At 62.6% G+C, this 56,549-nt stretch carries 50 protein-coding genes and 1 pseudogene (1 of these 51 only partly in view); 24 read left to right on the top strand and 27 right to left on the bottom strand.

The window, feature by feature from the left end:
• Window positions 1-232: 232 nt before the first annotated feature.
• Window positions 233-1,303, top strand: a complete 1,071-nt coding sequence (locus tag ACXAEH_RS05780) for a DUF6456 domain-containing protein (RefSeq protein ID WP_475031509.1) — start codon at window positions 233-235, stop codon at window positions 1,301-1,303.
• Window positions 1,304-1,376: 73 nt separating this feature from the next.
• On the opposite strand, the gene ACXAEH_RS05775 is transcribed toward ACXAEH_RS05780, so the two are convergent.
• Window positions 1,377-1,925: a redoxin family protein gene (locus ACXAEH_RS05775; protein WP_475035529.1), complete on the bottom strand. Its 549-nt coding sequence runs from the start codon at window positions 1,923-1,925 to the stop codon at window positions 1,377-1,379.
• A 173-nt stretch (window positions 1,926-2,098) separates the two neighbouring features.
• Window positions 2,099-3,013, bottom strand: a complete 915-nt coding sequence (locus ACXAEH_RS05770) for a hypothetical protein (RefSeq protein ID WP_475031508.1) — start codon at window positions 3,011-3,013, stop codon at window positions 2,099-2,101.
• Window positions 3,014-3,221: 208 nt separating this feature from the next.
• On the opposite strand from ACXAEH_RS05770, the gene lipA reads away from it, so the two are divergent.
• Window positions 3,222-4,175 (top strand): lipoyl synthase, encoded by a 954-nt coding sequence (gene lipA / locus ACXAEH_RS05765; RefSeq protein ID WP_475031507.1) that lies wholly within the window; start codon window positions 3,222-3,224, stop codon window positions 4,173-4,175.
• Window positions 4,172-5,335: an amidohydrolase gene (locus ACXAEH_RS05760; protein ID WP_475031506.1), complete on the top strand. Its 1,164-nt coding sequence runs from the start codon at window positions 4,172-4,174 to the stop codon at window positions 5,333-5,335. Before lipA ends, ACXAEH_RS05760 begins: the two co-directional genes overlap by 4 nt.
• 100 nt (window positions 5,336-5,435) lie before the next feature.
• Here ACXAEH_RS05760 and hpt read toward each other — a convergent pair whose 3' ends face one another.
• Window positions 5,436-5,981, bottom strand: coding sequence for a hypoxanthine phosphoribosyltransferase (gene hpt / locus ACXAEH_RS05755; protein ID WP_475031505.1), 546 nt, complete (start codon window positions 5,979-5,981; stop codon window positions 5,436-5,438).
• Window positions 5,982-6,055: 74 nt separating this feature from the next.
• Between hpt and ACXAEH_RS05750 the strand changes: the two genes are divergently transcribed.
• Both ACXAEH_RS05750 and tmpT read left to right on the top strand, forming a co-directional pair.
• Window positions 6,056-6,502: a type II toxin-antitoxin system RatA family toxin gene (locus ACXAEH_RS05750; protein WP_475031504.1), complete on the top strand. Its 447-nt coding sequence runs from the start codon at window positions 6,056-6,058 to the stop codon at window positions 6,500-6,502.
• Window positions 6,503-6,595: 93 nt separating this feature from the next.
• On the top strand, window positions 6,596-7,237 hold the full coding sequence (gene tmpT, locus ACXAEH_RS05745; protein ID WP_475031503.1) for a thiopurine S-methyltransferase: 642 nt from the start codon (window positions 6,596-6,598) through the stop codon (window positions 7,235-7,237).
• Between the two features lie 99 nt (window positions 7,238-7,336).
• Here the strand turns inward: tmpT and ACXAEH_RS05740 are convergent, their stop codons facing one another.
• The 4 genes and pseudogenes from ACXAEH_RS05740 to ACXAEH_RS05725 form a co-directional block, all read right to left on the bottom strand.
• A complete protein-coding gene (locus ACXAEH_RS05740; protein WP_475031502.1) occupies window positions 7,337-8,518 on the bottom strand; it encodes an ammonium transporter in 1,182 nt (393 codons plus the stop codon).
• 162 nt (window positions 8,519-8,680) lie between these two features.
• Window positions 8,681-9,154, bottom strand: a complete 474-nt coding sequence (locus tag ACXAEH_RS05735; RefSeq protein WP_475031501.1) for a CinA family protein — start codon at window positions 9,152-9,154, stop codon at window positions 8,681-8,683.
• Entirely contained in the window at window positions 9,151-9,648 is a 498-nt protein-coding gene (locus ACXAEH_RS05730) for a phosphatidylglycerophosphatase A family protein (RefSeq protein WP_475031500.1), read from the bottom strand. The genes ACXAEH_RS05735 and ACXAEH_RS05730 overlap by 4 nt, the downstream gene beginning before the upstream one ends.
• Window positions 9,645-10,782 (bottom strand): annotated as a pseudogene (locus ACXAEH_RS05725) (bifunctional 2-C-methyl-D-erythritol 4-phosphate cytidylyltransferase/2-C-methyl-D-erythritol 2,4-cyclodiphosphate synthase). Before ACXAEH_RS05725 ends, ACXAEH_RS05730 begins: the two are co-directional and overlap by 4 nt.
• Window positions 10,783-10,963: 181 nt before the next feature.
• On the opposite strand from ACXAEH_RS05725, the gene dusB reads away from it, so the two are divergent.
• The 5 genes from dusB (at window position 10,964) to ntrX (ending at window position 18,183) form a co-directional block, all read left to right on the top strand.
• Window positions 10,964-11,950: a tRNA dihydrouridine synthase DusB gene (dusB, locus tag ACXAEH_RS05720; RefSeq protein WP_475031499.1), complete on the top strand. Its 987-nt coding sequence runs from the start codon at window positions 10,964-10,966 to the stop codon at window positions 11,948-11,950.
• Window positions 11,947-13,026, top strand: a complete 1,080-nt coding sequence (locus ACXAEH_RS05715; RefSeq protein ID WP_475031498.1) for a two-component system sensor histidine kinase NtrB — start codon at window positions 11,947-11,949, stop codon at window positions 13,024-13,026. Before dusB ends, ACXAEH_RS05715 begins: the two co-directional genes overlap by 4 nt.
• Window positions 13,027-13,029: 3 nt before the next feature.
• On the top strand, window positions 13,030-14,397 hold the full coding sequence (locus tag ACXAEH_RS05710) for a response regulator (protein WP_475031497.1): 1,368 nt from the start codon (window positions 13,030-13,032) through the stop codon (window positions 14,395-14,397).
• A 100-nt stretch (window positions 14,398-14,497) separates the two neighbouring features.
• The gene (locus tag ACXAEH_RS05705) at window positions 14,498-16,777 is read left to right on the top strand and encodes a sensor histidine kinase NtrY-like (protein ID WP_475031496.1); all 2,280 of its coding nucleotides are present in this window, start codon (window positions 14,498-14,500) and stop codon (window positions 16,775-16,777) included.
• Window positions 16,774-18,183: a nitrogen assimilation response regulator NtrX gene (gene ntrX, locus ACXAEH_RS05700; protein WP_475031495.1), complete on the top strand. Its 1,410-nt coding sequence runs from the start codon at window positions 16,774-16,776 to the stop codon at window positions 18,181-18,183. Before ACXAEH_RS05705 ends, ntrX begins: the two co-directional genes overlap by 4 nt.
• 42 nt (window positions 18,184-18,225) lie before the next feature.
• On the opposite strand, the gene ACXAEH_RS05695 is transcribed toward ntrX, so the two are convergent.
• Window positions 18,226-20,577, bottom strand: coding sequence for a caspase family protein (locus tag ACXAEH_RS05695; protein WP_475031494.1), 2,352 nt, complete (start codon window positions 20,575-20,577; stop codon window positions 18,226-18,228).
• A 415-nt stretch (window positions 20,578-20,992) separates the two neighbouring features.
• Window positions 20,993-21,460: a hypothetical protein gene (locus ACXAEH_RS05690; RefSeq protein WP_475031493.1), complete on the bottom strand. Its 468-nt coding sequence runs from the start codon at window positions 21,458-21,460 to the stop codon at window positions 20,993-20,995.
• A gap of 113 nt (window positions 21,461-21,573) precedes the next feature.
• Between ACXAEH_RS05690 and trkA the strand changes: the two genes are divergently transcribed.
• The 4 genes from trkA to hflX all read left to right on the top strand — a co-directional run bounded on the left by trkA (window position 21,574) and on the right by hflX (window position 26,118).
• Window positions 21,574-22,950 (top strand): Trk system potassium transporter TrkA, encoded by a 1,377-nt coding sequence (trkA, locus tag ACXAEH_RS05685; protein WP_475031492.1) that lies wholly within the window; start codon window positions 21,574-21,576, stop codon window positions 22,948-22,950.
• The gene (locus ACXAEH_RS05680) at window positions 22,951-24,486 is read left to right on the top strand and encodes a TrkH family potassium uptake protein (protein WP_475031491.1); all 1,536 of its coding nucleotides are present in this window, start codon (window positions 22,951-22,953) and stop codon (window positions 24,484-24,486) included.
• Between the two features lie 121 nt (window positions 24,487-24,607).
• Window positions 24,608-24,847, top strand: coding sequence for an RNA chaperone Hfq (gene hfq, locus ACXAEH_RS05675; RefSeq protein WP_008204623.1), 240 nt, complete (start codon window positions 24,608-24,610; stop codon window positions 24,845-24,847).
• Window positions 24,847-26,118, top strand: a complete 1,272-nt coding sequence (gene hflX / locus ACXAEH_RS05670) for a GTPase HflX (protein ID WP_475031490.1) — start codon at window positions 24,847-24,849, stop codon at window positions 26,116-26,118. The genes hfq and hflX overlap by 1 nt, the downstream gene beginning before the upstream one ends.
• Window positions 26,119-26,127: 9 nt before the next feature.
• On the opposite strand, the gene ACXAEH_RS05665 is transcribed toward hflX, so the two are convergent.
• Window positions 26,128-26,844 carry an alpha/beta hydrolase gene (locus ACXAEH_RS05665; protein WP_475031489.1) on the bottom strand — a complete coding sequence of 239 codons (717 nt, stop codon included), beginning with the start codon at window positions 26,842-26,844 and terminating at the stop codon, window positions 26,128-26,130.
• A 179-nt stretch (window positions 26,845-27,023) separates the two neighbouring features.
• Entirely contained in the window at window positions 27,024-29,507 is a 2,484-nt protein-coding gene (locus tag ACXAEH_RS05660; RefSeq protein WP_475031488.1) for a penicillin acylase family protein, read from the bottom strand.
• Window positions 29,508-29,623: 116 nt separating this feature from the next.
• Here ACXAEH_RS05660 and ACXAEH_RS05655 point away from each other — a divergent pair, with 116 nt between their 5' ends.
• Window positions 29,624-30,514, top strand: coding sequence for an NAD(P)-dependent oxidoreductase (locus ACXAEH_RS05655; RefSeq protein WP_475031487.1), 891 nt, complete (start codon window positions 29,624-29,626; stop codon window positions 30,512-30,514).
• 94 nt (window positions 30,515-30,608) lie between these two features.
• On the opposite strand, the gene ACXAEH_RS05650 is transcribed toward ACXAEH_RS05655, so the two are convergent.
• Window positions 30,609-31,184: a lipid-binding SYLF domain-containing protein gene (locus tag ACXAEH_RS05650; protein WP_475031486.1), complete on the bottom strand. Its 576-nt coding sequence runs from the start codon at window positions 31,182-31,184 to the stop codon at window positions 30,609-30,611.
• 139 nt (window positions 31,185-31,323) lie between these two features.
• On the bottom strand, window positions 31,324-32,322 hold the full coding sequence (gene hemB / locus ACXAEH_RS05645; protein WP_475031485.1) for a porphobilinogen synthase: 999 nt from the start codon (window positions 32,320-32,322) through the stop codon (window positions 31,324-31,326).
• Between the two features lie 186 nt (window positions 32,323-32,508).
• Here hemB and ACXAEH_RS05640 point away from each other — a divergent pair, with 186 nt between their 5' ends.
• Window positions 32,509-33,030, top strand: coding sequence for a component of SufBCD complex (locus tag ACXAEH_RS05640; RefSeq protein ID WP_475031484.1), 522 nt, complete (start codon window positions 32,509-32,511; stop codon window positions 33,028-33,030).
• 43 nt (window positions 33,031-33,073) lie between these two features.
• Window positions 33,074-36,526 (top strand): transcription-repair coupling factor, encoded by a 3,453-nt coding sequence (gene mfd / locus ACXAEH_RS05635; protein ID WP_475031483.1) that lies wholly within the window; start codon window positions 33,074-33,076, stop codon window positions 36,524-36,526.
• Between the two features lie 58 nt (window positions 36,527-36,584).
• Here mfd and ACXAEH_RS05630 read toward each other — a convergent pair whose 3' ends face one another.
• The 4 genes from ACXAEH_RS05630 to ACXAEH_RS05615 form a co-directional block, all read right to left on the bottom strand.
• Window positions 36,585-38,258, bottom strand: coding sequence for a tetratricopeptide repeat protein (locus ACXAEH_RS05630; protein WP_475031482.1), 1,674 nt, complete (start codon window positions 38,256-38,258; stop codon window positions 36,585-36,587).
• A gap of 60 nt (window positions 38,259-38,318) precedes the next feature.
• Complete coding sequence (locus tag ACXAEH_RS05625) at window positions 38,319-39,518, bottom strand: multidrug effflux MFS transporter (protein WP_475031481.1); 1,200 nt, start codon at window positions 39,516-39,518, stop codon at window positions 38,319-38,321.
• Between the two features lie 187 nt (window positions 39,519-39,705).
• Window positions 39,706-40,362, bottom strand: a complete 657-nt coding sequence (locus tag ACXAEH_RS05620) for a DsbA family oxidoreductase (RefSeq protein WP_475031480.1) — start codon at window positions 40,360-40,362, stop codon at window positions 39,706-39,708.
• A 5-nt stretch (window positions 40,363-40,367) separates the two neighbouring features.
• The gene (locus ACXAEH_RS05615) at window positions 40,368-41,873 is read right to left on the bottom strand and encodes a class I adenylate-forming enzyme family protein (protein WP_475031479.1); all 1,506 of its coding nucleotides are present in this window, start codon (window positions 41,871-41,873) and stop codon (window positions 40,368-40,370) included.
• Between the two features lie 64 nt (window positions 41,874-41,937).
• On the opposite strand from ACXAEH_RS05615, the gene ACXAEH_RS05610 reads away from it, so the two are divergent.
• Entirely contained in the window at window positions 41,938-42,561 is a 624-nt protein-coding gene (locus tag ACXAEH_RS05610) for a helix-turn-helix domain-containing protein (protein WP_475031478.1), read from the top strand.
• A 9-nt stretch (window positions 42,562-42,570) separates the two neighbouring features.
• Here the strand turns inward: ACXAEH_RS05610 and ACXAEH_RS05605 are convergent, their stop codons facing one another.
• The 5 genes from ACXAEH_RS05605 to ACXAEH_RS05585 form a co-directional block, all read right to left on the bottom strand.
• Window positions 42,571-42,801: a hypothetical protein gene (locus tag ACXAEH_RS05605; RefSeq protein WP_039161423.1), complete on the bottom strand. Its 231-nt coding sequence runs from the start codon at window positions 42,799-42,801 to the stop codon at window positions 42,571-42,573.
• A gap of 93 nt (window positions 42,802-42,894) precedes the next feature.
• On the bottom strand, window positions 42,895-43,587 hold the full coding sequence (locus tag ACXAEH_RS05600) for an aquaporin (RefSeq protein ID WP_475031477.1): 693 nt from the start codon (window positions 43,585-43,587) through the stop codon (window positions 42,895-42,897).
• Window positions 43,584-44,060 (bottom strand): arsenate reductase ArsC, encoded by a 477-nt coding sequence (locus ACXAEH_RS05595; protein ID WP_475031476.1) that lies wholly within the window; start codon window positions 44,058-44,060, stop codon window positions 43,584-43,586. Before ACXAEH_RS05595 ends, ACXAEH_RS05600 begins: the two co-directional genes overlap by 4 nt.
• Window positions 44,061-44,082: 22 nt before the next feature.
• The gene (locus ACXAEH_RS05590) at window positions 44,083-44,916 is read right to left on the bottom strand and encodes an arsenate reductase/protein-tyrosine-phosphatase family protein (RefSeq protein ID WP_475031475.1); all 834 of its coding nucleotides are present in this window, start codon (window positions 44,914-44,916) and stop codon (window positions 44,083-44,085) included.
• 71 nt (window positions 44,917-44,987) lie between these two features.
• Window positions 44,988-46,808, bottom strand: coding sequence for an extracellular solute-binding protein (locus tag ACXAEH_RS05585; protein ID WP_475031474.1), 1,821 nt, complete (start codon window positions 46,806-46,808; stop codon window positions 44,988-44,990).
• Between the two features lie 323 nt (window positions 46,809-47,131).
• Here ACXAEH_RS05585 and ACXAEH_RS05580 point away from each other — a divergent pair, with 323 nt between their 5' ends.
• Window positions 47,132-47,905 (top strand): 3-hydroxybutyrate dehydrogenase, encoded by a 774-nt coding sequence (locus ACXAEH_RS05580; RefSeq protein ID WP_475031473.1) that lies wholly within the window; start codon window positions 47,132-47,134, stop codon window positions 47,903-47,905.
• Between the two features lie 101 nt (window positions 47,906-48,006).
• The gene (locus tag ACXAEH_RS05575) at window positions 48,007-49,035 is read left to right on the top strand and encodes a patatin-like phospholipase family protein (protein ID WP_475031472.1); all 1,029 of its coding nucleotides are present in this window, start codon (window positions 48,007-48,009) and stop codon (window positions 49,033-49,035) included.
• 4 nt (window positions 49,036-49,039) lie between these two features.
• Here ACXAEH_RS05575 and ACXAEH_RS05570 read toward each other — a convergent pair whose 3' ends face one another.
• The 4 genes from ACXAEH_RS05570 to ACXAEH_RS05555 form a co-directional block, all read right to left on the bottom strand.
• Complete coding sequence (locus ACXAEH_RS05570) at window positions 49,040-49,726, bottom strand: DUF502 domain-containing protein (RefSeq protein WP_039161434.1); 687 nt, start codon at window positions 49,724-49,726, stop codon at window positions 49,040-49,042.
• A gap of 82 nt (window positions 49,727-49,808) precedes the next feature.
• Complete coding sequence (locus ACXAEH_RS05565) at window positions 49,809-50,723, bottom strand: pseudouridine-5'-phosphate glycosidase (RefSeq protein ID WP_475031471.1); 915 nt, start codon at window positions 50,721-50,723, stop codon at window positions 49,809-49,811.
• Window positions 50,720-51,628, bottom strand: coding sequence for a PfkB family carbohydrate kinase (locus tag ACXAEH_RS05560; RefSeq protein WP_475031470.1), 909 nt, complete (start codon window positions 51,626-51,628; stop codon window positions 50,720-50,722). The genes ACXAEH_RS05565 and ACXAEH_RS05560 overlap by 4 nt, the downstream gene beginning before the upstream one ends.
• 41 nt (window positions 51,629-51,669) lie before the next feature.
• Window positions 51,670-52,479 (bottom strand): DUF4198 domain-containing protein, encoded by an 810-nt coding sequence (locus ACXAEH_RS05555; protein ID WP_475031469.1) that lies wholly within the window; start codon window positions 52,477-52,479, stop codon window positions 51,670-51,672.
• Here ACXAEH_RS05555 and ACXAEH_RS05550 point away from each other — a divergent pair.
• Window positions 52,478-53,629 carry a HupE/UreJ family protein gene (locus ACXAEH_RS05550; protein ID WP_475031468.1) on the top strand — a complete coding sequence of 384 codons (1,152 nt, stop codon included), beginning with the start codon at window positions 52,478-52,480 and terminating at the stop codon, window positions 53,627-53,629. The genes ACXAEH_RS05555 and ACXAEH_RS05550 overlap by 2 nt on opposite strands.
• Window positions 53,630-53,644: 15 nt before the next feature.
• Here ACXAEH_RS05550 and ACXAEH_RS05545 read toward each other — a convergent pair whose 3' ends face one another.
• Window positions 53,645-54,277, bottom strand: a complete 633-nt coding sequence (locus ACXAEH_RS05545) for a thiamine phosphate synthase (RefSeq protein ID WP_475031467.1) — start codon at window positions 54,275-54,277, stop codon at window positions 53,645-53,647.
• 181 nt (window positions 54,278-54,458) lie between these two features.
• Between ACXAEH_RS05545 and ACXAEH_RS05540 the strand changes: the two genes are divergently transcribed.
• The 3 genes in view from ACXAEH_RS05540 to ACXAEH_RS05530 are tightly spaced (at most 60 nt apart) and all read left to right on the top strand, a layout consistent with a single transcriptional unit that may run on beyond the window.
• Window positions 54,459-55,211, top strand: a complete 753-nt coding sequence (locus ACXAEH_RS05540; RefSeq protein WP_475035528.1) for an RNA methyltransferase — start codon at window positions 54,459-54,461, stop codon at window positions 55,209-55,211.
• Between the two features lie 60 nt (window positions 55,212-55,271).
• Window positions 55,272-56,417, top strand: a complete 1,146-nt coding sequence (gene ctaA / locus ACXAEH_RS05535) for a heme A synthase (RefSeq protein ID WP_475031466.1) — start codon at window positions 55,272-55,274, stop codon at window positions 56,415-56,417.
• Window positions 56,418-56,421: 4 nt separating this feature from the next.
• On the top strand, window positions 56,422-56,549 hold the 5' end (the start) of the coding sequence (locus tag ACXAEH_RS05530; RefSeq protein WP_475031465.1) for a carboxypeptidase M32. It continues 1,342 nt past the right edge of the window; 128 of the gene's 1,470 nt are visible here — the first part of the coding sequence; it begins with the start codon at window positions 56,422-56,424; the stop codon falls past the right edge of the window.

The following is a 56,549-nucleotide window of genomic DNA, read 5'->3' as shown; positions in this document are numbered from 1 at the left end:
CTCTCCTTTCCTATCTCTGTGGGTGCTCTGCTATAACACAACCTGACGTGGTGTTGCGGGAAGGGCGCTACCGGCGAACGGTGCGTTTTGTGATGATTATTTATTTTCGGGAAACAATGATGCCAGATCTGAGTTTCTGTTCACAGAGGGTCGGGAGATCGCGGACTCCGCCAAAAAGGGGGAAGGACGAAGGCTGCGGGCGGTCCCGACTGACGACCGGGGGTTAAAAACTATGCATAACATGCCGATAGCACCCTTGCCGGAGTGGGTGCCGCTTGAGACGTGCCGCTATCTTCAGCATACCGAGGGCGGACGGCCGATCCGGCAGCTGGCTCGTAAGGCAGGTTGCCATCCGTCCACAATTCTGCGGCAGATCCGGCGGGTGGAAACCCTGCGGGACGATCCGCTGATTGATGAGGTGCTTGTCTACCTGGCGGAAAGCTATCACGCCTGCGCCGGAACCGTGGAAGACGGCCCGGGCGCCAGTGTCGGGCGCTGCCTGGCGGGCGGGTTCGAACGCGAGGCGGCCGGAATCCTGACCCTGCTCTGCCGTGGCGGTGCAGTTCTGGCGGCGGCAGAGGGTATGGAAAAGGCGGTGGTCGTTCGCGAGGGCGCAGATGCCGATGGCCAGAAAGTGGCGGTGTCACGCCCTTTGGCCGGTGCGATGGCACTGATCGGCTGGATCTCCTGCGCCCGGCGCAACCGGATCAGCCGCTACAGCATCACGCCGGCCGGGCGCACCGCGCTGAACCGTTTCATCGCCGATCAGGAGAACCGCGCCAGGGCACGGCTTGAGGGCGGTTTTGCCGAAGCCCAGGTGCCGTTTGCTGCGGCTGACAGCGACGCCGGCGCCCCCTATGGCCGCAAGCCGCGCTACGGCGGGTCGGAAACCCCGCTGGAAAGCCTGGCGCGGCTTTCGGACAAGGATGGCAACCCGTTCCTGACCCCGGGAATGATCGGTGCAGGCAAGCGTCTGCGCGAGGATTTCGAACTGGCCCAGATCAGCAGCCACCTGATGCAGGAGAAATTCTATTTCTCCCAGGACAGCAATGGCATGCACAGCAACAGCCACGAAGCCGGCGCCGCTGCGCACAAACGTATGACAGAAGCTTTGAAAACGCTTGGCGCCGGCCTCAGCGACATCGCCCTGCGCTGCTGCTGCCATCTGGAAGGGATGGAAACGGCAGAGCGCAACCTGGGCTGGCAGGCCCGTTCGGGCAAGGTGGTGCTGCGCATCGCCCTGCAGCATCTCTCTGAGTACTACGGCGAAGCCAGAGCAAAAGAGGCAGAGCTGATCGGCTGACCCCGTTTGGCCGCCGTAAACGTAAACGGGCCCGCACTTGGCAGGCCCGTAAAAAACTTTATCCGGCAGTGCCTTAGGCGGGAACTTCTGCCTTGGCTTCTTTCAGATGCGCCAGAACGGTCTCCGGGGAGGACACGCCATAGGGGTCTTCGCCGTGGTTGTCGGACAGGCCCGGCTCTTCGAACCATGCCTCAACAACGCCGTTGTTGATGATGGCCGCATAGCGCCAGGAGCGGTTGCCGAAGCCCAGGTTGTCCTTGGCGACCAGCATGCCCATCTTGCGGGTGAACTCGCCGGAGCCGTCCGGGATCACGTCCACGTTTTCCAGCTCCTGCGCGCGCGCCCAGGCGTTCATCACAAAGCTGTCGTTCACCGACATGCAGTAGATCGCGTCGATGCCTTCGGCCTTGAAGTCGCCAAAGCCCTTTTCAAAGCCCGGCAGCTGGTAGGTGGAGCAGGTCGGGGTGAAGGCGCCCGGCAGCGAGAACAGCACAACGCGCTTGCCTGCAAAGTAGTCGGCGGTGGTCTTGTCTTCCCAGCGGAACGGGTTCGGGCCTTCGATCGACTCGTCGCGCACGCGGGTGTGGAAGGTCACGTCGGGCAGCTTAACGCCAGCTTTCATTTCGGGATGCTCCTGAAGGTGGAATGTCATTCGGCGCGCAGGCTTAAAATGATTCTAAGCTGGTATCAACATTTGCGTGAGCTTGTTTTGAAGGTTCTGCACAAACGCCGCAGCAGGCGGCGCAAATGCGCCGCCGGACCGGCGGAACGCGGCAGGCCGGTGCGGTCCTGACCCTAGGCCGCGGCCTTCTTGATCGTCACCGTGGTGCCGCGCAGCTTGCGCTCGGCCGCCGCGGTCAGGTCATTGAACCGTTTCAGCGTCGCCAGCAGCTTCTTCTTGTCCTTGGAGTCGTTGATGGCGCCCGGGAATTTCTTCTTAACGCTTTGATACTGGTCGTTGATCTTCTTCAGATCCTTGAACTTCGCCGCTGCCGCCTTCAGGTCCGGCGCGGCAGCCTTCAGATCCTCGCCGGCCTTCTCGATCGCCGCCATGCAATGGCCATTGATCGCTTTCACCAGCGCGCCCACCCGGTTGGTGTATTTCTTCAGGTTCCGGTCCACCAGCAGCTGCGGCAGCTCGGTCGCATCCAGCTTCTTGTCGTGGCTGCCGTCGCTTTCTTTCAGGATCTTGTCGGCCGTCTTCTGGAAATTCGCGGCATAGAATTTCTGGGCGGCGTTCAGCTTGCCCTCATACTGGACCGCCTTCTTCACCTCGGCCGCTTCCTTGGCCAGAGTGTCGCGCAGGCTTTCAATGTCTTTCTTGGAGGCGGATGACTTGGAGCGCTTCTTCAGGTCCTTCTCGATGTCAGCAGCCAGTTTCTGGATCTTAACCAGATGCGCCTGCGCCTCCTTGCAGAAGCCCAGCATCGCATCCAGTTCCTGCTGATGAATGTCCACCGCCTTGTTCCAAGTGGTCAGCCCGTCCTTGAAATGCTTGTTCTTCTGCAGGTCGGCCATCTTCTTGGACTCGACCCCGTCCTTGCGCGCCTTGGCCAGGCTTTCGCGGAAATAATCCTCGCCCTCCCAGGCGTTGCCCAGCGAAATGCCGACACGTTTCTTCAGCTTTTCGCCCTCGGCGGTGGTGTATTTCTTGGTCCCGGCCGCCAGTTTCTTATGTTCCGCTTTGAACTTCTCCAGCTCCTTGGCCATGGGTCCCTCCCTGAACTCGTTAACGGCGCTTTTGCCTTGCACAGCTAGACTATGTGTTCCGCAGCGGCATTTTGGCAAAGGAAAACGGCATAAAATTGCGGTATGAGCCATGACAAGGCAGCAAGGCAGGGTTGCTGATAGCCGGGTGTCAACCGCGGGAAGCTATGTTACACCTTGGCCAAGTGAGATGCCGGAAGGGAAAAACCACGTGCGAGACCTGAAAATCCCGGAGCAGCGCCACCCCGAAAAGGCGCACCGTCCCGACAATGCTCAGCCGAAAAAGCCAAGCTGGATCCGGGTCAAGGCGCCGGGCGGGCAGGGCTACGCGGACACCCACAAGATCATGCGCGAGCATAAGCTGACCACGGTTTGCGAGGAGGCCGGCTGCCCCAACGTCGGCGAATGCTGGAGCCAGGGCCACGCCACCATGATGATCATGGGCGAGGTTTGCACCCGCGCCTGTTCCTTCTGCAACATCGCCACCGGCAAGCCGCCCGAGGCGCTGGATGTGTTCGAACCCGGCCGGGTGGCCGATGCGGTGCAGAAGCTGGGCCTGAACCACGTTGTGATCACCTCCGTTGACCGCGACGATATTGAGGACGGCGGGGCAGAGCATTTTGCCCAGACCATCCGCGCGGTGCGCCACCGCTCGCCGGATACCACCATCGAAATCCTCACCCCGGACTTCCTGAAATGCGACCCCTCGGTGCTGGAAACCGTGGTCGAAGCGCGCCCCGACGTGTTCAACCACAATCTGGAAACCGTGCCCGGCCTTTACCCTGAGGTCCGCGCCGGTGCGCGTTACTTCCACTCCCTGCGGCTCTTGCAGCGCGTGAAGGAGCTGGATCCCTCCATGTTCACCAAATCCGGCATCATGGTTGGCCTGGGCGAGGATGCGCAGGCGGTGAAGCAGGTGATGGACGACATGCGCGCCGCTGATGTCGACTTTCTGACCATCGGCCAGTACCTGCAGCCGACGCCCAAGCACCACGCGGTGGACCGGTTTGTGACGCCTGAGGAATTCAAAACCTATGAGAAAGCCGCCTATGGCAAGGGCTTCCTGATGGTCTCGGCCACACCGCTGACCCGCTCCTCCTACCACGCGGGCGATGACTTTGCCCGCCTGCGCGACGCGCGCAACAAGAAGCTGGGCCTGGCATGACGCCCGAGCGTCTGGCGCGGCTCACTGCGCTGCGTCACGCCCTGCACCAGATCCCCGAGGTCTCCGGCGCCGAGGAAAAGACCGCCGCGATGGTGGCAGACTATCTGCGGCTCTATGAACCTGACCAGCTGCTGACCGGTCTCGGCGGCCACGGCATTGCCGCGGTCTATGAGGGCAGGGAAGATGGCCCCGCAGTGCTGATCCGCTGCGAGCTGGACGGCCTGCCGATCGAGGAGCTTTCGGATCAGCCTTACCGCTCTACCCATGCAGGCCGGGGCCATCTTTGCGGTCACGACGGCCATATGACAATGGTCGCAGCACTGGCAGAGGACCTGGCTGCGCAACGACCCGCCCGGGGCCGCGTTGTGCTGCTGTTCCAGCCCGCCGAGGAAACCGGCAAAGGTGCCGTAGCGGTAATTGCCGACCCCGCGTTCAGCCGGATCGCGCCGGACTATGCCTTCTCTTTGCACAATCTGCCGGGGCTGCCGGTGGGGCAGGTTGCCTTGTGCTCCGGCCCGGCCAACTGCGCCTCGCGGGGGATGCGGATCAAGCTGACCGGCAAGACCTCTCACGCTGCCGCGCCGCAGGACGGGGTGTCTCCGGCTGGCGCCATCGCGCAATTGCTGCCGGGCCTGGCGGCTTTGGCCAGCGGCGGAGACTTGGGCCCGGAGTTTGCCCTGGTCACCCTCACTCATGCGCATCTGGGCGAGGCCACCTTTGGCATCGCCCCCGGTTACGGCGAGGTCTGGGCCACCCTGCGCACCGTCACCGACGCCCGCATGGAGCAGCTGATTGCCGATGCCGCAGCGCTGGTGGAACAGGCCTGCGCGGCGGAGGGGCTGACGTTCTCCATCGAATTCGACGACGTCTTTGATGCCTGCACCAACCACCCCGAGGCTGTGGCCCTCCTGAACGCCGCCAGTGAGGCGGCAGGACATACGGTGCAGATGCAGGACAAGCCCCAGCGCTGGTCCGAGGACTTCGGCCAATTCGGCAAGGGCGCCAAGGCGGCGATGTTCTGGCTGGGCTCCGGCACGGATCAGCCGCAGCTGCACAATCCGGACTATGACTTCCCCGACGCCGCCATCCCGGTTGGCGCGGAAATCTTTGCCACGGTAATTGATGAGCTTCTGAATTCAGAAAGTTCCGGCAACCGGTAGGGTGGGCGATTCCGCCCGCCGCGCCCGGGTGAAGTGCTCCACCCGGTGCACAGACGGTGTACAGCCGGTGCACGCATGGCACCCCCGGGTTCAGCCTGGATCAGCCCTCGTCGGTGAACCGCACCTTGCCAATATGCGGCAGATTGCGGTTGCGCTGTGCAAAGTCGATGCCGTAGCCGACGACAAACTCGTCCGGGATCTCAAAGCCGATCCAGTCGGCCCGGAAATCCACCTCGCGCCGCGACGGCTTGTCCAGCAGGGCAATGGATTTCAGCCGCGCCGGCTCACGGCTTTTCAACAGGTTCACCACGTGGTTCAGGGTGTGGCCGGTGTCGACAATGTCTTCCACCACCAGCACGTCCCGCCCTTCAATGGCGCCGCGCAAGTCTTTGAGAATACGCACTTCCCGGCTGCTCTCCATCGCATCGCCATAAGAGGACGCCTCCAGGAAATCGACCTCGATCGGCAGGTCCAGCTCGCGCACCAGATCGGCGATAAACACAAAGCTGCCGCGCAGCAGGCCGACCACAACCAGCTTGTCGGTGCCCGCAAACTCCCGGTGAATTTCCGCGCAAAGCTCCTCGATCCGCGCCGCGATGGCCTTGGCTGAAATCATCACATCAATGACATATGGACGCTGTGACATGGCTGCCCCCTTGAATTTCCCGCGCGTACATAGGACATGACGCAACACAATAGTAGCAGAAAATCAGCAGGCCGATGCCCACACACTCGGAAACCCGCCAGCTGCCGTATTCGGCACAGCAAATGTACGACTTGGTCGCGGATGTCGCGCAATACCCCAAGTTCCTGCCGTGGTGCGCCGCCGCCCGCATCCGCAGCCGTGCCGCCCTGGGCGGGGCCGAGGTGATGGAGGCGGATCTGGTGATCTCCTTCAAGGTGTTCCGTGAACGGTTCGGCAGCCGGGTAACCCTTTATCCGGACGAGCAAAAAATCGACACCGAGTATCTGGACGGCCCGTTCCGCTACATGAAGTCGAACTGGTCCTTTGCACCGCGCGAGGATGGCACTTGCGACATTTCCTTCTTTGTGGATTTCGAGTTCAAGAACGCAGTGCTGCAGGGGATCATCGGGGTGGTCTTCAACGAGGCGATGCAGCGGATCGTGCGCGCCTTTGAACGGCGGGCGGCCGAGCTCTACGGCTAAGGTGCCGCAGGCCGAAGAACGCTTGACCTAAAGCGGGCTTCAAGTCGTATCACCTACCGGAACTGAGATTTCCAAAGGAAGGAACGACCCGCGATGGAGCAGGAATTCTGGCAGGCGCGCTGGCGCGAGAACCGCATCGGCTTTCACGAGGCGGCGCCCAACTCTTTGCTGACCAAGCACTTTTCCCGGCTGAACCTGAAAGCTAGCCAATCCGTCTTTGTCCCGCTGTGCGGCAAGGCACTGGATCTGGACTGGTTGCTGGCGCAGGGGCTGCGGGTTACGGGGGCTGAGTTCAACCAGGGCGCTGTCGAAGAGGTCTTTGCCCGCCAGGGGCTTGAGCCGGAGGTTGTCCGGCAAGGAGACCTCCTGCGGTATCAGGCGGGGGCGCTGACCTTGTTTGCCGGCGACTTCTTTGCGCTCACTTCTGCACGGATCGGGCCAGTGGATGCAGTTTATGACCGGGCCGCGCTGGTGGCGGTTAAACCAGAGGACAGAATGGCTTATGCAGCGCATCTGATCCGGATCACAGGCACTGCGCGGCAGTTGCTGATCGGGTTCGACTATGACCAGTCGCTGATGCAGGGACCGCCGTTTTCCGTGCCTGGGGGGCTTGTTAAAACGCTCTATCAGGACACACATGCGATCACGCTGGCAGAGGAGCGCCCGGCAGATGGCCGCATTGGCGAGCGCTGCAACGCGCTGGAACAGGCTTGGCTTCTCACTCCCCGGTTTTGAAACCGCTGGCCTAAAACGAAAAGCGGGTCCCCGAAGGGACCCGCCCGGTGCGCAATATGCACCTTCTGCCGTGAGTGGCGGCATTCGTCAAAGCCGGGGTCAGCTGTTCATGTCGTATGCCCGCTCACCGTGTACTGACAAATCGAGCCCGTTGGTCTCGCTTTCAAGATCCACGCGCAGGGATGTGATCAAAGCGGAGATCTTGACCAGCGCGATGGTCACCACCACGGTGAAGACACCGACGATCACCAACGCGCCCAGCTGTGCGGCCCAGGCACCGGCGCCGAAGACGGCGATCATGATGGTGCCGAAGATGCCGCCGACGCCGTGCACGGCAAAGACATCCAGGGTGTCGTCAATCTGCATCTTGTTGCGCACCAGGTTAACCATTTCCTGGCACAGTACACCTGCTACGGCGCCAATGATCAGTGCCTCCATCGGGCCGACAAAGCCGGAGGCGGGGGTGATCGAGGCGAGGCCTGCAATAGTGCCGGTGACCAGGCCCACGAGGGAGGCCTTGCCGTATTTGATCTTTTCCCACAGTGCCCAGGTGAGAGAAGCGGTGGCGGCGGAGATATGGGTCACGGTCAGCGCCATCGCCGCGCCGCCGTCAGCTGCCAGCTGCGAGCCGCCGTTGAAGCCGAACCAGCCGACCCACAGCATCGCGGCGCCGATCATCACGTAACCGGGGTTGTGCGGCGGGATGGTGCGGTTTTTGCGCGGGCCCAGGTAGAAGGCGATGATCAGCGCCGCCAGGCCTGCTGTTTCATGCACCACGATGCCGCCGGCAAAGTCCTTGACGCCCACCTCGCCGAAGATACCGCCATCGGCCAGGAAGCCGCCGCCCCAGATCCAATGCACCACGGGCGCATAACACAGCAGCATCCAGAGGCCGGAGAATACGAGGACGAAGCCAAAGCCCACGCGTTCCACATAGGCGCCGACGATCAGTGCGGGCGTGATGATGGCAAATGTCATCTGAAAGGCAAAGAACAGAACCTCTGGCAGGGTGCCCGACAGGCTGTCGGCGGTGACCCCGCTGAGGAACATCTTGTCCAGCCCGCCCCACAGGCCGGAGGTGCCGCTGCCAAAGGCGATGGTGTATCCGAAGGCCAGCCACAGAACGCTCATCAAACAGGCAATGGCGTAGCAATGCATGAAGACGCTGAGCACATTGCGGGCACGCACCAGCCCGCCGTAGAACAGGGCCAGCCCTGGCAATGTCATGAAGAGGACCAGGGCCGTGGCCACAATGATCCATGCGGTATCCGCTCCGTTCATCCGTTTGTTCCTTCCCCTCAAAAAAACGGTGGCTATGGGAAAGCGGAAAGGCGGCGCAGAAAAAAGAGGCAGCCGTGCGGGAGGCGCACAAAATGGGGGCTTTTTCAGGAGTGCTGAATTTTTGGGCGGGCTTTGGCGGGCCTTGCCCGGAATGCGGCCGGTTTAGGAAAGGGCCTGCATCAGCAGCGAAAGCGCATGGTCGCGGGCGGCTTGGCGCACCTTGGCGCGGCCCAGGGCGCCGAAGTCGACGGTCTCGGTGATGGCTTTATGGCCTGCGCGGGCAAGGCCAAAGCAGACGCGGCCTTCGGGTTTGAAGTCCGACCCGCCAGGGCCTGCGATGCCGGTGACCGAGACCGCAAGCGAGACGCCTGCGTATTTTACCGCACCTTCGGCCATTTCCGCTGCAACCTCTTCGCTGACGGCGCCTTTGGCCTCCAGCGTCTCAGCCCGCACGCCCAGCATCTGCATCTTGGCGGCGTTGGAATAGGTGACAAAGCCGCGGTCGACCACGGCCGAGGAGCCGGGGATATCGGTCAGCGCTGCCGCGATCATACCGCCAGTGCAGCTCTCGGCGGTGGCGATTGTGAGGCCTGCCGCCTTGGCCTCAGCGATCAGTTTGGAGACGTCGATGCTCATAACCCCAGAACCCCGTGCGAGAAACCGGCCAGCAGGACCACACCGAAGGCGGCCAGGATGCCGGCGATGACATCATCCATCATAACCCCGAGCGGGCCCGTTTTGCGATCCGCCCAGCCGACGGGGCCGGGTTTCCAGATGTCGAACAGGCGGAACAGCAGAAAAGCCGCAACCCAGCCGGGCCAGAGCGCGGTGATCTCGATGCCTTTGCTCCAGGCCGGGAAGGAAATGGCCCATAGCGCGATCCACTGGCCTGCGACCTCGTCAATGACGATTTCCGAGGGGTCGTGATTGGTGCTGCCTGCAGTCATCACCTTGGTCGCCCAAAGGCCTGCAGGGATGCTGGCCAGCGTAGCGAGGGCCAAGAGGGGGAAGCCTCCCAGCTGATGCAGCGCATAGGCCAGCGGCAGCGCCGCAAGCGAGCCCCAGGTGCCAGGCGCGGGGCGCAGGTATCCGACGCCGCCAACCGTGCCGATCAGTTGCGCCGCGGTCATGCTTTCACCAATGCGGCCGTTGCAAGCGCCGCAATGCCTTCGCCGCGGCCGGTGAAGCCGAGGCGCTCGGAAGTGGTCGCTTTGATCGAGACGCGGTCTGCCTCGATGTTCAGGATCCCGGCCATGACTTCGCGCATCTTGGCGGCATGGGGACCGACCTTGGGGTATTCACACACCAAAGTGCAATCGACATTGGAAATAGAGAAGCCCATCCCGCGCGCCAGATTGGCGGCGTGACGCAGGAAAATCTCGCTGGCCGCACCTTTCCACTGGGGATCGGAGGGCGGGAAGTGCTGGCCGATGTCGCCCTGCGCCAGCGCGCCATAGATTGCGTCGGTCACCGCGTGCATGCCGACGTCGGCGTCGGAGTGGCCCTGCAAGGTCTTCTCATGCGGGATTTCCACGCCGCAAAGGATCACGCTGCCGCCGGGACCGAAGCGGTGCACGTCGTAGCCGTTGCCAAGCCTGATATCCATGTCTGCTCCCAGAATGCGTTCTGCCCGGGTGAAATCCTCGGGACGGGTTATTTTGATGTTGTCCGGCTCGCCCGGAATGATGCGGACGTCAAGCCCGTCGGCCCGCGCTACCTCCACGTCATCCGCGGCGCCGCCGGGGTGAGCAAGATGTGCAGCCAGAATGCCCTGATAGCGAAATCCTTGCGGCGTCTGCGCAGCAAACAACCCGGTGCGGTCCTGGGTGCCGGTGACAGAAGTCATCCGCGCCGGTCCACAGCGCGTCGGTCACCGTCAGCGCCGGGGCTGCGGCAGGTGTTTCTTCCAAGGTATTGAGAATGCTGTGGATCAGGACGGGGCTGACACAGGGGCGGGCGGCGTCGTGGATCAGCACCTTTTCCACGCTGTGCGGCTCCAATGCCTTCAGCCCGTTCAGGACAGATGCTGCCCGTTCGGTGCCGCCTTCGGCGAGGATCAGGCCGGGATTGCCGGAGAATTCCTCCCAAGCGGCGGTGTCGTCCGGGGAAAGGACCAATGCGATCTTGTCCACGCCCGCACTCGCAAAGGCATCCAGTGTCCAGTCGATCACCCGGCGGCCCTTCAGCGGGCGCCATTGCTTGGGCATGCCGCCGCCTGCGCGGGTGCCGCGGCCGGCGGCGACGATCAGAGCGGCTGTTGTCATGCGGGCCTCTTGTCTGGTTCGGCCTTTGTTTATGAGGTGGCGCGTAGATAGGCAATCGCTCGAGGTGTGGTGCCTAAAAATTAGGCAAGTGGTGTTTTGCTGTGCCTTGCAATGGGCAGTTTCGTTGCTGCATAGCAAAGGCTTCGGGTACAAACGCCCCAGTTGCACAAGGATTAGGCAGTTGTCCTTCACGCTTGGAACCACCTCCATGTCTCCGCCAATCGCATTGGCACCGATGGCTGGAATCACTGACCGCCCGTTCCGGGATCTGGTCCGCTCCTTCGGTGTGGGGCTGATGGTGAGCGAGATGGTGGCCAGCCAGGAGATGGTGCAGGCCAAGCCCGGGGTGCGGGAGCGGGCCGAGCTGAGCGCCGATGTGGAGAACACCGCGGTGCAGCTGGCCGGGCGGGATGAATACTGGATTTCCGAGGCTGCCAAACATGTTGCCGGGCAGGGTGCCCGGATAATCGATATCAACATGGGTTGCCCGGCCAAGAAGGTGACCAATGGATACTCCGGCTCGGCCCTGCTGAAAACGCCGGACCATGCGCTGAAGCTGATCGAGGCCGTGGTTGGCGCGGTGGATGTGCCGGTGACTCTGAAGACCCGGCTGGGCTGGGACGACAATTGCCGGAATGCGCCGGACGTAGCGCGCCGTGCCTGCGAGGCCGGGGTGCAGATGGTGACGATCCACGGCCGCACCCGTTGCCAGTTCTACAAGGGCTCCGCCGACTGGGCGGCGATCCGGGCTGTCAAGGACGCGGTGAACGTGCCGCTGCTGGCCAATGGCGATATTGTGGATACCGCCTCTGCCCGGCAGGCGCTGGAGCAGTCCGGCGCGGATGGCGTGATGATCGGGCGCGGGGCCGAGGGCAAGCCCTGGCTGCTGGCCGAGGTGGCCCATCACCTGTGGGGCACCCCGGCACCAGAGATCCCGGAAGGCGCGGCGTTTATCGAAATGGTTTCAGAGCATTACCGGGCAATGCTGGATTTCTACGGGCAGGATCTGGGGGGGCGTGTCGCGCGCAAGCATTTGGGCTGGTACATGGACGGGGCTGGAACCAGCCCCGCCATGCGCCGCGCCGTGCTGACGGAGAAAAACCCGGTTGAAGTGCTGGCGCTGCTGCCGGAGGCGCTGAGCGCGCAAATACCGGAGGCCGCCGCATGATGGACAGTGCAGCTCTCTGGGCCTCTTTGCCGGTGCCGGCCTTTCTGATCGATGCCTGGGACAAGATTGCCGACGTGAATGCGGCTGGTGAGGGGTTCCTCAATACCTCGCGCAAGGCGCTGCTGGGACAGCCGGTCTGGGACACGCTGGCCATCGACGCGCCGATCGAGGAGGCCTTTGCCCGCGCCCGGGTGCAGAGCACGCCGCTGTTTGTGAACGACATTGACGTCGGTTCCGGCAGCCGGGCGCCGCTGCAGTGCGGGGTGCAGATCGCACCGCTGCAGGGGAAGGAGGGGGTGATGCTGCTGATGGTCACCCCACGGGAGCTGGCCGGGCGGATGACACAGACCCATTCCGCCAAATCCGCCGCCGCCTCGGCCATCGGGATGGCAGAGATGCTGGCGCATGAGATCAAGAACCCGCTGGCGGGGATCACCGGGGCGGCGCAGCTTCTGAGCATGAGCCTTGGGCCAGAGGACTTGGAACTGACCGATCTGATCGTCAGCGAGAGCCGCCGCATTGTGAAACTGCTGGAGCAGGTGGAACAGTTCGGAAACCTGACCGAGCCGGGCTTCAAGCCAGTCAACCTGCATGATGTTCTGGACCGGGCGCGGCGCTCAGCGCTGCTGGGGTTTGGCGCCCATATGACCATCAGCGAGGAATACGATCCCTCGCTGCCGATGGCCTGGGGCGATGCGGATCAGCTTCTGCAGGTGGCGCTGAACCTGTTGAAGAACGCCGCGGAAGCGGCTGATTCTAAAGGCGGGCATATCCATATCCGCACCTTCTACGAACATTCCTTCCGGCTGCGCCGCAGCGATGGAACCGGAAAGCTGCTGCCGCTGCAGATGGAGATTTGCGACGACGGGCCAGGGCTGCCGGACAAGATCAAGGACGACATTTTCGACCCGTTTGTCTCGGGCCGGGAAAACGGCACCGGGCTGGGCCTTGCTTTGGTGAGCAAGATCGTCTCGGAGCACAATGGCTGGATTTCGGTAAGCTCGGTTCCCGGGCGCACGGTGTTCCGGCTGTCGCTGTCGCGCGTGCCGCGTGACGCAAAAACGCAGGAGAGCTGATCCATGGACGGCACCGTTCTGGTCGCTGACGACGACCGCACCATCCGCACCGTTCTGACCCAGGCGCTGACGCGCGCGGGGTGCAAGGTGCATGCGACCTCCTCGCTGACGACGCTGATGCGCTGGGTGGGCGAGGGGAAGGGCGATGTGGTGATCTCGGACGTGATGATGCCGGACGGTAACGGGCTGGAGATGCTCCCCAAGATCCAGGCGGACCGGCCAGGACTGCCGGTGATTGTGATCTCGGCGCAAAACACCATCATGACGGCGATCAAGGCAGAGGAGGCGGAGGCCTATGACTATCTGCCGAAACCATTTGACTTGCCGGAGCTGATGAAACGCACCGCCAAGGCGCTGGCGGCGAAACGCATTGCGCCCTCCGCGCCGAAACCCGGGACGCAGGAACGTCCGGAGGAATTGCCCCTGATCGGCCGCAGCGAGGTGATGCAGGCGCTCTACCGGCTGATCGCCCGGGTGATGAACACCGATCTGCCGCTGCTGATCACTGGAGAAAGCGGCACCGGCAAGTCGCTGATTGCACAGGCTATTCACGACTTCTCCGATCGGCGCACCTTGCCTTTGGTGCATGCCGATGCGGCCAGCCTGATTGAACTGGAAGGCCCGGCCAGGCTGCTGGCACAGGCCAAGGGCGGCACGCTGGTGGTGGATGAACTGGCCGATCTGCCTGAGGAGGCGCAGGCGCGGCTGGTGCGGATGATGGATGCCCCGGGCGAACACGCGCCGCGGTTCATTGCCTCCAGCCAGAAAGACCTGACAGCGGTGATGGAGGCCGGGGAGTTGCGTCAGGATCTTTACTACCGGATCTGCGGTACAGCGCTGAATGTGCCTGCACTGCGGGAGCGGGTGGAGGACATTCCGCTTCTGGCCGAGCATTTTCTGATCAAGGCGGAGAACGAGGGCGCACCGCATCGGGAGTTGAGCGAAGGTGCGCGCGAGGCGCTGCGTCATTTCGGCTGGCCAGGCAACGTGCGGCAGCTGGAAAACACTGTCCGGCGGCTGGCGCTGACGGCCCGCAGCGAAGAGATCAACCAGGCGGATGCCGGCGCAGTGCTTGGACCCCAAACGGGGCCGGAGCCTGCCGTGCCTGGGCTGGCCAGTGAAAAGCTGTCGGAGTCTGTGGCCCGCCACTTGCAGCGCTACTTCGACCTGCATGGCGACTTGCTGCCGCCGCCGGGGCTTTATATGCGTCTGCTGCGCGAAGTGGAGACGCCGCTGATCGAAATCGCGCTGGCGGCAACCGGCGGCAACCAGGCAAAATGTGCTGAATTGCTGGGGATAAACCGGAATACTTTGCGTAAGAAGATCACCGATCTGGATATTGAGGTGACACGCCGCCGCAAACTGATGTAATATCGCCACAGAAATGTGGCCCTGTTGTGAATTTCCTAGGCTGGGCCACGAGATATGGCGGTGACTCGTAAAGAGTCGCACATCAGGATGAGGGCAGTCAGTGGCGCATAAGTCACATCTGAGGGCGGCATACGGGCCTTTTGCGGCCTTTGACCGATGGCGGAGAACCCGCAAAGCCCGCAATATCGGCACCATCGGCCTGGTTTTGCTGGGGCCGGTGCTGGCGCTGGCGACTTTCCTGATCATCGGACCCTTCGGGCAGAGCGCATCCTCCCGGCCGCTTCGGCTGATTCTGCTGGCGGACTTGGTCTATATCCTGACCATTGCCGCATTGGTGATGACCCAGATCGTGCGGCTGTTTGCAGCGCGGCGGTCAAAGTCGGCAGGTTCCCGCCTGCACCTACGGCTGATCGGGGCGTTCGGCTTCCTTGCTCTGATACCCACCGTGATTGTCGCCGTCTTTGCAGTGCTGACGGTGAATGTCGGCCTTGAAGGCTGGTTCTCGCAGCGGGTGCGCCAAGTGATCGGCAGTTCGCTGGCCGCGGCGGAGGCGTATCAGACGCAGCAGAAGGAAGATCTGAGTGAGGACGCCCGGGCGCTGGCGCGTTATCTCGACAACAGCCGCTCGCGCAGCTTTTTCATCAATGACGCCGAACTTCGGCAGGTGCTGACCCAGGGGCAGCTGCAAATCCAGCGGGGGCTGCGCGAGGCCTATATCGTCGATAGCGCCGGGCTGATCCGGGCGCGGGGCGAGCGGTCTTACGAGTTTGACTTTGAAAAGCCGAATGACCGCCAGATCGAGGCCGCGCGCGAAGATGGCTTTCTGCTGATCGAGGATTGGGACAACAGCGAGTTCCGCGCCCTGGTCCAGCTGGAGGCTTTTATCGACCGGTTCCTGTACATCAGCCGCGATGTGGATGGTGAGCTGCTGAACCTGTTGGACGATACCCAGGAAACCGCGCATCTGTACCAGCAGCTGGAGAGCGAGCGGGGCCGGGTGCTGTTTGAATTTGCGCTTTTGTACATTGGCTTTGCGGTGATCCTGATCCTGGCGGCGATGTGGCTGGGGATGTGGTTCGCAGAGCGGCTGTCACGGCCGGTCGGCCGGCTGACGGTGGCGGCGCAGCGGGTTGGCTCCGGCAATCTGGACGTTCAGGTGCCGGTTGAACGGGACGGCGACGAGATTGCCCAGTTGGGCGAATACTTTAACCAGATGACCCGGGAGCTGAAGGCGCAGCACGGGCGGCTGATCGACAATACCCGGCATATCGAACGGCGCCGGCGCCTGTTCGACTCGGTGCTGTCTTCGGTCACCTCCGGGGTTGTTGGCCTGGATGCGGATGGGCGCGTGACCTTCGTGAACCGCTCCGCTGAGCGGCTTTTGGACTGGCAGGAGGATCAGCAGTCGCTGGCGCTGGCAGTGGCGGTTCCGGAATTCGGGCCGCTGTTTGCGGAACTGATCGAGAGCCGCGCGGAAATGGTGCAGGAGGAGATCAAAGTGACCCGCCAGGGGCGGCTTGAAAACCTGCTGGTCAGGATGTCGCCGCGCCGCTCGGAAGAGGGTGGGCTGGAAGGCTATGTGGTGGCCTTTGATGATGTGACCGATCTGGTCAGCGCCCAGCGGATGGCCGCCTGGGGCGATGTGGCGCGCCGGATTGCGCATGAAATCAAGAACCCGTTGACTCCGATTCAGCTGAGCGCCGAGCGGATCAAACGTAAATTCGCACCCAAGCTGGGTGAGGAGAACAGCGACCAGCTGCAATCGATGACCGATGTGATTGTGCGCCAAACCAATGACTTGCGCAGGATTGTTGATGAATTTTCGAAATTCGCCCGCATGCCGGAACCGGAGCGGCGCGAGGAAGATCTGGCCAAACTGGTGCGGGACGCGGTGATCCTGCAGCAGCAGGGCCAGCCGGGTGTCCGTATCCAGGCAGCACTGCCAAAGGTGGAAATGCCGTCGGATCTTGATGCCACGATGATCGGCCAGGCATTGACCAATCTGATCAAGAACGCAGGCGAAGCCATTGAAAGCCTGCAGAACAAGGACCCCGCTGCAACGCTGGTGCCGGAAATCCGGGTATCGGCGGACAAGGCGGGCAATTTCTATGAAGTCCGGATTGCCGACAATGGCATCGGTCTGCCCGAGGACCGGGCACGGCTGTTTGAACCCTATGTGACCACGCGTGATGCGGGCACCGGGCTGGGACTGCCTATAGTCAAGAAAATCATCGAAGAGCACGGGGGCACGCTGACGCTGGAAGACGCCCCGGTGTTCGAGGGACACGCGCATTTCGGCGCGATGGCGGTGATCCGCCTGCCTGCCGCGGCCAAGGCGGCGGCGCCAAACAAGAGCACAGTGAAAGCAGGTCTGACATGAGTGACATTCTGATTGTTGATGACGAGCGTGATATCCGCGAACTGATCTCGGACATTCTGGAGGACGAAGGCTATGCCACCCGCAAGGCCGGAAGCTCCGACGAATGCATGGCCCGGCTGGAGGAAGCCGAGCCCGCGCTGATGATCCTCGATATCTGGCTGAAGGACAGCCAGATGGACGGTATCGACATCCTGAAGGCGGTAAAGCGGGATACGCCGGACATTCCGGTGGTGATCATCTCCGGGCATGGCAATGTCGAAATCGCTGTGGCGGCGATCAAGCAGGGGGCTTACGACTTCATCGAAAAGCCCTTTAACATCGACCAGCTGATGGTGGTGATCCGCCGCGCGATGGAAACCTCGCGCCTGCGCCGGGAGAACACCGACCTCAAACGCAAGGATTCGGGACCTGCCGAAATGATCGGCACCTCTGCGGCCTACCGGACCCTGGTGGGTCAGCTGGACAAGGTGACCAAGTCGAACGGCCGGGTGATGCTGACCGGCCCGGCGGGCAGCGGCAAGGAGATTGCGGCGCGTTATATTCACGCCAATTCGAACCGTGCTTCGGCTCCTTTTGTCACCGTGAACTGCGCCAGCATCGAACCGGACCGGATGGAGGACGTGCTGTTTGGCCGAGAATCCGCTGAGCGCGGAGTGGAGCCGGGGCTGCTGGAACAGGCCCATGGCGGTGTGGTGTTCTTTGACGAGGTGGCGGACATGCCGCTGGGCACCCAGTCCAAGATCCTGCGGGTGCTGGTCGACCAGCAGTTCCAGCGGGTTGGCGGCTCTGACAAGATCCGTGTCGATTTGCGGGTGGTGTCTGCCACGAACAAGGATCTGGACGCCGAGATCGAGGCCGGCACTTTCCGCCAGGAACTGTATCACCGCCTGAATGTGGTGCCGGTGGCGGTGCCGTCGCTGGCCGACCGGCGCGAGGACATTCCGCTGCTGGCAGGCCATTTCATCGAGCAGTTCAACGAGGCCCAGGGCCTGCCGCTGCGCGAGCTGACCGAAGAGGCTGTGGCGCTGATGCAGACCATGCTGTGGCCGGGCAATGTGCGTCAGCTCAAGAACCTGGTGGAGCGGGTGCTGATCCTGGGCGACGGCAGCGGCCCGATTGAGGCCAAGGACCTGCCGCGGGATGAGGAAAAGCCGCAGGAAGAGGGCCGGGTGGTGCTGTCAGGCGCCTTGGCGACGCTGCCGCTGCGCGAGGCGCGAGAGGCCTTCGAGCGTGAGTACCTTCTGACCCAGATCAACCGTTTTGGCGGCAATATCAGCCGCACAGCCTCTTTTGTCGGCATGGAGCGCTCGGCGCTGCACCGCAAGCTGAAGTCGCTGGGGGTGGTGACATCCAACAAGGCAGGCGCCCGGGTGGCGCATGTCGAGGCCGAAGAAGAACAGGCCTGATCTTCCTGGGCGTCGCCCGGGCACTGCCGGGCGCAGGAAATTTCAGAACAGATCCTGGCGGATCGGGTTAAGCGCAAAATGGATCTGGCCGGCCAGCTGCAGCTGGCCGATGGCATCTGCGGGAACAGTGGCCGGCAGGCCTGCCTCGCGCGCCCAATTGGCCAATTGCTTGCGGGATGCCGGGCCGAACTGCCCGTCGATGGCGATGCCGGAGCCCAGCTGCCGCAGGATATACTGGGTGCCGGCGGCGACATCTGTTTCGGGCATGGCAGACAGCAGCTCCCGGGCAGAGGCGCGTGCTTCGTCGTCGTTCAGTGCCATCGCCTTGCCGGCACGGGCGGCGGCGGCGTGCGCAGGGATCCTGTCGGAAAGCTTGTTCAGTGCGACCCAGGCGCCGTTGGTGCCGCCCCAGGCATCGCCGCGGGACAGGCCCATGTCATACCATTCCAGCGCTTCTGCCGCGTCGCTGCCGGGCAGGTCGCCGCGCATGATCATGCGGCCGATCTCCCCGGGGGCCTTGGGGTGGCCAAGCTGCGCCGCTTCGGCAAACAGCGCGCGGGCCTTGTCCTTGTTGACTGGCTTGCCCGCGCCGCCATCACGGTAGACGTAGCCCAAGTTGGCGGTGCCATAGATGTCACCGCGTCCGGCGGAAGCCTCAAGATATGACAGGCCGCGCTGCGGCTGTGCCAGCTCGGCGCCGCTCCACAGGAAGAACACACCCAGCTCGTTCATCGAGTAGGTATGGCCCAGTTCCACCGCCCGGCTGAGCAGATCAAAGCCGCGCTCGCGGTCCTGCGGCCGCTGGGTACTGTGCAGCAGCCGCTTGCCGTGGGAATGCATCGCAAAGGGATCGCCTGCCGTGATGCCCTGTTCCCAAAGGCTGGCCGCCTTGTCCGGATCCAAGGGGATCGCCACGGCCTGGCGGTCGATGTTCGGACTGGTGTACAGCTTGGCCAGCGCGTGATAAGCGCGGACATGGCCCAGGTCGGCCGCTTGCTGGAACTTGCCGAAGGCGCCGGTCAGATTGCCTTGTCCCAGCAGTGCCCGGCCCAGCTGGTAGTGGAAACGGCCGATTTCCGGCGCTGTATCCGCAGCCTGCCGGCAGGCATCCTCTGCCGCTTTCAGGTTGATTTCATTTGGGTAGCGGTAAAGCCCGACGCCCTGGAGATCGAGAAGGTCTCCTGCTTCCAGATCGCATTGCCGGGCAATCATTTCGAGGTTCAGGGTGATATCGCGCACCGCCTCGCCCTGGGCCAGCCGCAGCACCATCCGGTCGGTGCGCACCTGGCCGCCGTCCTTTCTGGCGGGCAGTTCACTTAGCTGCGGCGCATAGTTGAGGCTGAGCGCTGATCCATCGCCTGATTGCAGCGACGACACCCCAGAGGAAGGGGTTTCGACGATCGACACCGTGGTGCCGGCACTGACGTAGGGCTGGATCTCCGGTGCCAGTTCCAGCGAGCGGCCGAGCGGGATTTTCACCGACAGTTCGGCAGGCAGCTGGTCCAGGCTGGCCAGCGAGGTGTCCGGGGCGCTTTGGGCGACGTTCAAGCTCTGCTGCGGCGGACGCAGATAGATCTTGCGCATCAGAGTCGAGCTTTCCCAGGGGACCTGGATATTGCCGGTGGAGGCGTAGACGTCGCTGCGGATCGCCGAGAGCACGGTCATCGCGTCCTCTTGAGGGCGGGCCGGGAACTGCCGGACGACAGAGGCCGTATATGGGCTGTTGCCGCCTGGTTCGCCATCCAGCGCGGTGGCGCCGGGGGAGGTGGAGAACGCCACCAGCGTGTTGAGCGGCGGCCGGAATACGTCAAACCCTTCGCGGGCTTCATAGAGCTGGGCGCCGACTTCGGCATTGAGCTTGGCGTCCGGGACCGGGTTGTCGCGGCAGGAATCCAGCATCAGGATCTGGCTTCCTGCCTTGCCGCCCAGAATGGCTGAGACCTGGTCCAGCGTTACGGACTGGAATGGCAGGTCATTGATGCCGCTGAGCTCGGCGTCACTGGTCAGCAGGTAATTCCGCCGCCCCAGCTGAATCCCGTGTCCTGCGTAGTAGAAGAACACCTGGCTGCCTTCGCGGATGTTCAGCGCCGCCTGCCGCAGCAGCGCCTCAAACCCCCGCTTGTCGAGATCGTAGCCTTCGTAGACCGAATACCCGAAGGATCGCAGCATTTCTGCCATTGCGGCCGCGTCGTTGCGGGTGTTGGTCAGGTCGGAGACATGGTCGTAATCCTGAATGCCGACGACGATCGCCGTTTCGCCGGCAGTGTCCCGTTCCTGAGTTTCATAGGCGGCAAGCGCGGCCTGGCCCGGAAGCAGGGCCGTGCAGGCCAGTGCAATCCGGGCAGAGGACCCAAGCAGGTCTTGCAACAGGCCGGTGGCAGGCAAACAGGGCATTACCAGCTGCCTCCGCCTCCGCCGCCGGATCCGCCACCGCCGCCGGATCCTCCGCCACCTCCGCCGCCTCCGCCAAAGCTGGAAGGTTCGGGTGTTTCAACTGCGGCTGGTGCCGGAGCGGGGGTAACGGCCGCGGGAGCTGGCCGGGTTACGGGCGCTGGAGCCGGGGTTCGGTAGGTTGCGGGTGCCGGGGCTGAGGCCGGCGCGGCCGCAGGCGGCGGAGCTATGGGCGCGATGGGCTCACAGGCTGCGGTGACAGCGGCAATCGGCAGTGCGGCGATCAGGAAATGTATCCGCATCGGGTACCTTTCTCTTGAGAAAAAACTGATGAACAAACAATCCGGGCTCGAGTTTACTTGATCCGGCGGCGCAAATCAAAGTTAGCCTGCCGCAAAACTTCGGCAAGGGGACTGGGTCAGCCGCCTGGGCGGATGCTGATGCTGCCGTCGCGGTTCCGCTGCGCACAGGAGGCCTCGGTCAGCGGCGCCAGCCGCGGGCCCGCTGGTGCCGAGGCGGTTCGCTGGGTGCAGCGTTTCAGCGCGATTTGCTGGTATCCCTTGGTGGCCATGCAGGATTTTTCCAGCCGCTGGCGCAGCGGGCGGTTCACATCCACTGTGTAGAAGCTGCCGGGCACCCAATAGCCGGGGCGGTAATAGCAGCCGCCGCTGTGGCAGACCTTGCGCCCGGGGTGGAAGACCGGTGGATGCTGGCGGATTTCATTGGCAACAGGCGCGTCCTTGAGCGCCACCGTCGCGCAGCTCAGCTCGTCCGTCTGCAGCCGGGACACATCTGCCCCCTGCTTGTAGTATACCGGAAGCGGGCCGCAGGCTGCGGCGCCAAACAGCAGGACGAGGCCCGCCATGATCGTGACATCCCTGCGCATGGCCTAAGAATGGCTGCAAACAGAGGAAGTTACAATTAAATTGACCGTGAATGCGGCTTCTGTCATTCACGGTGGGCGAAACGCCGCCAGGGGAGCCTCCAGGGGATACGCAAATGAAGGTCATTATCTGCGGTGCGGGCCAGGTCGGCTGGCAGATCGCCCGGCATCTGTCCGGCGAGCACAACGACGTCACCGTTGTCGACAGCAATCCGGAACTGGTGCGCCGGGCGACCGATACGCTGGACGTGCAGGGGATCCACGGTTTTGCCTCATACCCGGACGTTCTGGACCGGGCAGGGGCGCGCGACGCCGACATGATCATTGCCGCCACCCACTCGGATGAGGTCAACATGGTGACCTGCCAGGTGGCGCATTCTGTGTTCAAGATCCAGCGCAAGATTGCCCGGCTGCGCGCCAAGAGCTACCTGACTGCGATCTATTCCGATCTGTATCAGCGCGAACATCTGCCGATTGACGTGGTGATCAGCCCCGAGCGCGAAGTCGCCGCGGCGGCGATGCAGCGGCTGTCGGCGCCGGCCGCCTTTGACACCGAGACTTTCATGGAGGGCAAGGCGCAGCTCCTGGGCATTCAGATCGACGCGGACTGCCCGGTGGTGAACACGCCGCTGCGGCAGCTGACCGATCTGTTCTCGACCCTGCGGGCGATTGTCGTGGGGGTGCGGCGTGAAGGCACGCTGTTCGCTCCGGAAGCCGGTGACCAGTTGTTTGTCGGCGACAGCTGCTATGTGTTCAGCCACGCTGAGGATGTGCCGCGCACCATCGAGGTGTTCGGCAAGCATGAAAAGCGCCAGGACCGGGTGGTTGTGGTCGGCGGCGGCAATGTCGGGCTGGAGGTTGCAAAGGCACTGGAAAGCAGCACCTCCCGGATCCGCTCCAAGGTGATTGAGCGCGACCGCGCTTGCGCCGAACGTGCCGCCGAGACGCTGGAGCGCACCATTGTGCTGAACGGCGACGGGCTGGACCGGTCGCTGATGATCGAAGCGGGCATCGACAAGGCGGATGCGATGCTGGCGGTCACCGACGACGATAAGACCAACATGCTGGCTGCGGTGCGCGCCAAGGCCGAGGGCTGCCCCCTGGCGATTGCGCTGATCAACGATCCCACCCTGGTGCCTTTGCTGCCGCACCTTGGCATCGACGCCTATATCAACCCGCGCTCCACCACCGTGAGTTCGATCCTGCGCCACATCCGGTATGGCCGGGTGCGGCAGGTCTACTCGCTGGGCGATGCCGAGGCGGAGATGATTGAGGCCGAGGTACTGTCCACTTCACCGATTGCCGGGCAGATGATCCGCGAGACGGATTTCCCCGAAGGCGTGCTGGTCGGCGGGGTGCTGAAGAACGGCGAGATGCTGCGGCCGATGGGCGAGACCCGGATCGAGGAGGGCGACGTGATCGCGCTTTTTGCCATGGCAGATGATGTGCCCGAGGTCGAGCGCCTGTTGCAGGTGTCGATCGACTATTTCTAGATGCGCCGCGTCGCCCAAGCTCCCATCGGCGTTCTGCGCCTGCCGCTGTTTCTGCTGATCTGGGGCATATTCGCGCTGGCGATGTGGCTGCCAGCGGTGCATGCGCTGGTGCTGGACGACCACCACACCTCGCGCAGTTTTTTCTATGCGGGCGTTGCCGGGCTGATGCTGGTGGTGCTGATCGGCCTCTCAGTCGGCAACAAGGTGCCGCGTTACGGAATGCCGGGGCAGCTCTTGTCCTTGCTGGCAACCTTTACCGTGCTGCCGCTGTTCCTGGCGGTGCCGGTGCAGGATGCCTTGGTCAGTACCCGCTACCTGAACGCCTATTTCGACATGGTCAGTGCCATCACCACCACCGGCGCTGACATCTGGGCCGACCCGGACAGGCTGCCGCCCAGCGTGCATCTGTGGCGGGCGATTGTCGGCTGGCTGGGCGGGCTCCTGATGTGGATTGCCGCTTCGGCGGTGCTGGCGCCAATGTCGCTGGGCGGATTTGAAGTGACCGCCAAAGGCGAGCCCGGCGGCGGCTCGGCCGCACCGGCTCATATGGAAAAGGCCGACCCCCGGCGCCAGCTGGTTCTGGTCACCCGTACCCTGGCACCGGTTTACGCCGGGCTGACGATGGTTCTGTGGCTTTTGCTGATGATCACCGGGGAAGAGGCGCTGGCCGGCCTCAGCCATGCGACGTCGGTGATGGCGACCTCGGGCATTTCCGCCACCGGCGGTGTCGAGAACGCGGGCAGCGGACTGGCGGGTGAAATGGTGATGTTCCTGTTCATGTTCTTTGCCCTGTCCCGGCTGACCTTTTCCAGCGACACGGTGACCTCGGGCCAGGGACGCCTGGACAAGGATCCGGAATTCCGTACCGGGCTGCTGATTGTCTTCGGGGTGCCGCTTTTGCTGTTCCTGCGCCATTGGGTGGCGGCCTATGAAGTGGATGCGGCCGAGGATGTTCTGCAGGCGCTGCGGGCACTTTGGGGCACGCTGTTCACGGTGATGTCCTTTCTGTCCACCACGGGTTTCGAGAGCATGCACTGGGAAGCCGCGCAGGCCTGGTCCGGGTTGGAAACGCCCGGAATGATCCTGCTGGGACTGGCTGTGTTCGGCGGCGGCGTGGCAACCACTGCGGGCGGGGTCAAGCTGCTGCGGGTCTATGCGCTCTACCTCAACGGCCTGCGTGAGATGGAGCGGCTGGTGCACCCCAGTTCGGTCAGCGGCGAAGGCGACCGCACCAAGCGTCTGCAGAAGAACGGCGCCTTTGTGGCCTGGGTGTTCTTCATGCTGTTTGCCCTGTCGCTGGCCCTGGTCAGCACCGCGCTGGCGGCTGTCGGTACCGACTTCGAGCAATCGCTGGTGCTGGCCGTTGCGGCGCTGGCGACCACCGGGCCGCTGACCGAGGCCGCTGGCAGCGATCCGATAGTGCTCAGCCTTCTGACCGCGCCGGCCAAGCTGATCCTCTGCGTGGCCATGGTGCTGGGCCGGCTTGAGACGCTGGCTTTCATTGCGCTCTTGTCGCCGAACCTCTGGCGCAGCTGATATCCCATAAGGGGAAAAAGTGTTTTTCGGGTGGAAACTTATAATTTCTGCGTCCATAGTGATGTTTAACGTGCGTGCTGGTCCGCAGCGCGTGGCAAGAACAAAGGCGAGATAATAAAAAATGGCTTCGGACAGACAGAATCTTCAGGATGCCTTCCTGAATCACGTTCGCAAAACCAAGGTTCCAGTTACAATCTTTCTGATCAACGGGGTCAAATTGCAGGGTGTGATCACCTGGTTCGACAATTTCTGCGTGCTCTTGCGCCGCGACGGACAGTCGCAGCTGGTTTACAAGCATGCGATCTCGACCATCATGCCGGCCCAGCCGATCAGCCTCTATGAGGGTGAAGACGCCTCTTGATGGAGCACGACAGGAAGCGCACCCGGGCGTGGGTGCTGCATCCGGAAATCAAGTCAGACATGGGGCGCCGGGACGCAGGTCCTGCGCTGGAAGAAGCTGTGGCGCTTGCCGCCGCCTTGCCCGATCTCGATGTGATCGGTTCAAATGTCGTGCGCCTGCCCAAGGCGCATCCGGGGATGCTGTTCGGCTCCGGCAAGATCGAAGAGCTGGCGGGCATCCTGAAAGCCGAAGAGATAGAGCTGGTCCTGATCGACGGGCCGGTGTCGCCCGTTCAGCAGCGCAACCTCGAGAAAGCCTGGAAGGTCAAGATTCTGGACCGGACCGGGCTGATCCTGGAGATTTTCTCGGACCGTGCTGCCACCCGCGAGGGTGTTCTGCAGGTGGAAATGGCAGCGCTCAGCTATCAGCGGACCCGGCTGGTGCGGGCCTGGACCCACCTGGAACGCCAGCGCGGCGGGTTGGGATTTGTCGGCGGACCCGGCGAAACCCAGATCGAGGCCGACCGCCGTGCCATCGACGACCAGCTGGTGCGCCTGCGCCGTCAGCTCGACAAGGTGGTGAAGACCCGGACCTTGCACCGTGAATCGCGCGCCAAGGTGCCTTATCCGATTGTGGCGCTGGTGGGCTACACCAACGCCGGTAAGTCAACGCTGTTCAACCGGCTCACAGGGGCCGAGGTGATGGCCAAGGACATGTTGTTCGCCACGCTCGACCCGACCATGCGCCGGGTGCAGCTGCCGGATGGGCCCGAGGTGATCCTGTCCGACACCGTGGGTTTCATTTCGGACCTGCCGACCGAGCTGGTGGCGGCCTTCCGTGCCACGCTGGAAGAGGTGCTAGCGGCGGATGTGATCCTGCATGTGCGCGACATCAGCCACGAGGAAAGCGAGCACCAGGCCGAGGACGTCGAGGCGATTTTGGCCTCGCTGGGGGTGGATGAGAACCGCGCCCGGATCGAGGTCTGGAACAAGCTGGACCAGCTGCCCGAGGAAGAGGCTGAAGCCCGCCGTCTGCGCGCGGTGCGCGAGGATGGCATCCACGCGATCTCGGCGCTGACCGGTGAGGGGCTGGACGCGCTTCTGGCGGATATCGCCGAGCAGCTGCAGGGCGTGCGGCATGAGGAGGTGCTGAACCTCTCCTTTGCGCAAGGCAAGCAGCGCGCCTGGCTGTTCCAGCAGGATCTGATCCAGTCAGAGGAACAGACCGAGATCGGTTTTGACATCACCGTGCTGTGGACTGACCGGCAAAAGGCCAAGTTTCTGAAACTGTAAGAATTCCGGTCACTTTTCGAGTGACCGGAACCAGGCCCAGCTATCCTCAGCAATTTTCGGGCCGATCTCATAGATCCAGTGGCTGTGATCCGGAATCAGCTGCAGCGTGAAGCTGTGGCCTGATCTGGCCATGGCTTTGCCGGTCCGCTCCGCCTGTTCAACGCTGAAGATGTGATCACGGTCTCCCAGGTACAGGCGGACAGGTTTGGGATGTGCGGCCGGCTGGAATACCTCATCCCCCGCAAAACCGCCGTGCAGGGCGGCGGCTTGCCAAGGGCCCTGAAACCGGTTTGCCAGGATCGAGGCATAGCTGGCGCCGTTGGAATGCCCGAACAGATAAACCCCGCTGACCCGGCGTTCCAGCACTTGCTGCGAGAGCATCCTGTCCAGCAAGGATTGAGACAGATCCCCTAGCTGCCAGTTTTGAGCCTTGGCCTCTGGTGCTATCAGGATCAGCCCGTGCCGTTGTGCGGTGTCCTTCCAGATGTCGATCATTGAAAGGCCGGACCTGCCTGAGCCATGCAGCAGTATAATGGCAGGTGCAGGCACACCGCCGGGCGGTGCAAGACTGTACCAGGTCTGGCCGAAATCCCGGTGCTTCCGGGCCAGCTGCTGCACTTCGTGCGAGGGCGAATAGTCGAACGCGGCCGGCGCAGGCTGCCTCAGCCCGTTGCGTGGCACATTGGCATAACCGCCAGGCTGAATAGTGCCCGCCGGTGCGGGCATGGGGGGCAATGCTTCAGTCTGCTGAGGTGCCGGCAGGGCGAGGTGGAATACGCCGTAAAAGCAGGCTGCGGCTGCGAGCAGCAGAAAGGCTATCGTGTAATGTCTCATGTAAATCTGAATGGTTGAGGAAATGGGAGGGCAGAGGGGGTAATTCCCCTTTGCCGTTGATGAGGATTTTTCTAACGCGGGCTGATCCTTGTTACCCCGACAGCAGCGGCGCGGGCGAGGTCCTCGTCCAGCGACATCGGGATGTATTCGCCGCGGCGCCAGAGCTGGGCCATGTCGTCATAGTAGCGCGACAATGGATGGCCGGACTGGCCGGAGGCGACGACAAAGACTGAGCTGTCGGGATCGGCGAAATCATAGACGCCACGGTAGCCGGCTGCGTGCACGTTCTGGAACGGATCCGGATCCTTGCCCGAGCTTTTACCGCGCTGAAGGGTGTTGCTGCTGCCGCTGGTGGATTGGCGGATGTTCACGAAGTACCGCAGAACCGGCACTTCGCCGAGTACCGGGTGATCCTGGGCGGCCTGATGGGCATCGCCCCAGCGCAAGGATTCCAGCGCATCGCCGTAGCGTTCCTCAATCCAGATCAGCGCGTCATCCAGGGCCAGCCGGGCCATATCGGTGCAGGTTTCTTGCGGCGCGCTCTGCTGGACATCGCACCAGACGGCGGCGCCATCCACATTGCGGTACACCCGCTCAATGAACAATGGCTCTACATGGCGGAAGCTTTTGGCGACCGGGCCGAGTTCGTCGGTGATCAGCCGCGCCTGCAGCGCCCGCAGCCAGGCGGCATAGATCAGCGGCTCGGGCAGGTGCTCGTTCATCTCGCCATTCCATTCGGACAGCAAAGTCAGCGCAATCTGGCGCTGGCGTTCGCGGGTGCCGGCAGCAGCAGCTTCGCCGGTGAACCACAGGTCCGCGCCGATCAGCGGCAGCAGCGTGCGCGCAGTGTAGGAGACGGTGTCCAGCTGCGCCTCGATAAAGCTGTCGCGGGTATGCACTTCGCGGTTCTGCATCAGCTTTTCCCAGCGGTGAATGCGCTGCGTATCGCCCCAGTCAAAGGAGACATGATTGGGGAAGGGGCGGTCGAGAATCTTGTTGTTGGTGTTGCCTAGGATTCCGCCAGCCGGGGCAAGGAATTCCGGGTTTTCCGCATAAGGCAAGCGGCCCTGCCAGCGGTTTTCCGGGCGCCAGCCCTGGCTTGGCAGACGGCCTTTGCTTTGGTGCGCCGCGTCCCGCGCCGGGAAGGCTCCAACGGTTTTGAGCGCGATTGTGTTCTGGTCCGCAAGGGTGAGGTTTTGCGATGGGGCAACAAAATCCTCCCCTGCGATGATGGCTTCTCGAACTGAGGCGCTGCGCATCAGGTTGATGGCCGCGGTCATCGAGGTGTCATTGGGACTGAGCACGGTCCAGCCGAGCGATACCACGTGGCCAGGCGGCGTGATGTCCGCCAGTCTGAACATCGAGCCAGGCAGCACCGGCCCGTTGTCTGTCCAGCGCAATGTCAGTGTGACGGGTGCTTCGTCCCTGATCCTGACGATCGAGGGGCGGGAGACAAACTTCTTGTAGCCCTCAGCCGACAGGTATTCCTGCGGGTTTTCCGGGTTCAGCTGTTCGATAAAGAGATCCTGGTCATCCAGGAATGAGGAAGTCACCCCCCAGCCAAGCGTGTCGGAACGTCCGGTGATGACCGCGGGGATGCCTGGAATGGTGCCGCCGATCACGCCGCCGGAGCCCAGTTCCAGCCGCGCCAGGTACCAGACGCCCGGGGCGGTCAGGCCAAGATGCGGATCGTTGGCCAGCAAAGTGCCGCCTGCGGCCGAGCGGCTGGGGGCGGCGGCCCAGGCATTGGATGCCCCTGCCAGCCCGCGCGGGGCAACTGGAAACAGCAGGCTGTCTTCCCCTGTTTCGCCGGACGAAGCAAATTGACGGCCGCCCGAGATACCTGGCACAATTGCGGCGTATTCAGGAAGAGCTGTCAGGCCTTCACCTGGCGCATCCGGCATAATGTCCTGCAGGCGTGTTTCATCGTTCAAGGCCAGCGAGGTTCGGGCGCGCAGGATTTCTTCCTTCATGTGGCCGGACAATTGCAGTGCCATCAGCTTCATGATCGCGATGCTGTCGGCGGGCTGCCAGGGGGAAACCGGCATGTTGAACAGGAACATCTCCGGCGCACCGCGGCCGAGGGCGCTTTCGTTGATTTCCTGCAAGCGCGCGTTAACGCCGGCGGAGTAAGCCTTGAGCGCCGCAAGAGCCTCGGGCGACTGCACCTTCACCGATTGCTGCGCCAGGCCATAGATGTCCAGACGGCGCAGATAGGTGTCGGTCTCGACCGTGCGGGTGCCGAAGACTTCAGACAAGCGGCCCTTGGCGGTCCGGCGCATGACGGCCATCTGCCACAGCCGGTCCTGGGCATGGGCATAGCCAAGGCCGAAATAGACATCCTCGTCGCTGGCGCCGTAGCTGCCGAAGATATGCGGCACATTGGCATTGTCGCGCACGATCTCGACCGGCGAGGAGAGGCCGGGCAAGTCGATTTCCTTGTCATATTCCGGCAGCGATTGCGAGGCGAGGTAATAGACCAGCAGTGTGGCAAGGACGCTCAGCAGAATCAGCCCGGCTGCAATGCGCAGTAGCCAGCGGAAAAGATGTCCCATCGGCGGTTGTTTCCCCTTGGTTTTTTGTCATTTCCGCTTAGGGGCAGATTGCGCCCGGCGGCGGCGGTGGTAGGGTCGGCGCCAACATATGCGAAGTGAGATCAAGGGAAAAGCAGATGGCAAAAATCGCGTTTCTGGGAATGGGGGTGATGGGTTATCCGATGGCTGGCCACCTGCAGGCAGCAGGCCATGAAGTCACCGTCTACAACCGCACCGAAGCCAAGGCGAAAGCCTGGGCCAAGGAGCATGGCGGGCATTTTGCCGCCACCCCGCGGGCGGCGGCGGCGGGGGCGGAGTTCGTGATGGCCTGCGTCGGCAATGACGACGACCTGCGCTCGGTCTGCCTCGGCGCGGATGGAGCCTTTGCTGGAATGGGCTCAGGCACGGTATTTGTGGATCACACCACGGTCTCCGAAACGGTCACCCGGGAATTGCATGCGGCGGCTGAGGGTAAGGGCGTGTTCTTTGTCGATGCGCCGATCTCGGGCGGCCAGGCGGGAGCCGAGAACGGTGTGCTGTCTGTGATGTGTGGCGGCGATGAAGATGCCTATGCCCGGGCCGAGCCGGTGATTGATGCCTATTCCAAGATCTGCCGCCGGATCGGCGGCACCGGTGCGGGCCAGCTGACCAAGATGTGCAACCAGATTGCCATTGGCGGGCTGGTGCAGGCGCTGAGCGAGGCGCTGCATTTTGCCGAAAAGGCCGGCTTGGACGGGCGCGCGGTGGTGGAGGTGATCAGCCAGGGCGCCGCGGGCAGCTGGCAGATGGTGAACCGGCATGAGACCATGCTGGAGGATCACTTTGACCATGGTTTCGCGGTGGATTGGATGCGCAAGGATCTGGGCATCTGCATGGATGAAGCCAACCGCAATGGGGCCACATTGCCGGTTACCGCGCTGGTCGACCAATATTACAAGGACGTTCAAAAAATGGGCGGCGGGCGCTGGGATACTTCGTCGCTGTTCAAGCGGCTGCGCGCGCTGGATGCGCTGGCCTCGGACGGCTGACGTAAAAATGGCCTTTCCTAATGGAAAGGCCATGCCTCCGGCGGGAGTATTTCTGACCAGAAAGAAGCTGGGGCAAGAGGCGCTGCCGGACCGCTCAGGGAATGATCCGGGTGTACTTTGTGCCTTCCAGAGTGGCGCCGACACGCAGGCCTGCCTGGCCGAAGACTACCGCCAGCACGGGCGAGGTCAGGGTGTTTGTGTCTGCGCTCAGCGCATTGCCTTCGTCCTTGATGACATATTCCACGTCGGCGCCTGCGGCCCAGCCGGTGGAACGCCGGAAGCCGGCCAGCGCATCCTGGGTCATGAAGAACAGCACATGGGCGTATTGCTGGGCGCCGATCTGCAGACCGGCATTGCCCTTGACGGTGGAGTAGTAGTCGACGGTCACGCCGTTGATCCGCAGGGCGCCGCGGCCGAAGGCGCCGCCAAAGACAAAACCGGCTTCAGTGACCAGCGGCATCACCAGCATACCGGTGGCTTTGTCCGCCAAGGTTCGGGTGTTGGGATACTGGCTGAACATCTGGTTCAGGGTGGCATCCACCCGGGCGTCGATCTTGGCGGCGTTGCTGGTGCCGACGCCGTTGCCGCAAGCGGCGGTCACGCCCGCGCCGGCCAAGGCGGTCAGGGCAAACCCGCGGCGGGTCATGCGGGAAGAGGAAAAACTGCTCATTTCTCAGGTGCCTGTAATGATTTTCTGTGAGGCCGGTTGGGTCCGGCTCTGGCCCTTTGTATACGCGGAAAACCGCTGTCTGTCATCCGCTATGAAGCCGAACACTGGCGGCTTCCCGCTGACGTGATCCTGTTTGCGCTCAGCCGTTCAGCAGTTTGGCCGCCGCCGGTGCGAAATAGGTCAGGATGCCGTTGCAGCCAGCGCGTTTGAAGGCCATCAGGCTCTCCATCATCACTTTTTCACCGTCGATCCAGCCGTTTTGCGCAGCGGCCTGGATCATCGCGTATTCGCCGGAGACCTGGTAGGCATAGGTCGGCACGCCAAAGGCGGATTTCACCCGCTGGCAGATGTCCAGATAGGCGATGCCGGGCTTCACCATCACCATGTCTGCGCCTTCCATCAGGTCGCGTTCGATCAGCCGCAGCGCCTCGTCGCTGTTGGCCGGGTCCATCTGGTAGGTTTTCTTGTCGCCTTTCAGTGCTCCGGAAGCGCCAACCGCATCGCGGAACGGCCCATAATAGGCGGAGGCGTATTTTGCGGCATAGGACAGGATCGCAACATTGTGGTGGCCTGCCTTTTCAAGAGCACCGCGCATGGCGCCGATGCGGCCGTCCATCATGTCGGAGGGGCCGATGATATCGGCGCCGGCCTCCGCCTGGGCCAGGGTCATCTTGACCAGCGCCTCGACCGTTGCGTCGTTGACGATCTCGCCATCAACAACATAGCCGTCATGGCCGTTGATGTTGTAGGGGTCCAGCGCAACGTCGGTCATCACCGCGATATCCGGTGCCGCCTCCTTGATCGCACGGATGGCGCGGTTGGTCAGATTGTGCGGGTTCCAGGCCTCTGCGCAGTCTTCGGTCTTGAGAGAGGCGTCGGTGTAGGGAAACAGGCAGATGGCCGGGATGCCAAGTGCCTGTGCTTCCACTGCGGCTTCGGCAATCTTGTCGACAGTGCGGCGCACCACGCCAGGCATCGAGGCGATGGGTTCTTCCATGCCTTCGCCTTCGCGGATAAAGACCGGCCAGATGAAATCACCCGGCGTCAAGGTGTTTTCACGAACCAGATCGCGGATGGCCTGGCTGGCGCGGGTACGGCGCAGGCGGGCGGCGGGAAAGGGCGCAACGGTGGGCTTCATGGCGGTCTCTCATTCAGGTTTGCATATGGGTGGCATGGAAGCGGCCCCGGGAACAAGGGTCACATTCGCCGCGCTGGAAAACTTATGCACTGTGCAGGCTTGCCTGTGCCGGGTTCCCGGTGGATATAGGGCCGGTTGAGGAAATTACGGTCCGCAGGCCTGCGGCCGCAAGAAGGGGGGGCTGGCGTGGATCTGCTTCAGATTATCTACGAGATGATTGAGCTGCGGTCATTCTCCAACCTTTGGTACTGGATCGCTCTGGCGGTGCTGTGGTCATCGGCCAGCCACTGGATCCTGGGCGTGCCTTACGACATGGTCCACCGGGCGCAGCGCAAGGGCGGCCAGGCTGAACGCGATCTGGAGGATATCACCCGGGTCAATGTGAACCGGATGCTCTATATTGCCGAGGTGTCCGGCCCCTGGCTGGTGGCGCTAAGCTGCTTTGCGCTGTCGGCGCTGGCCACGCTTGGCTTTGTTTTTTTGCTTGAGATTGCCCAGGCGGTGTTCCTTCTGGCGTTTCCGATGGCGGTGGTGGGGCTGATCAGTTACTTCACCGCGCGCCGGATCGCCAGCGAAACGGCAACCGGTGAGGCATTGCGCAAACGCCTGGCTTTCTGCCGGCTCTACGTCCAGTTCGTGGGTGTGATTTCGATTGTGGTCACCGCCTTCTGGGGCATGTATCAGAACCTGACAATCGGAGCGTTTTGACAGGCGGGCGGAAGCGCCCCGGGGTTCCTGGAGAGGATAGGGTATGGCACAGCGTGCAATCACCATGGGCGGCGCGCCCGAAGGGTTTGACGCCCGGCTGATCCTGAAGGAAGTGCAGCAGTCCGGCACGCCGGTTCTGCATGTGGCCCGTGATGACAAGCGGATGGAGGCAATGCGGGCAGCACTTGCCTTTTTTGCACCGGACATGCCCGTGTTTGTTTTCCCGGGCTGGGACTGCCTGCCTTACGACCGCGTCTCGCCGAATGCGGATATTTCGGCTGCGCGGATGGCCGCGCTGGCGGCGCTGGTTCATCAGATGCCCAGGCAGTTTGTGCTGCTGACAACCTTGAACGCTGCCGCCCAGCGGGTGCCCGCGCGCGAGGTGCTGCGCGAGGCAGCCTTTACCGCCCGGGTGAATCAGCGCGTGGACGAAGACGCACTGCGCAAGTTCCTGGTGCGCATGGGTTTTACCCAAAGCCCGACAGTGATGGAGCCAGGCGACTACGCTGTGCGCGGGGGGATCATCGACATCTTTCCGCCGGGTGAGAGCGGTCCGGTCCGGCTGGATCTGTTCGGCGATGTGCTGGATGGGGCCAGGCGCTTTGATCCGGTCTCGCAGCGCACCACCGAGAAGCTGGAAGTTGTGGAACTGGCGCCTGTGTCCGAGGTGATCCTGGATGAGGCCGCGATCACCCGGTTCCGCCAGAACTACCGGATCGAGTTTGGCGCTGCCGGGACAGATGATCCTCTGTACGAGGCGGTCAGCGCAGGCCGCAAACATCAGGGAATAGAGCACTGGCTGCCGTTCTTCCATGAGAAGCTGGAAACCCTGTTCGACTACCTGCCGCAGGCCACGGTGACGCTGGATGATCAGGTGACGCCGGCGCGTTTGGCACGCTGGGAAACAATTGAGGATCAGTACGAGACCCGCAAGCATGCGATGGAGCAGAAGGGGCGGATCGATACGGTCTACAAGCCCACGCCGCCGGGGCTTTTGTATCTTGATGATGCGGCCTGGGAAGCGTCGGTTGCTGGCCACCGGGTGGTGCAGCTGCATCCGCTGCCGCAGGCCTCGGGGCCCGGAACCGTAGACGCTGGCGGGCGGATCGGGCGTAATTTCGCGCCGGAACGGCAGCAGGAAAACATCAGTCTTTTCGGTTCTTTGGCCGCGCATATTAAAGCCAGGATGCAGGAGGGGCCGGTGCTGATCGCCTCTTATTCCGAAGGCGCGCGCGAACGTTTGACGGGTCTGATCGAAGACGAGGGCCTGGCCGAAGCGATCCCGGTGATGGATGGCACCCGTATCGGCAAGTCCGGCCTGCATCTTGCGGTCTGGGCGCTGGAGCACGGGTTCGAGGCGCCGGATATGACGGTGATTTCGGAGCAGGACGTGCTGGGCGACCGGCTGATCCGGGCGCCCAAGAAACGCCGCAAGGCCGAGAACTTTTTGACTGAAACCCAGTCGCTCAGCCCAGGCGATCTGGTGGTGCATGTGGACCACGGCATAGGCCGCTTCAAAGGGCTTGAAGTGGTGACGGCCGCTGGTGCGGCGCATGAATGCATCCTGCTGGAATACGCCGAAGCAGCCAAGCTCTACCTGCCGGTCGAGAATATCGAGCTGTTGTCCAAATACGGCCACGACGAGGGGCTCTTGGACCGTCTCGGCGGCGGCGCCTGGCAGGCCAAGAAGGCCAAGCTCAAGGAGCGCATCCGCGAGATGGCGGACAAGCTGATCCGCATCGCCGCCGAGCGCGCCCTGCGCAAGGCGCCGGTGATGGACCCGCCGCCCCATGCCTGGGAAGAATTCTCCGCCCGCTTCCCCTATCAGGAGACCGACGACCAGCTGCGCGCCATTGATGACGTGATGGAGGATCTGCACTCCGGCCTGCCGATGGACCGTCTGGTCTGCGGCGACGTGGGGTTCGGCAAGACCGAGGTGGCGATGCGCGCGGCCTTTGTCGCCGCCATGTCCGGGCTGCAGGTGGCGGTGGTGGCGCCGACCACGCTGCTGGCGCGCCAGCATGCCGCTTCCTTTGCTGAGCGGTTTCGCGGATTTCCATTGCAGGTCAGGCAGTTGTCGCGCTTTGTAAGCAGCAAGGAGGCCAGCCAGACCCGCGAAGGCCTGGCCAAGGGGACCGTTGATATTGTGGTTGGCACCCATGCGGTTCTGGCCAAGAACATCAAGTTCCAGAACCTTGGCCTGCTGATCATCGACGAGGAGCAGCATTTCGGCGTTGCGCACAAGGAGCGGCTGAAACAGCTGCGCAGCGACATCCATGTGCTGACCCTGACGGCAACACCGATCCCGCGCACGCTGCAGCTGTCGCTCACGGGTGTGAGGGACCTGTCGATCATCGGCACGCCTCCCGTCGACCGCCTGGCGATCCGCACTTACGTAAGCGAGTTTGACACCGTCACCATCCGCGAGGCACTGCTGCGCGAGCATTACCGCGGCGGCCAGAGCTTCTATGTGGTGCCGCGGATCACCGATCTGCCGGATGTTGAAGAGTTCCTGAAGGCGCAGCTGCCCGAGCTCACCTACGTGGTGGCGCACGGCCAGATGGCAGCCGGAGAACTCGACGACCGGATGAATGCCTTCTATGACGGCAAATACGACGTGCTGCTGGCGACGACGATCGTCGAAAGCGGATTGGATATCCCGACCGCCAACACGATGGTGGTGCACCGAGCCGACATGTTCGGCCTGTCGCAGCTCTATCAGATCCGGGGCCGGGTGGGCCGCTCCAAGACCCGCGCCTATGCCTATCTGACCACCAAACCGCGCCAGCGCCTGACGACCGCGGCAGAAAAGCGGCTGCGAGTGCTGGGCTCTCTCGACACGCTGGGCGCGGGCTTTACCTTGGCCTCGCAAGACCTTGACATCCGGGGGGCGGGCAATCTTCTAGGCGAAGAACAGTCCGGCCAGATGCGCGATGTGGGCTATGAGCTCTACCAGTCGATGCTGGAGGAGGCGATTGCCAAGATCAAGGCAGGCGAGATGGAAGGCCTGTCGGATGCTGACGATCAATGGGCGCCGCAAATCAATCTGGGTGTGCCGGTGCTGATCCCCGAGGATTACGTGCCGGATCTGGATGTGCGCCTTGGCCTCTACCGCCGTCTGTCGTCACTCTCGACCAAGGTGGAGCTGGAAGGCTTCGCAGCAGAGCTGATCGACCGCTTCGGCAAGCTGCCCAAGGAAGTGAACACGCTGATGCTGGTGGTGCGGATCAAGGCGATGTGCAAGCGCGCAGGGATTTCCAAGATGGATGGCGGTCCCAAGGGCGCAACGATCCAGTTCCACAACGACAAATTCGCGTCGCCGCAGGGGCTGGTGGAGTTCATCCAGGCACAGGACGGCCTCGCCAAGGTCAAGGATAACAAGATCGTCGTGCGCCGCGACTGGAAGAGGGACGCGGACAAGATCAAGGGCGCCTTTGCCATTGCCCGCGATCTGGCAGAGAAGGTCGTGGCGGAAAGAAAGAAAGCCAAGGCTTGATCTCTGGCGCCAAGGAAACTTGAATTTCCTTGGCAAATTTCTTTTTCAAGAAATTTGATCAGCCGCAGCCGGGGCTTGGTGCCATCGCCGCCTGGGCGCAGAAGCAGGACGCGCCGACGGCTCGGTCCGCCCGTGCGAGCGCCAGGTCCAGCTGCTGTTTTATGTGCCGGATTTCAACGCGTTCACCGCGGGCCTTCAGGCAATCATGCAGGCCCTTCAGGCTCCAGATATTGCCGGGATGCACAGAGGCGCGCGACAGGGTGCCATCCAGCCCGAGGTCGGCACGGTAGACGGCCTCGGCTTCCTCAAAATGGCCCTGTTCAAACAGCAGCGCACCCAGCGCGTGGCGGGTGGGTTGCATCCAGCCCCAGGGCTCATCGTATGGCAGGTTGTCGTCGAGTTCAGCAGAGTGGCGCAGATGGGCAAAAGCCGCGTCGTAGTTTTGTTTGCGGTACTCGATCTCTCCCCGCAGCATTTCCGTTGCGATCTCAAGCAGATCAGCGACTTTATTATTGTGCAGGCGGCGGCTCTCCGGCACCCGGATCTTGGCTGCGAGGAACAACTGCTCCTCAGCCTCGGCTTCTGTCACGCGGCCGGTTGCAGCATAGGCAATGGCGCGGGCGTAATGGGTGTTGGCGGTCAGGGTGCAGTACAGCGCCGGATCCTCCGGCAGCTCCAGCGCCATCGCCTCCTCCCAGCGGCCAAAGCGGAGCAGGATATGCGGGTGCATTGCCAGGTAGCTTTCAAAGAAATCTGCGATGGGCGGGCTTTCGACCAGCAGCATTTCCGGCGGGGTGGTATCCAGTATGCCCTGGTTGGCGGCCAGCGCCGGCTCAAGCTGGCCCAGGAACATCGCGCCGTATATGACAAAGTGGTAATTGTGCTGGCGGTAACCGGTATAGATGTTGAAAGCGCCTTCGCGTGCGTAGAATTTCAGGTCCGCTTCGATTGCTTTCTGGTTCCAAAAGACCACGCTTTGATAATCGCCGCAGAGCACGTCGATATGGGTTGGCATATGCACCAGATGGCCCGCATCCGGCACCAGCGTGCGCAGGGCATCCGCGGCTTTCAGCGCCTTTTCGGGCTCCGGCGACATCTCCATCAGATGCACATAGAGATGCAGCAGACCCGGGTGCTGCATGGCGCCCTTTTCACTCTCCATCGCCTCTTCCAGCACTTCCTGTGCTTCCAGTGTGGCTGCACCCTCGGCGGGCGCGCCGGTCTTCAGGTCCCACATCTTCCAGGGGGTCAGGTTCAGCAGGCTCTCGGCATAGACGGTGCGCAGGTCCAGATGACCCGGGCAGGCTGCAAAGGCCGCGCGCATCGTCTCGGCAAAGTCGTAGTCCCAGGCGTGCATATCCTCACCGGGCTCGCGCTGCGGGTATCGGGCCTGTATGGCGCGGATCAGCTGCTGTTCAACGTCGGTGCAACCATCAATGCAAGCAAGGGCGGATTGCGCTGCGTCATAGGCCTCAGCCAGCGCCTCGGCACGGCTTTTGGCATCACGCAGGTCCCAGGGCAGGTTGTAGTTCGGCCCGGCGGCATAGGCGGCGCCCCAATGAGCCATGGCACAGTCCGGGTCCTGTTCCAATGCGCGGCGGAAACAGGCGATGGCTTCTTCGTGGTTGTAGCCGTAGGTCCAGATCAGGCCGCGGTCGAACCAAAGCTGTGCCTCGGGAGAATTGGTAGTGACCGGGCAGGAGTAGCTGCCGAGATTGTAATCGTATGCCATGAAAAAACCTCCCCAATTGCTTGGAGAGGTTATGGGGGCAGCCGGAACCGGGCAAGGCGGTTATTCTGCGGGCAGCCGGGCCTCGGCCTTGGCCATTTGCAGCATCAGGAGAAACGCAAGGCAGGCCATGATCAAAAGCCCGCCAGCCAGCGGCACCAAAGAGCCGTCGAACAGCAGGCCAACAGGAGCGGCGATAGCAGCGGCCAGAACAGTCGAAATCGCACCGATCACCGAGGCCGCCATGCCGGCGATATGCCCCATCGGTTCCATTGCCATGGCATTCAGGTTGCCGACCGTGGTGCCGACCATGAAAAAAACGCTGGCCTGCCAGGCAACAAACAATCCGAACATCCAGGGGTCCGGCAGGCTCCAGCCGCTGATCAGCAGCATGCCGCCGGTGACCGCGATCTGCGCGGCCAGCGATACGGTGACGATGCGGCGCATGCCGATCCGGACCACGATGGCTGCGTTCAGCAGGCTGGCAGTGCCGGAAATCGCTGCAACCAGCCCGAACCAATACGGAAAGCTGTCTGCGCGATCAAAGATGATGTCATAGACCGGCTGCACCATCGTCAGCATGGTGAACAGCATGCCGAGGCAGAGCGTTTGCACGAAGATCGACAGGCGGACGGTGGGATGTGCCATCATTTCCTTGACGGCGGCCATCAGCAAAGGCGTGCGGAAGGCGCGGCGGTCTTCCACGGCCAGTGTTTCCGGCAGGCGGATGCTGGTCCACAGAACAATGACGGTGGCAAACAGTGCAAACGACAGGAAAATGGCGCGCCAGCTGGAAACCGCAATGATGCCGGCACCCATCAGAGGGGCAATGGCCGGAACGATCATGAAGATCATCATGGCAATCGACATCAGCCGCGCCATTTCGCGCCCCGAATAAAGGTCGCGGACAATGGCAACCCCCACAATCCGCGGACCGGCCGCACCGATCCCCATCAGCACGCGGGAGATCAGCAGTACCTCCAGCGACGGCGACAGCCAGGCGGTCAAGGCGCAGAGGATGTAAAGAATGCATCCTGCGGCAGCGACCGGCTTGCGGCCAAAAGCATCTGACAGCGGGCCGGTGAAGAAGGTGCCAAGCCCCATGCCCAGCACAAAGGACGTCAGCACCAGCTGCGCCCGGTTGATATTGTCCGGGCTCAGCGACTGGCCGATTTCCGGCAGGGCGGGCAGCATGGCGTCGATCGACAGGGCAATGGTGGCGAACATCATTGCGATCAGCGCAATGAATTCCGCCTTGGCCATACCATGGGCCGGCGTTTGGTCCTGGATTTGTGACATTTGAAACCTCGGGCGGCACTGCAGGCGGTCCCCCGGGAGCGGGGCCGGTCTGGGAGCCGTCTGCTTCCGCTATCACGAATCCGTCATCCGGGCCAGCGCCCGGCCGCACAGAGTCCTGTGCATTGTTGCGATGCTAAGTAATTGTGCGGGGTTATTCGGCCCCGGCGGCCTTCAGCTGCTGCAGAATGTCTTCGATCACCTGTTTCCACAGCTCCGGGGGCTGGGCGCCGGGCACTGCGTGCTGGCTGGCAACGATAAAGGTCGGCACCGAGGTCACGCCCATCTTGCGGGAGTGAGCGTCGCGGTCCCGGATAGCCTCGGCATCGCTGTCGCCTTCCAGGAGCCGGGCGGTGGCGTCGGCGTCCAGACCGGCATCCTTGGCGATCTCTGTCAGCACCCCATGGTCGCCGATGTCCTTAGCATCCACGAAGTAGGCCTTGAACAACGCATCCACGACCTGCGTCTGCCTGCCCTCGATCCCGGCCCAATGGATCAAGCGGTGCGCATCCAGCGTGTTGGGGGTGCGTTTCATTGCTTCGAAATTGATTGTGAGACCAGCCTTTTCGGCGTGTTCTACCACTGGTGCATAGGCTTTGACCGCGCCTTCCTTGCCGCCGAACTTGCGCTCCAGGTATTCGCGCCGGTCCATGCCTTCGCGCGGCATGTCGGGGTTCAATTGGAACGGATGCCATTCAATGACAAAGGGGTGGCCTGGCACCTCGGCAAGTGCCTTGTCCAGGTGGGTCTTGCCGATATAGCACCAGGGGCAGATCGGGTCCGACAGGATGTCGAGCTTGACGGTGGCCATTGGGGTCATCCTTTGAACAGGGCGGGCAGGGCGCGGCGCAGCAGTTTGCCATTGCCGCCGGTCGGCAGGGCGTCGAGATGGACATAGACGCGGGGCTGCTTGTAGCGGGCCAGACGCTGGGATGCAAAGGCCTGCAAGTCGGTGGCGTTCAACTCTTTGGGACCGGTGTAGAAGGCGGCGATGATAAAAGTGTCGGCCTTGATCTCCACCGCTGCTGCGCCGGCCTGAGTGACGCCGGGATGGGCTGCCAGAGCGGTTTCCACCTCGATCGGAGAGACCCGGTAGCCGCCGGCATTCATCATGTCATCGCTGCGGCCCAGATAGCGGATCTGGCCGTTCTCTGACATTGCCCCTTGATCGCCGGTCAGGAACCAGTCGCCATGATAGCGGGCGGCGGTCTCTGCTGGCGCGTTCAGGTAGCCAAGCATCAGCCCGGGGTCCGAGCGATGAATGGCGATGGTGCCTTCGCCGTCCTGGGGCACCGGGCCGTCCGGGCCGATTATGGCCACCTTGCGGCCTGGCTGCGGCTGGCCCAGAGCGCCGTCTTGCGCCGGGCGGAGCGGTGAAGAAGAAATGAAAGTTGAGCATTCCGACATGCCGAAGGCCTCGTAGAGACCGCAGCCGGAGGCAGCCTCCCAAGCCTCATGCAGGTGACGGGAGAGCTTTTCACCTGCGCAAAGCCCGTGCCGCAGGGATGGCAATTCCAGAGGCCCGCCGCCCAGGAACTTGCGGTAAACTCCGGGAGCAGCCGCAAAGATTGTCGCCCGGTGTTCGCGCAGCAAATCCGGCAGCTTGTCTGGCGATGTTCCGGGGGCAGGGATCAGCGCCGTGGCGCCCGCAGCCCATGGGTCCATCAGCCCGGTTCCCAGCGTATAGGTCCAGTTGAAAGCTCCCGCATGCAGCAGCCGGTCATCCTGTGTCAGACCGTACCAGCCATCGACCATCATCTGCCGCGCCCACACCGCCCGGTGCGCGTGCGCCACCGCGCGCGGATTTCCGCTTGTTCCCGAAGTGTAGACCACATAGGCGAGCCGTTCCGGGTCGCCAAAGGCGTACTCACAAGGGGGTAACGCGTGCATTTTCAACAAGTCGGCCGTGCTGATCTGCAGCGGGTGACTCGCACATGGCACGGCAGGGTCGCGCAGCACTGCGGCCGGGTTCAGATCTGCGATCATCCGGGCGGTTTCCGGCTCGGTCAGCTGGGCCGAGGTCGGCACCGGCACCAGACCCGCAGCGATGGCGCCGAGATAGGCAATGGGAAACTCGACCGTGTTCCCCAGCCGCATCAGAACGATGTCCCCGGGCGTGAGTCCAGCCTGCAGCAACCCGGTGCCGGTGCCGCGCACAGCGGCCTCGAGGCGGGCATAGCTCCAATCTTCACAAGTCTGGCCGTCGAGAACCGACAGCGCGGTCTTGCTGTCAAGGCGCGAGGCATGGCGCAGCACATGGGCGGCGAGATTGAAGGGCGCGGGGCAGGGCGCAAAGGGCCCCTGATCAAATATCGACAGCATGGCAATTGGCTAGCCCGCACCGTCCTGCGTTGCAAGCGGCGTGAGCGCGGCTTATAGAATGGCTATGACTGGCCGCGACCCCAAATCCCTGATCACCATCGCCCGCGCAAGCGGCGGCGAAGACGAAGCCGAACCCCTGGACCTGGGCGCCCGCGTGCGCGAGCTGCGCAAGGCGCGGGATTGGACATTGGAACATGCCGCCAATCAGGCGGGGCTGGCGCGTTCGACCCTGTCCAAAATCGAAAATGGCCAGATGTCACCGACTTACGACGCGTTGAAGAAGCTGGCCGTGGGCCTGCAGATCTCCGTGCCGCAGCTGTTCACCCCGCCGCAGCGGGACCAGGTGAACGGCCGGATGACGGTGACCAAGTCCGGTGACGGCGCCGCGCATGCCACTGCGACATACGAGCATGAGCTGCTGGCGGACGGGCTGTCGCGCAAGCAGATGCTGCCGTACCGGGCGCGGGTGCGGGCACGGTCAATGGAAGAATTTGACGGCTGGGTACGCCATGACGGCGAGGAATTCCTCTATGTGCTGACCGGAGTGGTCAAGCTTTACACGGAATTCTACGAGCCGATCGAAATGCGGCGTGGAGACAGCGCATATTACGACGCTGCCATGGGGCACAATGTCATTTCCGTCAGCCCTGAAGATGCAATGATCCTCTGGGTGACATCTCTGGCCTGACGCCCGGGATTAGTGCGGGCGGCCGTCCAGCTCTCTCAGCAGGCTTTCGATATAGAGGAAATCATCCACCTCTTCCTTGGCTTCATTCAAGGTAAGGTGGTGGGTGCGGGCCAGATAGGCGACGAACTTGTCCCGGTCATCCAATAGCGACGGTGCGTTGCTGGCTTTCAAATGCGGAAAGCGTTGTTTGATGCGAGGCATCCTGTCAATCCAGCTGGCAGCGGCTGCTTGTACAGGCATGGGGGGCACTCCCTGACAAACTGTTTATGGTTCTTGGCCCCCCATGGTAACACTTTTTGCGTCATTTTGTAACGGCACGGCCGGCCCGGCCCGTCAGCCCTGCCTGGCTGGGCGGGATTCTGCCGGGTTGGATGGTACCGCAAACAAACGGGTCAGAACCACATGGGCAATACCGACGGCAATCAGCTGCATCAGGATGAACATCGGAATGTGACCTGGATAGATGCCTGCAAAGGTGTCGGTGAAGCCGCGGGCGATGGTTACTGCCGGATTGGCGAAGCTGGTTGAGGACGTGTACCAATAGGCGCCGGTGATATAGAGGCCGACCAGAACGGGGACAGCTTCCGGGCGCGAACGAAGGCCCCCGAAAATCACGAACAGCAGCCCAAAGGTCGCCAGAATTTCTGAGAACCACTGCGCGCTTCCGGTGCGGTGCATCGTGGCAGAGCTTTGCAATATTGCAAGATCGAACATCATGTGGCTGGCCCAGACGCCTAGGACGCCACCGCCGATCTGCACCAGGATATAAGGGGCAGCCGCGCTCCAGGGATGCTCCCCGCGCAGCGCAAAGGCAATCGTGACCGCGGGGTTGAAATGGGCTCCGGAAACCGGCCCCAAGGTGGTGATGATGGCATAAAGCATACAGCCGGTGGCAATGGCATTGGCCAGCAGCGCCAGAGCGGCATTCCCGTCTGCCAGGTTTTCAGCCATGATGCCGGACCCGACCACGCCGACCAGCAGCATGGCTGTGCCAAGGCCTTCGGCCAGCAGTTTCTGTGCGGTCATACGATCTCTCCAATCCGCTTGAGCTGCTGGCTCAGCTCGACCGGGGGCATGGTTTCGAACGGCAGTTCCAGCAGCGCCTTGGCACGCTTCTCCAGCGTGATGTAGGCGGTGCGGAAGGCCTGATCCCATTCGGGCTGCTCAGCCGCTGCCGGATCTTCTACCCCCCAATGAGTGCGGACCGGAGCTCCGGGCCAGACGGGGCAGGTTTCGCCTGCGGCAGAGGCGCAGACGGTGATCACGACATCCATTTTGGGCGCAGCGTCCTCGGCAAACTCATCCCAGCTCTTGGAGCGGGCGCTGCTGGTGTCATGGGCCAGCTCTCCCAGCAGCACCAGCGATTGCGGGTGTACTTTGCCGGCCGGGCTGGAGCCGGCGGAATACGCGCGGACGCGGCCCGTGCCAAGGGTGTTGAAGATCGACTCAAGCAAGATGGAGCGTGCTGAGTTGCCCGTGCAGAGGACAAGAATGTTCATGGGTGTTGACCGTTCTTTAGGGTTAGCCGGAAAAGTGCAGGCGGCCGATATCGTCCACTTGATGCTGGAGCGACATGCGGTTGAGAGTTTCGAAAGGCAGCGCCACGAAAGCTTTGATCCGGTTCCGCAAGAGGCCATAGGCTTGCTGAAAGGCGAGACGGCGTTCGGCTTCGGTGCCTTCTGCCTTGACCGGGTCGGCAAGGCCCCAATGGGCGCTCATCGGCTGGCCGGGCCAGGCCGGGCATTCCTCGTTGGCGGCGTTGTCGCAGACGGTGAAGATGAAATCCATCTGCGGCGCATCTTCTGCGGAAAACTTGTCCAGATCCTTGGAGTGCAGCTTGGCGGTGTCGTAACCCTTGGCCTGCAGCAACGCCGTTACTTCGGGGCGCGGGCCAGGCGAAGGGCGGGTGCCGGCCGAATAGGCCTGGAACTTGCCTTCGCCCTCGATGTTCAGGATGGCTTCGGCCAGCAGCGATCTGGCCGAGTTTCCGGTGCAGATGAACAGGACGTTCAGCGGGCGTTCGATTGACGGCATGATTTTGCCTTCGCTTTTTACTGGCATGCAAATGTCCGGCCGGTTCTGGCAGCAGCCCGACAGAAGATTGTCGAACATGCCGCGCAGGCCGGGAAGGTCGGCGGTGTACATCAAAGAGGTGCCGATCCGCTGCTGGCTGATCAGCCCAGCCTGTTTCAGCACGGACAGGTAAGCGGAGGCGGTATTGGCTTTGAACTCCAGCGCTGTGGCGATCTCGCCCGCGGGCACGCCATCCGGATAACGGCGCATCAGCAGGCGGAACAGCGCCAACCGGTTCGGATGCGCCAGAGCGCCGAGTTTATCAGTGATTTCTATTTCCATGATTCATGAAATATGGAAGTAGATGGGGCGTGTCAACGGGCTTGGCAGCTAGGGAACTGGTGCTCAGGCCGTCAATCGGCCTGATACCACCAGACGTCCGGCATGAAGATGGTACCCCGGTCGCCATAAGCTGGAATGGCTTCCGGGAAGCGCATCTGTTTGATATGGGCGATGCGGCCCACATCAAACTGCCAGAAGGGGATCACATAGCGCCCGGCGGTCAGCACGCGGTCAAGTGCGCGCACGGCGGCGGTGAAATCTTCTTGGATTTCCGCGGTGAGCATAGCATCGATCATCGCCTTCACTGCCGGGCTGTCCATGCCCATCAGGTTTCGGCTGCCAGGCTGGGTGACACCTTCGCGGCCCCAATAGTACCGTTGTTCATTGCCTGGGCTCAACGACATTTCCCGGCGGTAGCGGGTCAGGTCGAAAGCGTATTCGTTCCTCCGCTCGACATATTGTGCGTTATCAACGATTTCGGCGGTCAAGGTGATGCCCAGCCGCTCCAGCGCGCGGGTGTAGATTTCCACCACGGTCTTCATTTCAGCGTCGCCCTGTCGGATCAGGACGTTGAGTTTCAGCGCCGTTCCTTCTGCATTGCGCAGCACGCCATCAGTGACGGTCCAGCCCGCCTCACCCAGCAGTTTCATTGCTTTGCGTAGATTGCTGCGGTTGCGCTTGCTGCCATCCCCTTGCGGCAGGGTATAGCCTTCCAGCGTCCCCGGCAGCAGCGTATCCCTGTATGGAGTTAATAGGGCTTGGACTTTGCCTTCGGCCGCACCGGGAAGCATTCCAAGAACGGTGCCTGAGAAATAGGAAGGGATCCGAGGCAACACTCCATTTGTTATTGTTTCATTGATATATTCAAAGTTGAAGGCAAACAGCAGCGCCTCACGAACGCGCCAGTCATCCAGTGGCGCGCGGCGGGTGTTCATCACCAGCCCGGTCATGCCGGACGGGCGCTGATGGGGGATTTCACTTTTAACCACATCGCCGCGGACAACGGCAGGAAAGCCATAGGCTGTGTCCCACTTGTTTGCGTTGAACTCGCGCACCGCGCTCAGCTCGCCCGCCTTGAAGGCCTCGAACAGCACGGTCTGGTCGCCGAAAAAGTCGATGCGCAGTTCGTCAAAATTCTGGGTGCCGCGGCGGAACGGCAGGTTTTTGCCCCAGTATTCGGGATTGCGGGACAGGGTAACAAAGCGTCCTGGCTCGAAATTTGTCACCACATAGGCACCGGTGCCGATGGGGGCGCCGGTAATGGTATCGCTGCCGAAATCCTTGCCCTCCCATTGCGCCTTCTTGAGGATTGGACGCAGGCCTGCGATCAGCGCCAGCTCCCGGTCTTCGGTGTTGAAGGTCAGGCGCAGGCTGCGCGGGCCGGTCTGTTCGATCCGTCCGACTTTGCCCCAGAAACCGCGGTAGCGGGGGTGGCCTTTGGTCCCGAGTGTCTCGTAAGACCAGATCACATCTTCGACGGTCACCGGGCTGCCATCGGAGAATCGGGCCTCCTCGCGCAGGGTGAATTCGACCCAGGACCGGTCCTCGGGCACTTCAACCAATTCGGCCAGCAGCCCGTAAAGCGTAAATGGCTCATCCCAGGAACGGCCCATCAGGCTTTCGTAACTCCAGAACCTCAGTTGCCAGGGAACGGTGCCTTTCAGCGTGAAAGGGTTCAGCGAGTCAAAGCCGCCGGTATTGCCGAAAACAACTTTGCCGCCCTTGGGGGCTTCCGGGTTGGCATAGGGCAGAGACACAAAATCCGGTGGCAGGGCGGGGTCGCCGTACATAGCTATGCCATGAGCTGATTCTGCTTGCGCAAAATTAGCGCCGGCGAGACAAGTGATTCCGGCCAGTGCCATGCGCAGTTTCGGGAAATTTTCTTTTCTCATTTTGCCAACAATCCCGCTCTGCCCTTATTTTCTTGACTAGGCACGCTACGCGCGCCTTTTCGTCTTTTCAAACTTTTAGCTTGGACGAAAGCCGGAAATTGCTTATAAAGGGATCACTGCTCGATAGGTTTCTTGCCTGTATGAAACCTGCCTCAATAACTAACGCCCGCCTTGTGCGGGCGTTTTTTTTGACCTGCATCTCTCCACTCCCGCCTGCAATTGCCGCCGCGTTAAGGCGCCGCTTATCCGTAGTCTTACGCGTTTCTTTTGCATCTGCAGCATGGCACAGTGCTGCCAGTTTCAGTCAGCGGAAGGGGAAAGAGATGTCCTTGCAAGGGAAGACCGCCGTTATCACCGGGTCAAACTCCGGCATAGGCCTGGGTGTTGCACGCGAGCTGGCGCGTGCAGGCGCCGATGTGGTGCTGAACTCGTTCACCGACCGTGAGGAGGATCACGCGCTTGCCGCCGGGATCGCCCGTGAATTCAGCGTCAAGGCCCAGTACATCCGCGCGGATATGTCCAAAGGCGAAGACTGCCGGGCACTGGTTGAGCAGGGCGGGGCCTGCGACATCCTGATCAACAATGCGGGCATCCAGCATGTGGCGCCGATTGATGAGTTTCCGCAGAACAAGTGGGACGCGATTATCGCGATCAACATGAACTCGAATTTCCACACTATGGCTGCCGCCTTGCCCAGGATGCGGGCGGCCGGCTGGGGGCGGATCGTCAATATCGCCTCGGCGCATGGGCTAACGGCCTCGCCCTACAAGGCGGCTTATGTGGCGGCCAAGCACGGGGTTGTGGGGATGACCAAGACAGTAGCGCTGGAAACCGCCGAAGAACCGATCACCTGCAATGCGATCTGCCCAGGCTATGTGCTGACGCCGCTGGTGGAAGCGCAGATCCCGGACACCATGGAGAAATACGGCATGGGCCGGGAAGAGGTGATCAAGAAGGTGATGCTGGAACGCCAGCCAAGCCGGGAATTTGCCACCGTTGAGCAATTGGGCGGCACGGCGGTGTTCCTGTGCTCGGATGCGGCAGCGCAGATCACGGGCACCACGCTGAGCGTCGATGGCGGCTGGACCGCGCTGTAAGCGATTGCGGTGACGGTGGGAGGGGGCCAGCCCCCTCTTGCCCTTAAAGGGGCAATTCACCCCCGGAGTATTTTCACAAAGGTGAAATTGGAAGGTGGCGTTTGGTGATACGGATTAACCTTGCCTTGCAGGGCGGCGGTGCGCATGGGGCCTTTACCTGGGGGGTGCTGGACCGGCTGCTGGAGGAAGACAGCCTCGAAGTGGCCGCAATCACCGGCACCTCGGCGGGCGCGCTGAACGGCGCGGTGTTCAAGTCCGGCATGGTGCAGGGCGGGCGGCAGGGCGCCAAGGCGGCACTGGATGGCCTTTGGCAGAAGATGGGCGCGGTGGGAGACATGCGCTTTGCCCATTGGCTGACGCGGTTTGATGCGGTGGCTTGGGCGGGCGCTTTGGAAGCCGTGATGCCGTTTTCCCCGCTGGAGACGATGAGCCAGGCGATTTCGCCCTATCACTATGGGCCGTTCTACAAGAACCCGCTGCAGGAGATTGTGGACCAGCTGTGCTTTGATGACATCTGCACGGGGGCCGGACCGGAGTTGTTTGTCTGCGCAACCTGTGTGCGGACAGGGAAAATCCGGGTGTTTGAAGGGTCGGACATCAGCACCAATGCGGTCCTCGCCTCGGCCTGCCTGCCGGACTTGTTTCAGGCGGTGGAGATTAAGGACCCCGAAACCGGCCGCGTCGAGGCCTATTGGGATGGAGGCTATACAGGTAACCCGGCGCTGTTTCCGCTGTTCCGGCAAAAGCTGCCGGGGGATGTGGTGGTGGTGAACATCAACCCTCTGGAGCGTGATGAAATCCCGAAGACGCCGCAGCAGATCCGCAACCGGGTGAATGAGATCAGCTTCAACTCCTCGCTGCTGCGCGAATTGCGGGCGATTTCCTTTGTTCAGCGGCTGCTGGAAGACGGCACATTGGAGCCTGGACGGATGAAGCAGGTCAGGGTGCATATGATCGCGGATGATGCGCTGATGACGCAGCTCTCGGTCTCCACCAAGCTGATCCCGGTGCCGCAGATCCTGGTCCGGCTCAAATCGGCGGGGCGGCAGGCTGCGGAGCGCTTTCTGGCGGAAGACCGGGAGAACCTTGGCCTGCGGTCTTCGGTGGACCTGCCGGCCATGTTCGGCTGAGGGGTTACTTGCCCATCACCGGCGGCTGGGTCGGGTCCTTGGGATTGGGGTAGACGAGACCTGCTGAAATCACCAGCTTGGCGGAGTCTTCCACAGACATTTCCAGCTCGATCACATCCTCCTCAGGCACGAACAGCAGGAAACCCGAGGTGGGGTTCGGCGTGGTCGGGAGAAAGACGCTCACCAGACCGCCGCTGGTTTCGGCGCGTTCGGCAATCTCGCCCTTGGCGGTGGTGGAGATAAAGCCGATCGCCCAGATGCCCTTGCGCGGGTATTGCACCAGGCAGGCTTTCTCGAAACTGCGCTCGGACTGGGCAAAGACGGTTTCAGAGATCTGCTTGATGCCGGAATAGACCGTGCGCACCACTGGCATCCGGTCCACCAGGCTTTCGGCGAAGCTGATCAGCGACCGGCCGAGGATCCCCTTGGCGATCCAGCCCACCACAATGGTGAACAACAGGAAGATGATCAGCCCGACGCCGCGCAGGTTGATGCCGATATACTGTTCCGGCCGGAAGGTGGTGGGCACCAGCGGCAGCACCACGCTGTCAATCCAGCCCATCACAGACCACAGAAGCCAAATTGTCAGCCCCACCGGCGCGATGACCACGATGCCGGTAAAGAAGGAGGCGCGCAGGCTGGCAAACAACCCGGGGCGGCGGTGCGGTTCTTCGTCGAAAGGCGTGGTCATTGGTCTGCTTTTTGCGGAAATTCCGTGTGGAACCTAGGGGCTGATGCCGGGCCTAGCAATGGTTTAGGCCCGGAAAATCAAGTCATTGTGTCAGTTTGTTCAGTTCCTGTGCGATCTTTGCCGCGAGCCGGGCATTGTTGCGCACCAAAGCGATGTTGGCGGTGAGCGAGCGGCCTTCGGTCAGTTCGAAGATCCGGCGGAGCAGGAACGGGGTCACATCCTTGCCGGTGACGCCTTGCGCGTCCGCCTCGGATTGGGCCTGGGCGATCACCGGGGCGAGGTCCTCAGCGGCGATTTGCGCCTCGGCCGGGATCGGGTTGGCGATCAGCTGGCCGCCGGGCAATCCCATCGCCTGGCGGGTGGCGTGGGCGCGGGCGATTTGGGCGGGATCGTCCATCCGCAGAGGGGCTTTCAGCCCGGATTGTGCCGACCAGAAGGCAGGGAAGCTGTCCTGGCCATAGGCGATGACCGGTACGCCCTGGGTCTCCAGCACTTCCAGCGTTTTGGGCAGGTCGAGGATCGCCTTGGCTCCGGCCGCAACAACGGTGACCGGAGTCTGCGCCAGCTCCATCAGGTCGGCAGAAATGTCGAAAGAGGTCTCTGCCCCCTTATGCACACCGCCAATGCCGCCGGTTGCAAAGACACCAATACCGGCCAGACGCGCCGCAATCATTGTTGCGGCAACCGTGGTGGCACCGGTGCCGCCAGTGGCGATGCAAGCAGGCATGTCGGCGCGGGAGATCTTGGCAACACCCTTGGCCTGGCCAAGCGATTGCAGCTGATCAGGTTCCAATCCCACGTGCAGCACGCCGTTCATGACCGCCATGGTGGCTGGCACCGCGCCTGCGTCGCGGATGTCCTGCTCAACCTGCGCTGCGACCTCGACGTTCTGCGGGTAGGGCATGCCGTGGGTGATAATGGTGCTTTCCAGCGCAACAATGGCGCGGCCTCCGGCCTTGGCGGCCTGGATTTCGGTTGAGTACTGGATCTCGATCACAGCGGGGGTTCTCCTGAAACGTAAGTGGCGGCGGCCTTGAGCGCAGAGGCCAAAGCGGTCCGGCGGTCCTCACCGCGTGCTTCGGCGGCGATGTGAGCGGCCATGAAGGTATCCCCGGCACCGGTTACACGGGCGACCGTGACACGTGGAGGGACAAGGGTGATAGCGCCGTCTGCATCGGCCTCGGTGGCGGAACGGCCGCCGTCGGTAACCAGCACGCGGGCGGCGCCGCGGTCCAGCATCGCCTTGGCGGCGGTTTCGCTCTCGGTGAATTCGGATTGGCATAGAATGCCGGCCTCTTCGAGGTTCACATACAGCGTGCCGCGGTTGCGGGTAAGGAAGGGGCGCAGGCGTTCTGCCTTGCCGGGGGATGCGGGGGCAACGCGCAGATCGGCCTTGGCAAAGGCTGTACTGGCGGCGATGTCGTCGAGCAGGGACAGCGTTAAATTACCGTCCAGGGCCACTTGGCCCACATAGGGCGCGGCCTCAGTGCCCAGCGTGCCATCTGACAGCGGGCGCAGGATCTTGTCGCCTGCGGCCTCAAGCGAATGGGCATCGGCAATAGCGGCGATCAAGCCGTTGGCGCCTTCGACAGCCATGTAACGGTCGGTTGGCAGATCCTCGGAGCGGTAGACGTAATCGGTGATCAGCCCGAAATGGCCGCAGGCATTGATCAGCTCATCGCCTTCCGGGTCGCGCCCGACTGCGGTCAGCAGCGCCGGTTTCATGCCGAAACGGGACAGCGTCATGGCGATGTTCATGGCGACGCCGCCGGGCAGGCGGGTGATGCGGCCGGGCATGTCGGAGCCGCGCTGCATTTCCATGGTGCAGCGGCCGATGATGTCCCAAAGGACGGATCCGATGCAAAGAACACCGGGGCACTGAGGGTCAGAAGCTTGTGTCATAATGACCTATTGCCGCCTTTGTGCGGGCTCTGCAAGCGGCTTCACCGGGCCGGGACGGCAAAGGTCAGCGACGCCCAAAGGCTTTCCCATACGTAATCTTTGCCCTTGGGGGCGGGGCGCAACACCACGGAATCCAGCAGGTAGGAATGCCCTGGGGCCACGGTAATACGGGTCTCGCCGTGCTGATCCGTAAGTAAGGTGCTGATGGACACGGTCCCGTCCGGCGCCTTGGTGAAGATCTCGACCTGCGCCGCGGGCCGCGGGTTGCCTTGATACAGGACCCGCACCGGCAGCCCGTGGGTCAAGTCATCGGTATAGGGATTGGCCAGGGCAAGGATTTCCGTTTCCAGGCCGGCTTCCTGATCGCTGCCTTGGCCCTTGCCAACCGCCACAAGCGCCTTGGCATAACGGCTGTATTGTTCGATGAACCCGGCCTCTGGGTGACCAAGCGCTTGATGCAGCTTTCCAACACCGTCAATTCCCTTGTGGTCTATGAAGGCCTGAAACTCTTCCCAGCTGTCATAGGTCAAGGTCTGCGGCTGGGTCTGATGAATCAGAATGCTCAACCCGTCTTGTGTCGCATTCCCGGTGAAGGCCGGCATGTCTCCCATCCGGCCCAGATAGGGGAACGCCGCGTTCCCCTGCATCACCTCGAACCGGGCTATGCGATGATCCAGGTAGGGTTGCTCTGCGCCGTTGAATTCCTGTCCGTTGCGCAGCCGTGCCACCACGGGCTTGCCGGATTCGACTTGATATTTTTCCGGCTCAATCCAAAACTCGTGAGATAACAGCAGGGAGGGCCCCAGGGTCAGCCCGGCGCAGAGCATTGAGCAGAACAGGCAGGATTTCATGAATTTGTCCTTGGTTGCCGGGCGGTGGATGACTTGGCTGCAGATCCTATTTGCACTGGTGTTCTGTACCGTTGCAATAGCTGCCCCCAGCGCCCGGGCGCATGAGGTGACGCCTGCCATTGCCGACTTCTCGGTCAAGGAGGGTCAGATCACCCTGGAGCTGCGGCTGAATGCCGAGGCATTTGTCGCCGGGATCAACCTGGACGGGCTGTCGGACACCAACCAGACCGAGCAATCTGCCGACTATGACGAATTGCGCGCGCTGGGGGCAGAGGAGCTGGAACCGATGGTGCAGCTTTTTGCTGAGGAGTGGCTGCCTGGCTTTTCGCTGGAGGCGGGCGGCCCGGTGGAACTGAGCGTTTCCAGGATCACCATTCCCGATGCAGGGGATACAAGCCTGCCGCGCGCGTCCTATCTGGAACTGACGGGGAAAATCCCTGCACAAGCGCGAAGCCTGCGCATTGCATGGCCTATTGGATCCGGTGGTGTGGTCCTGCGGCAGAATGACGTAGAGGCGCCCTATACCGGCTATCTGCAGGGAGGGGAGACTTCGCCGCCGATAGCCCTCGGCGGCGGTTCAGCTCAGACACCGGTGGAGGCCTTCATGGAGTATATCCCCGTGGGCTTCACCCATATCCTGCCCAAGGGGCTGGACCATATCCTGTTTGTGCTGGGGCTGTTCTTTCTCAGCCCGCGGGTGCGGCCGCTGCTGCTGCAGGTGAGCGTGTTCACCGTGGCCCATACCCTCACCCTGGCGCTGGGCGCGCTGGGCATGGTCAATGTGAACCCAGGCATCGTCGAGCCGCTGATTGCGCTGTCGATTGTCTTTGTCGCGGTCGAGAACATCTTTGCCCGCAAGCTGCACAGCTGGCGGACCATTGTGATCTTCGGCTTTGGCCTTTTGCACGGGCTGGGGTTTGCCTCGGTGCTGGGCGCGTTCGGCCTGCCGCCCAGCCAGTTCCTGCCCGCGCTGATCGGGTTCAACGTCGGAGTGGAACTGGGCCAGCTGGCGGTTATTGCCGTGGCCTATTTGGGGGTGCGGCTGTGGTTCGGGCGGCATCCGAAATACCGCGGCCGCGTGGCGATCCCGGCTTCGGTTACTATCGCAATGATTGGTGGCTACTGGTTTGCGGAGCGGGTGTTCCTGTAACAGCCCGCTGCCGGGTCAGCCCATTGCCCGCATCAAGACCTTGAGCGCGGCAAGCGGGTCCTCGGCATGCCAGATCTCGTCGCCGATGCCAAAGAAGTCAGTGAACGGGGAAACTTCGCGCAACAGTTCCTCGGTCAGGCCGCCCTCGGCCACCACCGGCACTTCGATCATCTGCGACCACCACTGGAACAGATCCGCCTCGGCCTGCGCACCATCTCCCAGACCAGACGTGCCAACGGGGCCAAAGCTCACGTAATCCACGCCTGCCTCGCCCGCGACCATACCATCATGCTGCGACGCACCGCAGAAAGAGCCGACAATGGCATCCGGACCAAGCGCCTTGCGCGCGGCGCGCACGGATTTGGACGCATCGGTCAAGTGGACGCCGTCCAAGCCCAGGCGTTCTGCCAGGATCTGGTGGTCCGAGATCACCAGTGCCACGTCGCGCTCCATGGTTACCTCGCGCAGCGCATCGCCCGATCGGCTGAGGGTGTCCTCGTCGCGGCTCGCCAGGTCCAGGCGAACGCAGGACACGTCAACCTCGTCCAGCACCCGCGCCAGGATCCCGGGAAATTTGCCCAGCTCGAAACTCGGCGGGGAGATCAGATAGATCTGCGGCTGCTCCGGTGTTTCTGCAGGGCTTCCCATGGCGGTGCTCCATTGTTCAGGCATTTGCCGGTGTTTAGCGCATCTGCTGCAGGACGCAAGGATTTGCAGCCCTGCGGTAAGCAGTAAATGCTGCCGTTCAGGGTGCCGGACCTTGCCCCGGGCGCTTGCGGGGATTACAGCAGGGCGGATTTTACGCGCCAACCAACGGATGCCTGCCGCAATGCCCACCGATACGCCTCAGCCCGCCTTTGTCTTGGTCCGCCCGCAGATGGGCGAGAATATCGGCGCCGCGGCGCGGGCGATGTGGAACTTCGGCCTCGACCGGATGCGCATCGTGGCGCCGCGCGACGGCTGGCCGAACCCCAAGGCGGTGGCGATGTCATCTGGCGCGGGCCGCCTGCTGGACGAGGCGCAGCTCTGTGCGGACGTGCCAGAGGCGCTGGGTGACTGCACCTATGTGTTCGCGACCACCGCCCGTCAGCGCGGGCTGACCAAACCGGTTTACAGCCCCGAACGCGCCATGCAGATCGCGGCGGAAAAGATCGCCGAAGGCGAGAAAGTCGCCGTGATGTTCGGCCCGGAACGAGCTGGGCTGGAGAACGACGACATCGCCAAGGCCAACGCCATCATCTCGGTCCCGGTGAACCCGCTCTATGCCTCGCTGAACCTCGGTCAATGCGTGCTGCTGACCGGCTATGAATGGATGCGTCAGTCCGGCGAATTGGTGCATGAGACCACCGACCTGGGACGCAAGGGCGACTGGGCCACCGGGGTGGAGGTCGAAAAGCTGGTCGAACACTACGAGGACCGGCTGGACCAGGCAGGCTTCTTTTACCCGCCGGAAAAGGCCGAGGGCATGAAGACCAACCTGCGCAACCTGTGGTCCCGGATGCGGATGACCCGCTCCGACGTGCAAATGCTGCACGGCATCATGCGTCAGATGGTCCGCTGGAAAGAACGCGGCGGCGAATAAGCTGCACTGGACCCCATCCCATTCCGCCCCTAGCTTGGCAGCAAATATGACGAGGCAAGCATGAGCAAGCGCAGCATTTTCGAAGAGGTTGAGGGCGAAAAGAAAGACGCCCCCGCGGTGCAGCCGGGACTGATCGACCGGGGCCGGGGCGGTGCCCGCAAAGCGATCCGAGGCTGGCTGATGGTGCTGTTTGCCTTGGTCGTTGCGATGATCGTGGTGGGCGGGCTGACCCGCCTGACGGACTCCGGCCTGTCGATCACCGAATGGCGCCCTGTGACCGGAGCCATCCCGCCGATGTCCGAGGCCGAATGGCAGGCAGAGTTCGACAAGTACAAAGAGATTGATCAGTGGCGTATTCAGAACCAATGGATGGAACTGGCTGATTTCAAAGAGATCTATTGGTGGGAATGGGGCCACCGGCAGTTGGGCCGTGTCATGGGCCTGATCTGGGCTGTTGGCTTCCTGGGCTTTCTGGTGGCGCGCAAAATCCCGGCTGGTTGGGCCGGCCGTTTGGCGCTGCCCGGCATCCTGGGCGGCGTGCAGGGCGCCATCGGCTGGTGGATGGTGGCCTCCGGCGTGACCCAGGGTGAGGGAATGACGGCAGTTGCCTCATACCGTCTTGCGGTACACTTGGGGCTGGCCTTTGTGATCCTTGGCTTCATCGCTTGGTATGTGCTGATGCTGGGCCGCGAGGAGCGCGAGCTGATGCAGGCACGCCGCGCCAAGGAGGCCAAGCTGTTCAGCCTGTCAACGGGGCTCATGCATTTTGCCTTTCTGCAAATCCTTCTGGGTGCACTTGTTGCGGGCATCGACGCAGGCCGCTCTTACACTGACTGGCCGCTGATGGGCGGGCAGGTGTTCCCGCCGAATCCTTTCATGATCGAGCCGGTCTGGAAGAATTTCTTTGAAAATCCCGGGCTGGTGCAGTTCATTCACCGGGTAGCGGGTTACCTGCTGTTTGCCTTTGGCGTGGTGGCCTGGCTGCGCGGCCGCGGCAGCGCCCATACACGCACCCGCTTTGCTTTTAACGCAGTCTTTGCGGCCCTGATGTTACAGGTTCTGCTGGGGATCATTACCGTGATCTATGCGGCTCCGCTGCACGCGGCAATCACTCATCAGATCGTGGCGGTTGGCATCTGGGTGCTGATCCTGCGGGCGCGTTTCCTGTCTGCTTACCCGATTGCAACCTCGATCAAGGACCATTGAGAGCATGAGTGCATTTGAAGAACTGATGGCCTTCCAGCGTGACACCCAGGCACTGGGGCAGATTGCAGGCCGGCTGGGCTGGGACCAGGAAACCATGATGCCGCGCGGAGCGGCACCGCAGCGGGGCGAGGA

It is taken from the genome of Leisingera sp. ABM4_060 (assembly GCF_056158765.1).
Note: the sequence above shows the minus strand (reverse complement) of the source record. Positions and strands in the feature narration are given on the sequence as shown.

Bases quoted from the DNA above. Each gene is read 5' to 3' on its own strand.
- ACXAEH_RS05780 (WP_475031509.1), top strand. From the start codon at position 233: ATGCATAACATGCCGATAGCACCCTTGCCGGAGTGGGTGCCGCTTGAG.
- ACXAEH_RS05775 (WP_475035529.1), bottom strand. From the start codon at position 1,925: ATGAAAGCTGGCGTTAAGCTGCCCGACGTGACCTTCCACACCCGCGTG.
- ACXAEH_RS05770 (WP_475031508.1), bottom strand. From the start codon at position 3,013: ATGGCCAAGGAGCTGGAGAAGTTCAAAGCGGAACATAAGAAACTGGCG.
- ACXAEH_RS05760 (WP_475031506.1), top strand. From the start codon at position 4,172: ATGACGCCCGAGCGTCTGGCGCGGCTCACTGCGCTGCGTCACGCCCTG.
- hpt (WP_475031505.1), bottom strand. From the start codon at position 5,981: ATGTCACAGCGTCCATATGTCATTGATGTGATGATTTCAGCCAAGGCC.
- ACXAEH_RS05750 (WP_475031504.1), top strand. From the start codon at position 6,056: ATGCCCACACACTCGGAAACCCGCCAGCTGCCGTATTCGGCACAGCAA.
- tmpT (WP_475031503.1), top strand. From the start codon at position 6,596: ATGGAGCAGGAATTCTGGCAGGCGCGCTGGCGCGAGAACCGCATCGGC.
- ACXAEH_RS05740 (WP_475031502.1), bottom strand. From the start codon at position 8,518: ATGAACGGAGCGGATACCGCATGGATCATTGTGGCCACGGCCCTGGTC.
- ACXAEH_RS05735 (WP_475031501.1), bottom strand. From the start codon at position 9,154: ATGAGCATCGACGTCTCCAAACTGATCGCTGAGGCCAAGGCGGCAGGC.
- ACXAEH_RS05730 (WP_475031500.1), bottom strand. From the start codon at position 9,648: ATGACCGCGGCGCAACTGATCGGCACGGTTGGCGGCGTCGGATACCTG.
- ACXAEH_RS05715 (WP_475031498.1), top strand. From the start codon at position 11,947: ATGATGGACAGTGCAGCTCTCTGGGCCTCTTTGCCGGTGCCGGCCTTT.
- ACXAEH_RS05710 (WP_475031497.1), top strand. From the start codon at position 13,030: ATGGACGGCACCGTTCTGGTCGCTGACGACGACCGCACCATCCGCACC.
- ntrX (WP_475031495.1), top strand. From the start codon at position 16,774: ATGAGTGACATTCTGATTGTTGATGACGAGCGTGATATCCGCGAACTG.
- ACXAEH_RS05695 (WP_475031494.1), bottom strand. From the start codon at position 20,577: ATGCCCTGTTTGCCTGCCACCGGCCTGTTGCAAGACCTGCTTGGGTCC.
- ACXAEH_RS05690 (WP_475031493.1), bottom strand. From the start codon at position 21,460: ATGCGCAGGGATGTCACGATCATGGCGGGCCTCGTCCTGCTGTTTGGC.
- trkA (WP_475031492.1), top strand. From the start codon at position 21,574: ATGAAGGTCATTATCTGCGGTGCGGGCCAGGTCGGCTGGCAGATCGCC.
- ACXAEH_RS05680 (WP_475031491.1), top strand. From the start codon at position 22,951: ATGCGCCGCGTCGCCCAAGCTCCCATCGGCGTTCTGCGCCTGCCGCTG.
- hfq (WP_008204623.1), top strand. From the start codon at position 24,608: ATGGCTTCGGACAGACAGAATCTTCAGGATGCCTTCCTGAATCACGTT.
- hflX (WP_475031490.1), top strand. From the start codon at position 24,847: ATGGAGCACGACAGGAAGCGCACCCGGGCGTGGGTGCTGCATCCGGAA.
- ACXAEH_RS05665 (WP_475031489.1), bottom strand. From the start codon at position 26,844: ATGCCCGCACCGGCGGGCACTATTCAGCCTGGCGGTTATGCCAATGTG.
- ACXAEH_RS05660 (WP_475031488.1), bottom strand. From the start codon at position 29,507: ATGGGACATCTTTTCCGCTGGCTACTGCGCATTGCAGCCGGGCTGATT.
- ACXAEH_RS05655 (WP_475031487.1), top strand. From the start codon at position 29,624: ATGGCAAAAATCGCGTTTCTGGGAATGGGGGTGATGGGTTATCCGATG.
- ACXAEH_RS05650 (WP_475031486.1), bottom strand. From the start codon at position 31,184: ATGAGCAGTTTTTCCTCTTCCCGCATGACCCGCCGCGGGTTTGCCCTG.
- hemB (WP_475031485.1), bottom strand. From the start codon at position 32,322: ATGAAGCCCACCGTTGCGCCCTTTCCCGCCGCCCGCCTGCGCCGTACC.
- mfd (WP_475031483.1), top strand. From the start codon at position 33,074: ATGGCACAGCGTGCAATCACCATGGGCGGCGCGCCCGAAGGGTTTGAC.
- ACXAEH_RS05630 (WP_475031482.1), bottom strand. From the start codon at position 38,258: ATGGCATACGATTACAATCTCGGCAGCTACTCCTGCCCGGTCACTACC.
- ACXAEH_RS05625 (WP_475031481.1), bottom strand. From the start codon at position 39,518: ATGGCCAAGGCGGAATTCATTGCGCTGATCGCAATGATGTTCGCCACC.
- ACXAEH_RS05620 (WP_475031480.1), bottom strand. From the start codon at position 40,362: ATGGCCACCGTCAAGCTCGACATCCTGTCGGACCCGATCTGCCCCTGG.
- ACXAEH_RS05615 (WP_475031479.1), bottom strand. From the start codon at position 41,873: ATGCTGTCGATATTTGATCAGGGGCCCTTTGCGCCCTGCCCCGCGCCC.
- ACXAEH_RS05610 (WP_475031478.1), top strand. From the start codon at position 41,938: ATGACTGGCCGCGACCCCAAATCCCTGATCACCATCGCCCGCGCAAGC.
- ACXAEH_RS05605 (WP_039161423.1), bottom strand. From the start codon at position 42,801: ATGCCTGTACAAGCAGCCGCTGCCAGCTGGATTGACAGGATGCCTCGC.
- ACXAEH_RS05600 (WP_475031477.1), bottom strand. From the start codon at position 43,587: ATGACCGCACAGAAACTGCTGGCCGAAGGCCTTGGCACAGCCATGCTG.
- ACXAEH_RS05595 (WP_475031476.1), bottom strand. From the start codon at position 44,060: ATGAACATTCTTGTCCTCTGCACGGGCAACTCAGCACGCTCCATCTTG.
- ACXAEH_RS05590 (WP_475031475.1), bottom strand. From the start codon at position 44,916: ATGGAAATAGAAATCACTGATAAACTCGGCGCTCTGGCGCATCCGAAC.
- ACXAEH_RS05585 (WP_475031474.1), bottom strand. From the start codon at position 46,808: ATGAGAAAAGAAAATTTCCCGAAACTGCGCATGGCACTGGCCGGAATC.
- ACXAEH_RS05580 (WP_475031473.1), top strand. From the start codon at position 47,132: ATGTCCTTGCAAGGGAAGACCGCCGTTATCACCGGGTCAAACTCCGGC.
- ACXAEH_RS05570 (WP_039161434.1), bottom strand. From the start codon at position 49,726: ATGACCACGCCTTTCGACGAAGAACCGCACCGCCGCCCCGGGTTGTTT.
- ACXAEH_RS05560 (WP_475031470.1), bottom strand. From the start codon at position 51,628: ATGACACAAGCTTCTGACCCTCAGTGCCCCGGTGTTCTTTGCATCGGA.
- ACXAEH_RS05550 (WP_475031468.1), top strand. From the start codon at position 52,478: ATGAATTTGTCCTTGGTTGCCGGGCGGTGGATGACTTGGCTGCAGATC.
- ACXAEH_RS05555 (WP_475031469.1), bottom strand. From the start codon at position 52,479: ATGAAATCCTGCCTGTTCTGCTCAATGCTCTGCGCCGGGCTGACCCTG.
- ACXAEH_RS05545 (WP_475031467.1), bottom strand. From the start codon at position 54,277: ATGGGAAGCCCTGCAGAAACACCGGAGCAGCCGCAGATCTATCTGATC.
- ACXAEH_RS05540 (WP_475035528.1), top strand. From the start codon at position 54,459: ATGCCCACCGATACGCCTCAGCCCGCCTTTGTCTTGGTCCGCCCGCAG.
- ctaA (WP_475031466.1), top strand. From the start codon at position 55,272: ATGAGCAAGCGCAGCATTTTCGAAGAGGTTGAGGGCGAAAAGAAAGAC.